At 63.7% G+C, this 56,285-nt stretch carries 53 protein-coding genes, 4 tRNA genes and 1 pseudogene (1 of these 58 running past the window's edge); 15 read left to right on the plus strand and 43 right to left on the minus strand.

What is annotated here, in order from left to right:
* The 8 genes from KYK29_RS00005 to KYK29_RS00040 all read right to left on the minus strand — a co-directional run.
* Positions 1-1,049: replication initiator protein A (locus KYK29_RS00005; RefSeq protein ID WP_254688811.1), on the minus strand; the 1,049-nt coding region annotated here is incomplete at its 3' end.
* Between the two features lie 18 nt (positions 1,050-1,067).
* Complete coding sequence (locus tag KYK29_RS00010) at positions 1,068-1,349, minus strand: helix-turn-helix transcriptional regulator (protein WP_254688812.1); 282 nt, start codon at positions 1,347-1,349, stop codon at positions 1,068-1,070.
* A gap of 143 nt (positions 1,350-1,492) precedes the next feature.
* Positions 1,493-1,987, minus strand: coding sequence for a DUF2285 domain-containing protein (locus tag KYK29_RS00015; RefSeq protein ID WP_254688813.1), 495 nt, complete (start codon positions 1,985-1,987; stop codon positions 1,493-1,495).
* On the minus strand, positions 1,914-2,255 hold the full coding sequence (locus KYK29_RS00020) for a transcriptional regulator domain-containing protein (protein WP_254688814.1): 342 nt from the start codon (positions 2,253-2,255) through the stop codon (positions 1,914-1,916). The genes KYK29_RS00015 and KYK29_RS00020 overlap by 74 nt, the downstream gene beginning before the upstream one ends.
* A 126-nt stretch (positions 2,256-2,381) precedes the next feature.
* Entirely contained in the window at positions 2,382-2,642 is a 261-nt protein-coding gene (locus KYK29_RS00025) for a DUF2285 domain-containing protein (RefSeq protein WP_254688815.1), read from the minus strand.
* 93 nt (positions 2,643-2,735) lie between these two features.
* A complete protein-coding gene (locus KYK29_RS00030) occupies positions 2,736-3,002 on the minus strand; it encodes a helix-turn-helix domain-containing protein (RefSeq protein ID WP_254688816.1) in 267 nt (88 codons plus the stop codon).
* A gap of 245 nt (positions 3,003-3,247) precedes the next feature.
* Complete coding sequence (locus KYK29_RS00035) at positions 3,248-3,412, minus strand: hypothetical protein (RefSeq protein WP_254688817.1); 165 nt, start codon at positions 3,410-3,412, stop codon at positions 3,248-3,250.
* A 450-nt stretch (positions 3,413-3,862) separates the two neighbouring features.
* Complete coding sequence (locus tag KYK29_RS00040) at positions 3,863-4,264, minus strand: single-stranded DNA-binding protein (RefSeq protein ID WP_254688818.1); 402 nt, start codon at positions 4,262-4,264, stop codon at positions 3,863-3,865.
* Positions 4,265-5,165: 901 nt separating this feature from the next.
* On the opposite strand from KYK29_RS00040, the gene KYK29_RS00045 reads away from it, so the two are divergent.
* The 4 genes from KYK29_RS00045 (at position 5,166) to KYK29_RS00060 (ending at position 8,039) form a co-directional block, all read left to right on the plus strand.
* Positions 5,166-6,074, plus strand: coding sequence for an aminoglycoside phosphotransferase family protein (locus KYK29_RS00045; protein WP_254690028.1), 909 nt, complete (start codon positions 5,166-5,168; stop codon positions 6,072-6,074).
* 115 nt (positions 6,075-6,189) lie between these two features.
* The gene (locus tag KYK29_RS00050) at positions 6,190-6,540 is read left to right on the plus strand and encodes a DUF2200 domain-containing protein (RefSeq protein WP_254688819.1); all 351 of its coding nucleotides are present in this window, start codon (positions 6,190-6,192) and stop codon (positions 6,538-6,540) included.
* Positions 6,541-6,853: 313 nt separating this feature from the next.
* Positions 6,854-7,480, plus strand: a complete 627-nt coding sequence (locus KYK29_RS00055; protein WP_254688820.1) for a LysE family transporter — start codon at positions 6,854-6,856, stop codon at positions 7,478-7,480.
* Positions 7,481-7,706: 226 nt separating this feature from the next.
* Positions 7,707-8,039, plus strand: a complete 333-nt coding sequence (locus KYK29_RS00060; RefSeq protein ID WP_254688821.1) for a hypothetical protein — start codon at positions 7,707-7,709, stop codon at positions 8,037-8,039.
* A 45-nt stretch (positions 8,040-8,084) separates the two neighbouring features.
* On the opposite strand, the gene KYK29_RS00065 is transcribed toward KYK29_RS00060, so the two are convergent.
* From KYK29_RS00065 to KYK29_RS00110, 10 genes are all read right to left on the minus strand, one after another.
* A complete protein-coding gene (locus tag KYK29_RS00065) occupies positions 8,085-8,501 on the minus strand; it encodes a hypothetical protein (RefSeq protein WP_254688822.1) in 417 nt (138 codons plus the stop codon).
* 161 nt (positions 8,502-8,662) lie between these two features.
* Entirely contained in the window at positions 8,663-9,592 is a 930-nt protein-coding gene (locus KYK29_RS00070; protein ID WP_254688823.1) for a DUF2493 domain-containing protein, read from the minus strand.
* A 328-nt stretch (positions 9,593-9,920) separates the two neighbouring features.
* Positions 9,921-10,982: a DUF7146 domain-containing protein gene (locus tag KYK29_RS00075; protein ID WP_254688824.1), complete on the minus strand. Its 1,062-nt coding sequence runs from the start codon at positions 10,980-10,982 to the stop codon at positions 9,921-9,923.
* On the minus strand, positions 10,983-15,338 hold the full coding sequence (locus tag KYK29_RS00080) for a strawberry notch-like NTP hydrolase domain-containing protein (protein WP_254688825.1): 4,356 nt from the start codon (positions 15,336-15,338) through the stop codon (positions 10,983-10,985).
* Between the two features lie 158 nt (positions 15,339-15,496).
* On the minus strand, positions 15,497-15,901 hold the full coding sequence (locus tag KYK29_RS00085; RefSeq protein ID WP_254688826.1) for an antirestriction protein: 405 nt from the start codon (positions 15,899-15,901) through the stop codon (positions 15,497-15,499).
* Entirely contained in the window at positions 15,898-16,161 is a 264-nt protein-coding gene (locus KYK29_RS00090) for a DUF6117 family protein (protein WP_254688827.1), read from the minus strand. Before KYK29_RS00090 ends, KYK29_RS00085 begins: the two co-directional genes overlap by 4 nt.
* Before the next feature lie 67 nt (positions 16,162-16,228).
* Positions 16,229-16,783, minus strand: a complete 555-nt coding sequence (locus KYK29_RS00095) for a hypothetical protein (RefSeq protein ID WP_254688828.1) — start codon at positions 16,781-16,783, stop codon at positions 16,229-16,231.
* A gap of 154 nt (positions 16,784-16,937) precedes the next feature.
* Positions 16,938-19,109, minus strand: a complete 2,172-nt coding sequence (locus tag KYK29_RS00100) for a ParB/RepB/Spo0J family partition protein (RefSeq protein ID WP_254688829.1) — start codon at positions 19,107-19,109, stop codon at positions 16,938-16,940.
* A gap of 130 nt (positions 19,110-19,239) precedes the next feature.
* The gene (locus KYK29_RS00105) at positions 19,240-20,013 is read right to left on the minus strand and encodes a hypothetical protein (protein WP_254690029.1); all 774 of its coding nucleotides are present in this window, start codon (positions 20,011-20,013) and stop codon (positions 19,240-19,242) included.
* The gene (locus KYK29_RS00110; RefSeq protein ID WP_254688830.1) at positions 20,013-20,966 is read right to left on the minus strand and encodes an ArdC family protein; all 954 of its coding nucleotides are present in this window, start codon (positions 20,964-20,966) and stop codon (positions 20,013-20,015) included. The genes KYK29_RS00105 and KYK29_RS00110 overlap by 1 nt, the downstream gene beginning before the upstream one ends.
* Before the next feature lie 311 nt (positions 20,967-21,277).
* On the opposite strand from KYK29_RS00110, the gene KYK29_RS00115 reads away from it, so the two are divergent.
* Positions 21,278-21,601 (plus strand): hypothetical protein, encoded by a 324-nt coding sequence (locus KYK29_RS00115; protein WP_254688831.1) that lies wholly within the window; start codon positions 21,278-21,280, stop codon positions 21,599-21,601.
* A 164-nt stretch (positions 21,602-21,765) separates the two neighbouring features.
* Here the strand turns inward: KYK29_RS00115 and KYK29_RS00120 are convergent, their stop codons facing one another.
* On the minus strand, positions 21,766-22,275 hold the full coding sequence (locus tag KYK29_RS00120; protein WP_254690030.1) for an SOS response-associated peptidase family protein: 510 nt from the start codon (positions 22,273-22,275) through the stop codon (positions 21,766-21,768).
* A gap of 56 nt (positions 22,276-22,331) precedes the next feature.
* On the opposite strand from KYK29_RS00120, the gene KYK29_RS00125 reads away from it, so the two are divergent.
* The 3 genes from KYK29_RS00125 to KYK29_RS00135 are packed head-to-tail and all read left to right on the plus strand — an operon-like array spanning position 22,332 to position 24,012.
* The gene (locus KYK29_RS00125) at positions 22,332-22,922 is read left to right on the plus strand and encodes an SOS response-associated peptidase (protein ID WP_254688832.1); all 591 of its coding nucleotides are present in this window, start codon (positions 22,332-22,334) and stop codon (positions 22,920-22,922) included.
* A 33-nt stretch (positions 22,923-22,955) separates the two neighbouring features.
* Positions 22,956-23,600 carry a hypothetical protein gene (locus KYK29_RS00130; RefSeq protein ID WP_254688833.1) on the plus strand — a complete coding sequence of 215 codons (645 nt, stop codon included), beginning with the start codon at positions 22,956-22,958 and terminating at the stop codon, positions 23,598-23,600.
* A 28-nt stretch (positions 23,601-23,628) separates the two neighbouring features.
* Positions 23,629-24,012, plus strand: a complete 384-nt coding sequence (locus tag KYK29_RS00135; protein WP_254688834.1) for a hypothetical protein — start codon at positions 23,629-23,631, stop codon at positions 24,010-24,012.
* Positions 24,013-24,031: 19 nt separating this feature from the next.
* Here KYK29_RS00135 and KYK29_RS00140 read toward each other — a convergent pair whose 3' ends face one another.
* The 15 genes and pseudogenes from KYK29_RS00140 to KYK29_RS00210 all read right to left on the minus strand — a co-directional run bounded on the left by KYK29_RS00140 (position 24,032) and on the right by KYK29_RS00210 (position 43,474).
* A complete protein-coding gene (locus tag KYK29_RS00140) occupies positions 24,032-24,883 on the minus strand; it encodes a DUF6615 family protein (RefSeq protein ID WP_254688835.1) in 852 nt (283 codons plus the stop codon).
* A 58-nt stretch (positions 24,884-24,941) separates the two neighbouring features.
* A complete protein-coding gene (locus KYK29_RS00145; RefSeq protein ID WP_254688836.1) occupies positions 24,942-27,233 on the minus strand; it encodes an AAA family ATPase in 2,292 nt (763 codons plus the stop codon).
* Between the two features lie 150 nt (positions 27,234-27,383).
* Positions 27,384-30,653, minus strand: a complete 3,270-nt coding sequence (locus KYK29_RS00150; protein ID WP_254688837.1) for an error-prone DNA polymerase — start codon at positions 30,651-30,653, stop codon at positions 27,384-27,386.
* The gene (locus KYK29_RS00155) at positions 30,650-32,173 is read right to left on the minus strand and encodes a DUF6504 family protein (RefSeq protein WP_254688838.1); all 1,524 of its coding nucleotides are present in this window, start codon (positions 32,171-32,173) and stop codon (positions 30,650-30,652) included. Before KYK29_RS00155 ends, KYK29_RS00150 begins: the two co-directional genes overlap by 4 nt.
* The gene (locus tag KYK29_RS00160) at positions 32,088-32,840 is read right to left on the minus strand and encodes an ImuA family protein (protein ID WP_254688839.1); all 753 of its coding nucleotides are present in this window, start codon (positions 32,838-32,840) and stop codon (positions 32,088-32,090) included. Before KYK29_RS00160 ends, KYK29_RS00155 begins: the two co-directional genes overlap by 86 nt.
* Before the next feature lie 93 nt (positions 32,841-32,933).
* Complete coding sequence (locus KYK29_RS00165) at positions 32,934-33,197, minus strand: hypothetical protein (protein WP_254688840.1); 264 nt, start codon at positions 33,195-33,197, stop codon at positions 32,934-32,936.
* A 173-nt stretch (positions 33,198-33,370) separates the two neighbouring features.
* Complete coding sequence (locus KYK29_RS00170; protein ID WP_254688841.1) at positions 33,371-34,534, minus strand: hypothetical protein; 1,164 nt, start codon at positions 34,532-34,534, stop codon at positions 33,371-33,373.
* A 23-nt stretch (positions 34,535-34,557) separates the two neighbouring features.
* Positions 34,558-35,703, minus strand: coding sequence for a hypothetical protein (locus KYK29_RS00175; protein WP_254688842.1), 1,146 nt, complete (start codon positions 35,701-35,703; stop codon positions 34,558-34,560).
* A 60-nt stretch (positions 35,704-35,763) separates the two neighbouring features.
* On the minus strand, positions 35,764-36,537 hold the full coding sequence (locus KYK29_RS00180) for a hypothetical protein (protein WP_254688843.1): 774 nt from the start codon (positions 36,535-36,537) through the stop codon (positions 35,764-35,766).
* A complete protein-coding gene (locus KYK29_RS00185) occupies positions 36,530-37,876 on the minus strand; it encodes a PDDEXK nuclease domain-containing protein (protein ID WP_254688844.1) in 1,347 nt (448 codons plus the stop codon). The genes KYK29_RS00180 and KYK29_RS00185 overlap by 8 nt, the downstream gene beginning before the upstream one ends.
* Complete coding sequence (locus KYK29_RS00190) at positions 37,876-39,117, minus strand: tyrosine-type recombinase/integrase (protein WP_254688845.1); 1,242 nt, start codon at positions 39,115-39,117, stop codon at positions 37,876-37,878. The genes KYK29_RS00185 and KYK29_RS00190 overlap by 1 nt, the downstream gene beginning before the upstream one ends.
* A 195-nt stretch (positions 39,118-39,312) precedes the next feature.
* Positions 39,313-40,003 (minus strand): annotated as a pseudogene (locus KYK29_RS00195) (JAB domain-containing protein); the annotation flags it as partial.
* A gap of 15 nt (positions 40,004-40,018) precedes the next feature.
* Complete coding sequence (gene map / locus KYK29_RS00200; protein WP_254688846.1) at positions 40,019-40,846, minus strand: type I methionyl aminopeptidase; 828 nt, start codon at positions 40,844-40,846, stop codon at positions 40,019-40,021.
* A 30-nt stretch (positions 40,847-40,876) separates the two neighbouring features.
* A complete protein-coding gene (sfsA, locus tag KYK29_RS00205; RefSeq protein WP_254688847.1) occupies positions 40,877-41,596 on the minus strand; it encodes a DNA/RNA nuclease SfsA in 720 nt (239 codons plus the stop codon).
* Positions 41,597-41,614: 18 nt separating this feature from the next.
* Positions 41,615-43,474, minus strand: a complete 1,860-nt coding sequence (locus KYK29_RS00210; protein ID WP_254688848.1) for a PHA/PHB synthase family protein — start codon at positions 43,472-43,474, stop codon at positions 41,615-41,617.
* A 165-nt stretch (positions 43,475-43,639) separates the two neighbouring features.
* Between KYK29_RS00210 and KYK29_RS00215 the strand changes: the two genes are divergently transcribed.
* The 4 genes from KYK29_RS00215 to recJ all read left to right on the plus strand — a co-directional run bounded on the left by KYK29_RS00215 (position 43,640) and on the right by recJ (position 48,667).
* Positions 43,640-43,987, plus strand: a complete 348-nt coding sequence (locus KYK29_RS00215) for a hypothetical protein (protein WP_254688849.1) — start codon at positions 43,640-43,642, stop codon at positions 43,985-43,987.
* A 174-nt stretch (positions 43,988-44,161) separates the two neighbouring features.
* Complete coding sequence (locus tag KYK29_RS00220; RefSeq protein WP_254688850.1) at positions 44,162-45,379, plus strand: LL-diaminopimelate aminotransferase; 1,218 nt, start codon at positions 44,162-44,164, stop codon at positions 45,377-45,379.
* A gap of 53 nt (positions 45,380-45,432) precedes the next feature.
* Positions 45,433-46,761 (plus strand): homoserine dehydrogenase, encoded by a 1,329-nt coding sequence (locus KYK29_RS00225; RefSeq protein ID WP_254688851.1) that lies wholly within the window; start codon positions 45,433-45,435, stop codon positions 46,759-46,761.
* A gap of 97 nt (positions 46,762-46,858) precedes the next feature.
* Positions 46,859-48,667 (plus strand): single-stranded-DNA-specific exonuclease RecJ, encoded by a 1,809-nt coding sequence (recJ, locus tag KYK29_RS00230; RefSeq protein ID WP_254688852.1) that lies wholly within the window; start codon positions 46,859-46,861, stop codon positions 48,665-48,667.
* A 68-nt stretch (positions 48,668-48,735) separates the two neighbouring features.
* On the opposite strand, the gene KYK29_RS00235 is transcribed toward recJ, so the two are convergent.
* From KYK29_RS00235 to KYK29_RS00255, 5 genes are all read right to left on the minus strand, one after another.
* Positions 48,736-48,810, minus strand: a tRNA-Glu gene (locus KYK29_RS00235).
* Positions 48,811-48,941: 131 nt separating this feature from the next.
* Positions 48,942-49,016 (minus strand) — tRNA-Glu (locus tag KYK29_RS00240).
* Positions 49,017-49,158: 142 nt separating this feature from the next.
* A tRNA-Glu gene (locus KYK29_RS00245) sits at positions 49,159-49,233 on the minus strand.
* Between the two features lie 138 nt (positions 49,234-49,371).
* The gene (locus KYK29_RS00250; RefSeq protein WP_254688853.1) at positions 49,372-50,652 is read right to left on the minus strand and encodes a D-Ala-D-Ala carboxypeptidase family metallohydrolase; all 1,281 of its coding nucleotides are present in this window, start codon (positions 50,650-50,652) and stop codon (positions 49,372-49,374) included.
* 321 nt (positions 50,653-50,973) lie between these two features.
* Positions 50,974-51,414: a VOC family protein gene (locus KYK29_RS00255; protein ID WP_254688854.1), complete on the minus strand. Its 441-nt coding sequence runs from the start codon at positions 51,412-51,414 to the stop codon at positions 50,974-50,976.
* Positions 51,415-51,611: 197 nt separating this feature from the next.
* Here KYK29_RS00255 and KYK29_RS00260 point away from each other — a divergent pair, with 197 nt between their 5' ends.
* The 3 genes from KYK29_RS00260 to KYK29_RS00270 all read left to right on the plus strand — a co-directional run bounded on the left by KYK29_RS00260 (position 51,612) and on the right by KYK29_RS00270 (position 52,843).
* Positions 51,612-52,190, plus strand: coding sequence for a cold-shock protein (locus KYK29_RS00260; RefSeq protein ID WP_254688855.1), 579 nt, complete (start codon positions 51,612-51,614; stop codon positions 52,188-52,190).
* A complete protein-coding gene (locus tag KYK29_RS00265) occupies positions 52,190-52,687 on the plus strand; it encodes a DUF192 domain-containing protein (protein WP_437437201.1) in 498 nt (165 codons plus the stop codon). The genes KYK29_RS00260 and KYK29_RS00265 overlap by 1 nt, the downstream gene beginning before the upstream one ends.
* Positions 52,688-52,766: 79 nt before the next feature.
* Positions 52,767-52,843, plus strand: a tRNA-Pro gene (locus tag KYK29_RS00270).
* 149 nt (positions 52,844-52,992) lie between these two features.
* Here KYK29_RS00270 and KYK29_RS00275 read toward each other — a convergent pair.
* The 4 genes in view from KYK29_RS00275 to trpD are tightly spaced (at most 9 nt apart) and all read right to left on the minus strand, a layout consistent with a single transcriptional unit that may run on beyond the window.
* Positions 52,993-54,216: a molybdopterin molybdotransferase MoeA gene (locus KYK29_RS00275; RefSeq protein ID WP_254688856.1), complete on the minus strand. Its 1,224-nt coding sequence runs from the start codon at positions 54,214-54,216 to the stop codon at positions 52,993-52,995.
* Positions 54,216-54,707, minus strand: a complete 492-nt coding sequence (moaC, locus tag KYK29_RS00280) for a cyclic pyranopterin monophosphate synthase MoaC (RefSeq protein ID WP_254688857.1) — start codon at positions 54,705-54,707, stop codon at positions 54,216-54,218. The genes KYK29_RS00275 and moaC overlap by 1 nt, the downstream gene beginning before the upstream one ends.
* The gene (trpC, locus tag KYK29_RS00285; protein WP_254688858.1) at positions 54,704-55,513 is read right to left on the minus strand and encodes an indole-3-glycerol phosphate synthase TrpC; all 810 of its coding nucleotides are present in this window, start codon (positions 55,511-55,513) and stop codon (positions 54,704-54,706) included. The genes moaC and trpC overlap by 4 nt, the downstream gene beginning before the upstream one ends.
* A gap of 9 nt (positions 55,514-55,522) precedes the next feature.
* Positions 55,523-56,285 carry the 3' portion of an anthranilate phosphoribosyltransferase gene (trpD, locus tag KYK29_RS00290; protein WP_254688859.1) on the minus strand. 260 nt of this gene lie beyond the right edge of the window, so only the last 763 of its 1,023 coding nucleotides appear in the window; its start codon lies beyond the right edge, outside the window — the gene reads right to left on this strand; its stop codon occupies positions 55,523-55,525.

Raw genomic sequence — 56,285 nt, forward strand, 5'->3', positions numbered from 1 at the left:
GGATCATTGGCAAGATGATCGCGGGTGGCACTGGGCGCGTGCTTCACACCCACAGAAACAGTTAAAGAAGATTCTTGGTTAGACTCTAAGTTAAGGGCGCGAATCCGCCTGCGATTTCCAGACGTTAAGGCCGGTTTGGGTTCCTGATAGCACGAGCCTCGGGTTCCCGATGGCACGATAGTCCGGGTTCCCGATAGCACGAGCCCGTCCACAGGTTTTCCACAGGGCGGGAGCGGCTCGAACGCGAGCAGCGTGCGCCCGCCGATCTCCATCTCCAGCGACAGGACGTAGCCGGGCAGCGGCTGGCGCCGCACGATGTCGCGCAGCTCGAACGCGAAGCGTTTGAACGGCGACAGACTGCCGGATTTGACGTGGAGGTGGCGCAGGTCGAACCGCCAGCCGTCGCGCTGGCGGCCGCCGTGCTTGCGCACGATGCGGTAGAGCCAGCGGTCGAGGCCGCCGGTCAGATCGAAATAGGCCGGGTCGATTGTGAGGATGAGCGCGTCGTCGAGGACGGCCTTGTAGAACCAGTCGGGGACGATCAGCTCGATGCCGTCCGGCCGCCCATGGCGGTCGGTGCGCTCCTGCCATTCGTTGATCCACGAGAAGCGGTGGCGGCGGCCTTCGGCGGGCTGGCGGATCGATGTCGAGATGGTCGTGGATTGCAGCCGGTCCAGCGCCGCCTTGAGGCGCTGATAGTCGCGCAAGCTGGTGCCGCGTCCGACATAGGTGAGGATTTCATAGGGCGTCGCCGCCATCAGCCTGGACGTGCGAAGCCCGTTGTCGCGGGCTTCGACGATCTGGCTGGCGGCCCAGATCAGGATGTCGGCGTCCCAGATCGTGGCCATGCCATGATCGGGAACGGCCTCGACGCGGATCGTGATGTCGCCGGCTGCGAAGTCGATCGGCGCGACGCGATGGGATTTGGAGAGGGAGAAGAACGGATAGGCCATGAGATCCTGCGCATCTCGTGGCGCGAAGTCGCCGGGGAGCGCGCGAAACAGATCGAGCTGCCCACGCTCCGAGGGGTCACGACGCCGCACCACCATGAAAGGGTCCGGCCACGATCAGCGTGCGAACCGGCCGGCAACCCGGTCGGTCGACGGCGGCTGGCGCTTCGCCGGCAGCACGGAGCCGCGCGGATCGGAGGTCGAGGTGACGGCGCCGCGCTCGGCCCAGGTTTCGAGATCGTCGACGGCATAGACGACGCGCCCGCCGAGTTTGCGGTAGGCCGGGCCGGTGCCGTAGGTCCGGTGCTTTTCGAGGGTGCGGGCAGACAGGCTGAGAAACTCAGCGGCTTCCTTGGTCCGCAGGTAGCGTGGCGGGAGCGCGGCGGTTTCGGGTCGCATGGGGCGGGCCTCCGTGGGGTTGCTGGGGGCCGCTGGCGATCAGCGGCTGACAACGACCACGGTGGCGGAGAACCGTCGGCGGGATGGATGGGGGACTTGAGGTGGCCTAAATCCCCACCCCGGAAACCATGGCGGCGCGGCGACTAAGGGCGGCGGCGCTGGCGAAGGAGTTGCAGGTAGCCCCCGTTGATGAGGGCAAGGCCGCCTTCGACGAAGGCAATGACGGCATCACGGAGCGGCGACGTCTTCCAGGGCTCGGTGTCGACGCGCGCCGCGCCGTAGATTGCAATGGCGATCTCACGATAGGTCGCGCCGTTCATATGGCCGTCGGCGGCGCGCAGCTTCAGCCGAAAGCGCCGCCGCTGCTCGGCGGTCATGCGCGTGTCGCGCGGCGGCGGGCGGCCGAGCCAGATGCGCGCCATTCGCGCCAGGGCATCGATGCGGTCGAGGACGTCGGCATCGAACGGAACCAGCGCCGCGAGCTGGTCGCCTGGAACCGTGCCGGAAAGGAGAAGCACCGGGATGTCGTGCTCGGAGAAGGACGCATAGGCGCCTTCGGGAGCATTACGCCCTACGGCGAACGGGTCGACGGATACAGCGGCGCCAGGCGGCAGAAACTCGGGTCGGCGCGTCAGCATGAGAACGGCGCCATCGCATGAGGGCGACCACAGCACATCTTGGTCCAGCGCGGACAGGCCCGGCCTGGCAGCGAAATCGCAGCCCCCAGAGTTGTTCTGCGTCTTTCGGAAGCGGTGTGGCTTCGGCGGCCGTATTCACAAGACCGCTGTAAAGTTCCTGATAAGGAACGTATCGGCGAAGGCATTCCCAAGCGAGACCTTCGACCGGCAAGCTATCGAAATAGTCGTAACGGCTGTCGTCCCGCCAGTCGCTTGTATCTGGCCTCATAGCGTCCACTCCTCGCAGTTTACGCGCAAGTCGGACGCCTATTTTTCCTATTTAACCCTAGGTAGTAGAAGGACAGGAGAGGACATGACGCGATGTTCAAAGAGCATCGCGCGGACATCGGGCCGATCAGCCGGGGGGCTGGCGCAGAAGGTGCCGATAGCCGGTATGCGTCATCCAGCGGGCGCGAGCGAGATGGCTTTCGTGGATGCGTCGGCAGCGTTCGGGGTCGCCTGATGGATCGAGACCAAACAGGATCTGCACCGCCTCGGTCCAATCGGCGCCATCCGCATCCGCGTCCAGCAAGCGCGCGTACAGTTTGACGTGCGCCTTGTCATAGGCGGTCAGTTCCTGCCCTGCCGGCGCGGTATCTTCGTAAGTCTCGGTCATGGTGCAGGCTCGATTACTATCCGGCTGCTGCATCTTAACCAAGTTTGATCCAAAATGGAGCGATAGCAAGCGCCGGCGGGTTGTGCCCGCCGATCAGCGCGCGGCATTGGATGGGTTGGGCTTATTTCCGCGATCATCGACCAGCAACACTCCTTGCCCTTTATCGGTGGACAGAAGGACGATGCCGGCCGCTTCCAAGGCCCTGCGCACCTGATCGCGCGTCGTCTCGTACACGTCGAGCCCGCTTTCGGATTCGAGGCGTTTGAGCGCGGTCAAGGCTACCTGGGCGCGGTCAGCGAGCGTCTCCTGTGTCCAGCCGAGCAACGCGCGTGCGGCCCGTGATTGTCGGGCGGTGATCATACATGATCACCTCCCATTCAGACCTACGCGCACTCCAGAACTACGACTAATTTAGTCGCTCTTGCTTCTTTTGGCCAGCCTAAAGGCGCCGCGACCAGCCGGTGAAGGGCGCGCTTGTCGCGCATTGATTCGCCGGGCCATGCGCTATCGGGGAGCCTGAAAGGCTGGCCCCGGCCTGCCGCGCGCCGGCGACCGTAATGGGCGGGCGGCGTCTGAAGATGGAGGGGCGGATGTTCCGCCCCGTTTCACGCGAATGGATCGATTTCGGAGACGATGGTGTCGTCGTCGCCGTCATATTCGGTGGCGGGCATCACGCTCATGGTGCCGTCGCCGGCGCGGAAGATGATGATGGCGACCATCAGGGTGGGGGCGAGACTGGCGGCGTAGGCGTTGGCAGTTGCGAGGGTCATTGTCCGGCTCCCGATCTTGGCGGGGACCATTCCCCGCTCGACGGGCGCCCGAAGTGTTCTGGGCTCGGCCGGGGTCATCGCGCAGGCGAAGACGAAGCGACTGCACGCTTTGGGTAGCGGACCCCATGAGGGTTGACCCTGGAAGGCCGGGATCGGAACCAAGGTTAAGCCATAAGAGCGGGGTGGATTCCGCCTGCCGGAGCCGGTTGCCCCTGCATTACCATTGTCGGAGCTGCCTTGGCTCGCCGCCTGACGGTCGCGATCGGCGCCCGCCATCCGTGGCCTGCGTGATGCCCGCCACCGAATATGCGCCTGGCGCTCCCCAGCCCTTCCGATCCTCTCGCGTGAAACGGCGCGCAGCGCCCGAGGCCGTGGTGCAACGCTGGCGGCGATCCGGCGCGAACATGAGAAATCCCGGCGGCTTTCGCCGCCGGGTCTCCGGCCGTCCGATCAGAACGGGATGTCGTCATCCATGTCCCGGTCGTCGCTGCCGTTTTCGGCCTGCTTCGCCCGGCTCAGGAAATCGACGGTCTCGGCGATGATCTCGCAGCCGTAGCGGTCATTGCCCTGCTGATCCTGCCACTTGGTGTAGTGGATGCGGCCGCGAACCAGAACCTTCATGCCCTTTTCGCAATGCTCCTCGATCGTCTTGCCGAGGCCGTTGAAGGCGGTGATCCGGTGCCATTCGGTGTCCTGCACCCGGTAGCCCCGGTCGTCGCGGACCACCTTGCCTTCCGAGTAGCGGGGGCGCGAGGTCGCGAGGGTGAAGTGGGTGATCCTGGTGCCGCCCTGGGTGGTGCGGGTTTCCGGGGTCTGGCCGATGTTGCCAGCGAGGATGACGATGTTCTGCATTGTAGGTCTCCGTTGCTTCTCGGAGGAACCATTCCCTCCGACGAGACCCGGCCAAGGCCGTCTGGAGACTCCTGCAACTGCCGGCTCGCCGGCAGCTCGCCCCTAAGGTCCGGGTGGAGCGGGCAGCCGCGCTCGCGCGGCAACACGGCCGGAAACCGCGGGGGTTGCCGGAAGGAAACAGAACGGACTTAGGGGATCAGTCAGTCGGAGGGATTGGTGCTTCCGTAAGCCCGGTGGAGACCGGAGCCAGAACAGCGTCCTTGCTGGCCGCAGATGACGACAGGGCCAGACGCACCGCCTCGGTGGCGCACCGGCCACGTCCCCGGTCGCCTGCCGATCCGCGCCCTGGCCTCTGAGGCAAGTGAGGACTTCCGCGAGAATGAGGCGCCTGCCGGGTTATCCGCACGATTCGCCGGATCATCGTTCGACGGGACGAGGCTCGATCCCGCGCATTGCAGGATGGCATGAAGATGCTCGCGGCCCAGCTCGTCGCGCAACCATGGACCGATCAGCCCCGCATCGACCGCCGCGCTCGCAGATCCCGCCCGATGCCGACGCTCCGGGCCGGACGGGGCGACCGACACGGCAGCGGCACATCCGGCGACGGTGACGACACTTGCTCTGATCGGATGGCAGGAGGCTTGGCGCGAAAGCTGCTGGGATGGACATGGGAGCGATGGATCGTCGCCGCCCCCCCGTGTCAGCGATTGAAGCCGAATGGCGGAAACGCGCCGAAGGCGTGGTTCCGGCGAAGCCGAAAGCGCGGCACGAAGGGCAACGCCATAGTGATCGCTGCAATCCGGCTTCTATGAACCATTGCAAAAGTCGCTATTCTACAGCGACGCAAAAAATCAGGCGTGAAAGTCTCGCTCCAATCGCGAGTTTTGCGACGGGATCGTGGATGTTGAGTAGTATCGAAAATCTTGGCGTATCCATAAACGCCGAACTGGCGCGGCGACTGATAGCTGCGCAGTTTCCAGAATGGTCTAACTTGCCGGTCACGGCCATAGAACCCGGCGGGTGGGACAATCGCACTTTCCGACTTGGAGATCATATGTCGGTGCGCCTGCCAAGCGCACGCGCCTATGCCGCTCAGGTGGAGAAGGAACACGAATGGTTGCCGAGACTCGCGCCGCACCTGCCGCTACCAATCCCTGTCCCGCTGGCGAAGGGATCACCGGCCGAGGGCTACCCTTGGCCTTGGTCGATTTATGAATGGCTGGATGGCGAGCCGGTAACGGCAGATAATATTTCCGGCTGGACCGGGTTTGCCCGTTCGGTCGCCCGCTTTCTCGCCGCCTTGCATCGTATAGATGCGACGGGCGGGCCTCTGCCGGGACAGCACAATTTCCATCGTGGTGGCCGTCTCGCTCTCTATGATGCGGAAACCCGGTCCACGCTGACGGCGCTCGCCGGGCGCATGGATACGGCGGTTGCAGGTGACATATGGACGGCCGCGCTATCGTCGGAGTGGCACGGCTCGCCGCTATGGGTCCATGGCGATATGTCATCCGGCAACCTTCTCGTGAAGGATGGCGCTCTATGTGCTGTGATTGATTTCGGCTGCTCGGCAGCAGGCGACCCCGCTTGCGATCTTGTGATTGCATGGACGCTGCTTTCCGGCGAGAGCCGGGAAGCATTTCGCGCCGCGCTTCCCCTCGATAGGGACACTTGGAATCGGGCTCGCGGGTGGGCCTTGTGGAAAGCCCTGATTACCGTCGCAGATCAAGGCAAGGGTCAGCCCGAACAGGAATCGTCGTGGCAGGTCATAGGTGAGCTAGTGGCCGACTACCGCCAGCAGCGGAACTAATATCGCAGGACTCCTGACTTTCGGAAGCCGCACAAGTCTACGATTCAAAGGCTGCAAACTCGGAAGTTTTGGACTCCATCTTCGACGTGACATCTCAGAGAATTCAGGAGGAGAGATGACGAAGCATCGAATCTACTCAATGAGCTTCGGGAAGGTCTATCCGCTCCTGGTCGCCAAGGCTGAAAAGAAGGGGCGCACCAAGGCAGACGTTGATCAAATCATCTGTTGGCTGACCGGCTATGATCTGACGACATTGGAGGACCAGTTGGCGAAGAAGACGAACTATGAAGATTTCTTCGCGCAAGCGCCTCAGATGAATCCGTCCCGATCGTTGATCACCGGCGTTGTCTGCGGTGTCCGCGTGGAGGAAATTGAGGAACCTACCATGAGGGAAATCCGCTACTTGGACAAACTGATCGACGAACTCGCGAAGGGAAAAGCGATGATGAAAATCCTGCGAGGATAACCGGGGTCGGGCCGCCCTCATTAATCTGCGCGCAGCACAAGCACATCCGCCGCCCCCGTGTCAGCGATTGAAGCCGAATGGCGGAAACGCGCCAAAGGCGTGGTTCCGGCGAAGCCGAAAGCGCGGCCCGCAGGGAGACACCATAAAAGCCGCTGTAATCCGGTTTCTATGCACCGTCGCAAAAACGGCCATTCTACAGAAATGCAAAACTCAGATGCGAAAGGCTCGCTTTAATCGGATTTTTCTGAGAGCGCCTTGCTTCCAATTCGCTCTTATGACTTGCTCGATCCAAACCATTTGGCAAGTATATAACTTGCCTCAAGAACTGACGACCATCTTTACAGCTTTGGCAATTTATGCGGCTGTTGTTCTTCGCCCCGGTCCAAACTTTACTCTTATAACGCGCCTCGCGGCATCCGGCGCGCGACCTGCCGCATTGGCGGCGACACTCGGTTTTTCCGTGGGTGCGACGGTCTATGCCGTTCTATCCATGACGGGCCTCGCCCTCATCATTACCCGCGTGGGATGGCTGGTCACATTCGTTCAGATCGCCGGCGGCTGCTACCTGATCTATCTTGGTCTATCGGCATGGTTCAGCCACACCGCAAAGACGCTCGATGGTGCCGGGAGTCCGCACATCACCAGTGCGGCGCGCGGGTTTCGTATGGGACTGATCGTTGAGCTATCAAACCCTAAAGGCATCGTGTTTTTCGTCAGTTTCTTCGCTGTCGCTGTTCCTATGGAAACCGCGTTATGGGCCAAGGCAGTAATCCTTGCTGGCGTGCTAATCCTCGAAATCGTGTGGTATGGGGCAGCGTCGTTCTTGCTGTCCACTCGACCAGTGCGCGCCGTCTATGAGCGTTTTGCCATCTGGATCGAGCGCGCTATCGGGACGCTGCTTGCAGGCTTCGGCTTGCGCTTGATCTCGGAAAAGATTTGATCCTGTCGCACAATTAGCGTGGTTCCGGCGACGCCGAAAGCGTGGCCCGCAGGGCGACACCAAATCAGCCCCTGCAATCCGGCTTCTGCCTACGGTCGCTCTTCTACAGCGATGCAAAAATCGGACGCAGAACTCTCGCTTTATTCGGAGATATTGGCGACAACTGTTGCGTTAACAGAAATCAGAAACGGGCACACATCGCCGTCGTGAAAAGGGAGCTGGATCGATGAAGCTGAAGAGATTTCTGGCGGTGACGGGCGCTGTGTGTTTGCTCAGTGGGATAGCCCACGCAGCGGAGCCATCTTTCGAGGGAAAGTACACATTCAACTGGCTCAAGAGCCCCGGCAAGCAAAGCTGCATCAAGATCGATGCAAAGCTCGCGTCCCGTATTGCGTCAAAGGCATTCAGTTGTCACCAGAACGAGGGAAAGATGGAAGCCGGAGAAACCGTTCCGGCCTGCAAGGCGGCACGCGGCAACGTCGAATATCTGATCTTCAATACGCGAGCCTCTTGCGAGAACGAGCGCCAAGCGCAGGACGCGAACTCGGAAGAGGAGTGACACTTCCCTTCCGGCCCATGCCGCCAGCATCACCGGAACGCAAAGTCAGCGCGAAAGCGCAGCCGTTCCGACCGCATTGAGGTTCACCACGGCCGCAATGCCGATGACGATGCCACCGATCCCGCCGAGGATGTTGATGGCGATGGCCGAGTCGATCATGTGCTTGGTCACGCCATGGACCAGCGCATAGCCGGCGATGACGGCCGGAATGGCGAAGATGGCGAGCGCCATCAGGCGCAAGGCGGGGTTCTTGGCGAAGCCGAGGACACCAATCACCGGCACGATCGAGCCGATGGCCGCAGCGACGGCCGCGAGGGCGGACATCATGAAGCCCGAGCCGGTCGCATAGACATATTGGAACGCGGTGATGCCGGTCATCACCGGCAGCGCATAGATGGCGAGATGCCAGGCGATCACGCAGAAGGTGATGGTCAGCGAGATGGCGAGTAGGATCAGCGTCATGGAAACCTCCACTTGAATGGTTGAGGATCACGACAGGCTGACTTGGGATACGCTCTTGCCTGCGACTATGCTGCTTTGCCGGTTCTACAGGTGAGCATCATAAAAGCCTTCATGCCGTCGCTCAAGTATTGGCGGCCATGACAGCCGCCTTTCGGCGGCGCTTACGCGCCGCCGTGCTTCATGACCGGGATGCCGAGCTTGCGGGCCTTGTCCGCGAGATTGTCCTGAATCCCGGTTCCGGGGAAGTGGATGACCCCGATTGGCATGGTGTCGAGCATCGCATCGTTGCGCTTGAACGGCGCTGCCTTGGCGTGCTTGGCCCAATCGGGCTTGAAGGGGATTTCCACGACCTTGCGGCTGTTGGCCCATTTCACGGCGATGAGTTCGGCGCCCTTCGGGCTTCCACCGTGCAGCAGCACCATGTCGGGGTGCTTGGCGTGAACCTGATCGAGCTTGGCCCAGATCAGGCGGTGGTCGTTGTAGTCGAGACCGCCGGTGAAGGCCACTTTCGGGCCGGCCGGTAGGAGCACCTCTTTCTCGGCGCGCTTCTTCGCGGCGATGAAGTCGCGGCTGTCGATCATCGCGGCGGTCAGGTTGCGATGGTTGACCATGGAGCCGGAGCGCGGCCGCCAGATCGAGTGGGTGTGGCGCTCGAAGTGTTCGGCGGCCTGGTCGCGCATCAGCTCGAAGGCGTCGCGCCGTTCGAGAAGGGTCTGCCCCTCTGCCGTCAGGCGCTCCAGCTCGACGGACTTCACCTCGGACCCGTCCTGTTCCCTCTGAAGGCGGCGCTGCGCGACTTCGTTGTCGTCCAGCTCGCGTTCGATCCGGTCGCCGGCGCGCTGGAAGAGGTTGACCGTGCCCCAGAGCAGTTCTTCGAGGTCGGGCTCGAGGCGGGTGTCCGAGAGCGCCACCACGAGGGCGTCGAAGATGTCGGCGATGCTGCCGGCCACGACATTGCCCTCGGGGAGCGGCCGCGGGTCGGGTTCGTCCTCGAAGGGACGGTAGCCGTAGAGCGCCAGTTCCTGCAGGATGTGATCGGTCGGGGAAGATGCGTGGTGCGGTTCGTAGTCGGTGTCGTGGTGTTCGGTCATGGCGGTCTGCCTTCGGCTCGAAGCCGCGCCCATCGCGGCCTTCATGGCGACGAAGGCGTCGGACGGGCCGGACCTGCACCTGACGCGCAGCGGAAGGCCGGAACGCAGAGGAGGATGACGGAGGCCGGCGATTTTGCCTCGCGATGCAAAGCGCCCCTTGGGGCGCGGCGGAAAATCGTCGGGCGCAGGCATTGCCTGTCCGGCACGGCTGACGCCCGATCGCCCTCTCAGAAGGCCGTGGGGGTGGCCTCTCAGCGCCGGAGGTAGATCGTCATGGCTGAACCGGCTCCGCGATACCGCCTTGCCGCTACCACCTGACCGCGACCGATCAGGCCGCCAGCAGCATGAAGCGGGCTATGTCCTGCGAGACGATCTGGTCCCGCAGCCGTGCCGCCAATGCGTCGTGGCCGAGCAGCCTGAGATCTTCGTTGAAGTCGCCGAGCCGTGGCGTGAGCACAACCGCCTCGATCCCGACCGAGCTCGCACGCTCCGTCAGGGTCGCCATCGCACCGTCGCCGGCCGGATCGTTGTCGCGGGCGATATAGAGCCGCCGCAGCGTCGCCGGGAACAGGATGGCGCTGAGATGGGCCGCCGAGAGCGCCGCCAGAGACGGCATCCTGGGCAGAACCGAGCGAACGGACAGCAGCGTTTCGATGCCTTCGCCGGCCGTCATCACCTCGCTGCCCATGCCGAAGCGGACGGCGTTTCCGAGGAGATCACCCATCGCACGCCGGGGCGTCTCGATCGGCGCACGGCCCAGACGCGCCTCGCTGAAGCCGTCGGGATCGAGCCAGGTGCGGTGCGCGCCCGTGATGGTGCCGGCGAGGTCGGTGACGGCGGCGACCATTGCCGGCCAGGTCTCGGTCGGTGCGTTCTCGTCGGCCCGATAGTAGCAGCGGGGATGGAAGCGCAGCGCGTCGGTTTCGTGCAGAGCCGTAATGGCGCGATTGCGTAAATACGTTTCCACGAGCGTCCGCCCGATGGGCTTCGCCATGGCCAGGAGCCGCCGTGACGCTTCGGGCGATCCTGCCGGCGCCGATGCCGGTCGCCAGTCACGATCAGCGGGTTCGGGTTCAGGATGCGGCAGGGCGAGGAAGGACCGCGCCTCGTCGGCAATGTCCTTGAAGTCGATCAGCCCGCAGCTTTCGCGGATGACGTCGAGAAGATCGCCATGCTCGCCCGTGGCGGAATCGGTCCATTTGCCGGCCGCGCCCTTGCCGGTCTCCGGGCCGGTCAGCCGCACGAACATCGAGCGGCCCGGCGCGTTGCGGACGTCGCCGACCTGCCAGTATCGCCCGGCGCGGTGGCCGGACGACAGATAGTGACGGCAAACCGCCTCGGCCTGCCGGCCGAGACGGATCGCGAGTTCGGAGGCGTCGAGGCGAGTCATTTACGCCGCCTCCCGCTCGCCGATGCGCTCGACCGGCCAGCGGTCGAGCAGCTTTGCGAGCACGACCGGCCCATTGGCGTCGACCGGCACGAACATGCGCAGCTTCCACGAGATGATTTCGTGAAACAGGCCATAGGCCGTGAGCCGCTCGCGCATGGTGTCGGTGAAGCCGGAGAGCTCGATGCGGTTCGCGCCCATGACGCGAGCGCGCCGAAGCTGAAGGCCCTCGGCGAGATCGAGAATGGTGCGGCCGTCCATCAGCGCCATGAAGGCGTCATCGGGCGTGAGCGCGGTCGTGCCGGTCGTGGTCGCGTTGGCGGCCCAGGCCGGAGAGACCTTGCGGCCGATGATGCGCTCGCCGTCGTCGGTCTGGAGGCGATACACCCGCGTCGATTGATTCGGCAGGCGCTTCCAGATCGGCAGCAGCAAGCCAGTGACGACATGGATCGTGCTGTCGGCAAACTCCGGCACCTCGGCGATCTCGGCGTTCCAGGCGGCGGCGAACGCATCCTGATCCGCCTCGATCCAGTGGGTTTCGGCCATGGCCTTGATGGGAATGTTATGTCCCTCCGTCGGGCGCAGCAGCCGAACGCGGCGCTCGATCTCGCCATCGTCGAGCATGATGCTGATGGTCGGCACCTGCACGGCGGCGCGGCCGGAACGCTCGTTGACGAGGAGCTTCGCGCGCCGGTCATCGAGATGGCCGAGGGCGGCGTCCAGCGTGAGCGGACGATTGCGCGCGCGCTGCGTGATGGTGAGCAACCGGGTTTCTGCGCCGGTGCCCGGATGAACATAGATGGTCTTGCGGTCGGTGACGATGAACCGCTCGGCGGTCAGCGTCTCCAGCCCGGCGTCATAGGTGCCGCTGGCGATAGCGCCCTCGATGCGCGCCGTCAGAAGCTGCTCGAAGGCGGTGAAGAGGACGCCTTGAAGCTCGATAGTGAGCGCCAACAGCCGATTGAGGAAGGTGGTGATCGGCGGCAGCTCGTCCTTGATGCCGGTCGAATCCATCAGCTTCAGGCCGGTGGCGGACTCGAAGCGGTCGAGCGAGCAGCCCTCGACCTTGCCGCGCACCAGCAGCATGTAGAGTTGGCGCAGCGCATCGCGCGCATAGGAACTTTCCAGATTGTCCTCGGGACGGAACAGGCCCTGTCCGCCGGTCTGGCGCTGGCCCCGCGTGATCGCGCCCAGCGTGTCGAGGCGGCGAGCGATCGTCGACAGGAAGCGCTTCTCGGCCTTCACATCGGTGGCGATGGGCCGAAACAGCGGCGGCTGCGCCTGGTTGGTCCGGTGGGTGCGGCCGAGTCCCTGAATGGCGGCGTCGGCCTTCCAGCCCGGTTCGAGGAGGTAATGGACGCGCAGGCGCGTATTCCGCGCCGAGAGTTCGGCGTGGTAGCTGCGCCCGGTGCCGCCCGCGTCGGAGAAGATCAGGACGCGCTTGTCGTCGTCCATGAATGCCTGCGTCTCGGCCAGATTGGCGGAGGCCGCGCGGTTCTCGACCACCAGACGGTCGATGCCGCCCGGACTGCGCTTCCTGACGATCCGGCGCGAGCGGCCCGTCACCTCGGCCACCATGTCGGCGCCGAAGTGCTGGACGATCTGGTCGAGCGCGCCGGGGACGGCCGGCAGGCTCGCCAGCTTCTCGATCAGCTCGTTGCGGCGGGCGACGGCCTCCCGGCTTTCGACGGGCTGGCCGTCGCGCATGACCGGACGGGACGAGACCTTGCCGTCGCTGTCGGTGAAGGGCTCATAGAGTTGCACGGGGAAGCTGGTTTCGAGGTAGGACAGGACATATTCGCGCGGCGTGATGTCCGCCCGAATATCGTTCCATTCCTCGGTCGGGATGTCGGCCAGCCGCCGTTCGGTCAGCGCCTCGCCGGTCGAGACGATCTGGATCACGGACGAATGGCCGGCGTCCAGATCGGCGGTGATCGACCGGATCAGCGTCGGCGTTTTCATGCTGGTGAGCAGATGGCCGAAGAAGCGTTGCTTCGCGGACTCGAACGCCGATCGCGCAGCGGACTTCGCCTGCTTGTTCAGCGTGCCGGTCGATCCGGTGATGTTGGCGGCCTCCATCGCCGCGTCGAGATTGTTATGGATGATGGCGAAGGCCCCGGCATAGGCATCGTAGATGCGGGTCTGCTCGGGTGTCAGCGCGTGCTCGACCAGCTCGTACTCCACGCCGTCGAACGACAGCGAGCGGGCGGTGTAGAGGCCGAGCGCCCGCAGGTCGCGCGCCAGCACCTCCATCGCCGCGACGCCGCCGGCTTCGATGGCCTCCACAAATTCGGCCCTGGTCGAGAACGGGAAATCCTCGCCGCCCCAGAGGCCGAGCCGCTGGGCATAGGCGAGATTGTGGACGGAGGTGGCGCCGGTCGCCGAGACATAGGTGACGCGGGCGTTGGGGAGCGCGTGCTGGAGGCGGAGCCCCGCGCGGCCCTGCTGCGAGGCGGCGACATCGCCACGTTCACCTTTACCGCCAGCAGCGTTCTGCATGGAATGCGCCTCGTCGAAAATGATTGCTCCATCGAAATCGGAGCCCAACCATTCAACGATCTGCTTGACGCGCGATAGCTTCTCACCGCGGTCGTCGGAGCGCAGCGTGGCGTAGGTTGTAAATAGGACGCCTTCGGGAAGCGTGATCGGCCGCCCTTGCGGGAAACGCGAGAGCGGCGTGACCAGCAGCCGCTCCATGCCGAGCGCGCTCCAGTCGCGTTGCGCGTCCTCCAGCAGCTTGTCGGACTTCGAGATCCAGACCGCCTTGCGCCGGCCTTGCAGCCAGTTGTCGAGGATGATCGCGGCGGACTGGCGGCCCTTGCCGACGCCTGTGCCGTCGCCGATGAAGAAGCCGCGCCGGAAGCGCACGGCCTTCTCGGCATCGTCACGCGCGGCCGAGACGAGATCGAACGTCTCGTCCACGGTCCACGCGCCGGCGAGATAGTCAGAATGGGCCTCGCCGGCATAGACCAGCGTTTCGAGCTGAGCGTCGGATAGAAGCTCGCGGATGTTGGCGGGGAGATGCGGACGATAGCTCGGCTTCGGCGGCGCGACACTCGCCATCGCGGCGGACTGCACCAGCTTCGTGGGGTGAGCCTGAGACCCGGCAATACGGATCGCCTGCAATCCGTATTCCTCATAGATCGCGTCAGAGATGCGGCCATCGTCGTCGGCCCCGGCTTCGGTCTCCGCCAGCGCGTCGATGATCTCATAGTCGAGCGGAACGCCTTCCGGCTCGGCCGCGACGGCGGCGGGCGCGATCCTGGCGGCGCGGTTGAGATAGCCGCGCACGCTGCGCGCGGCGGCGGGCTCAGCGGCCGGAACGATGACGGACGGGTCGACCGGCAGGCGCGGCGGAAGATGCGCGCCGATCCAGTCCATGAGCGTCGCGGCGTCCGGCGCGGTGCCCGGCGAGACCGGGAAGACCGTGGGATCGTCGGCGGGCAGCTTGTCGATGACGGTCAGCCGCGTGGCGAACGTCGTGCCATGCTTGGCATAGACCGCGCCATCGATCCCGGCGGAGAACACGACGCGGCCGCGCTCCTGCAAGCGGGTGAAGGCGGAAACCCACGCCGGGGCTTCCGGGCCGAAGTTCGCGCCGGTGATCGTGACGAGACGCCCGCCGGGCGCCAGGCGCGCGAGCGCGGCGGCGACATGGCGGAACGCGGCATCAGCCACGCGGCCCTCGACATGGACCATGGCCGAGAACGGCGGGTTCATCAGCACGACGGACGGGACAGCGGCGGGATCGAGATGATCGTCGATCTGCGCCGCGTCGAAGCGGGTGACGGGAATGGCCGGGAAGAGAGAAGAGAGAAGCGAGGCGCGCGTGTCGGCCAGCTCGTTCAGCACGAGCGAGCCGCCAGCGATCTCCGCGAGGATGGCGAGCAGCCCGGTTCCGGCCGAGGGTTCGAGCACACGGTCGGCGGTCGTGATCGCGGCGGCGGTCGCGGCGACCAGGCCGAGCGGGATCGGCGTCGAGAATTGCTGGAGCGCCTGGCTCTCTTGCGAGCGGCGGGTATGGGTCGGCATCAGCCCGACGATCTTGCCGAGCAGCGGCAGCGCGGCGGCCGCAGAACCGGCTTTGCGGAAAAGCGCCTTTCCGTATTTGCGCAGAAACAGGACGGTCGCGACCTCGCACGCCTCATAAGCGGTTTTCCAGTCCCAGAGGCCGGTGGCGTCGGAACCGCCGAAGGCCGTTTCCATCGCGCCGCGCAGGGCGACAGCATCGACGCGGGCACCGCGTTCGAGATGCGGCAGGATCAGGAGGGCGGCAGCGTGGACGGCGGCAGCGTCATCGCCGGGCGCTGCGAGCGGCGTCGCCGGCAGCGTGTCGGCCAGGGGAAGCAGAGCGTTCATCGGGAAGTCCTCGGGAGAGCGGAAACGGGCAAGCCCGCCGGCGCTCTCTCTTGGACCGGACGGGCTCGAACCCGTCCCGGCCACTCTCTCCCTCTGATGCCGTGGCGGTAGCCGGCATGAAAAAGGCGCCCGGCCGTACGGCGGGGCGCCTGTTGAGGTCAGTCGATGGCGCTGTAGATCGCAGACGCCTCGGGATGGCGGTCGAGATAGCGATGAAGCCGCTCGTAGCCGTTGGCGAGGAAATCGGACTCGAACCGGAACGACAGGTGCGAGAAGGCGAACAGCGTGGCGATGATCCCTGCCGCTTCGGCCGACACCTCACCGCGATATTCGGTGATCGCGCTTTCGATGCTGTTACGCGGCTTGGAGGTCGGCGCGAGAAACAAGGGCTGCGTCCCGATCTCGTAGAAGTTCCAGAGGCCGCCGCCGTAGTCTCGCGGGCTGAGGCGCTCCATGAGGGAATAGACCGAGTTCTCGGCCACGATCACGAGCGGCAGGCTGAACAGGGTCGGCAGGAACAGTTCGCGCCGATCTTCGGGAACAATGGTGGCGGGCATGGTCATTCTCCCCGCACTTGTTCTGCCGACAGGAAGCCCGACGGGTTGGCGGGGTCCGGCGGGAGATAGGCGTCGTAGGGATTGCCGTCTGCGAGATGGCCGAACGGCGTCATGACGTAATCGGCATGATCGCGGCCAACGGCGCAAAGGACGTAGCGGGTCTGGCCTGAGACGGCATCGAGGCACTCCATGAGGGCCAGATTGCCGTCGCTTGCCGCGCGCAGCAGGGTGTTGAAGTTCGTGCGGGCATGATCGGGGATAGCCATGAGAGTCTCCTGAAACTACGAAACCCGGCGCGAGGCCGGGTCGAATGAAAGAAAGGGCCGCGGGAAATCAGGCGGCCAGCGGCATTCGCAGAAGCTCGGCGGCAGTCTCGCGCCAGAACGCATCGACCAGCCGCGCCTCAAGCTGGCTGGCGCGGTAGCGATAGTCGCGGGCCGGGCCGTGCTCGCCGCGACCGACTGCGGCGAAGGCTGCACCGCGCAGTTTGCTGGCCTCGGTCACGATCTGGCGGGCCTCGGCGTCGGATGCGACCGGCTGCTGCCAGAGGATGATGCCGGCGCGGACGGTTCCGGCGAGAACCACGCCCTGATCGCAGTCCTGAATGACGATCATGCGCGGGCGGAAGCGGAGCATGTCGTCGGTCCCGACGCGAATATCGCCGCGGGCGATCCGGCCACTGGCGACGGACATGGCCTCTTCGGGCGACGGGTATTCGCCGAGGGCGACAATCTGGTCGAAACTGTGGGCTTCCACGCCCTCGTAGCTGGCGGTGCCGATGCAGGAGATCCGCAGCGGGAATTTCTGTGCGCGCTCCAGGGTCGGCAGGACATGGTGCGCGAGAATGGCGCCGATCGGGGCGACGCGAGATTGGCGAGCAAGGGTCATGGGATCAATTCCGCGACGGGCGGCGGAAGCCTCTCCTCCACCTCGTAACCCGTCACGGCCAGGCCGACCGGCCTCTGCCTCTCTCCACTCTTGGAAGCCGGCCGTGGCCACCATGAAAAATGCGCCCCACCGGATGATGGGGCGCATGTTTCGATCATTCGGCCGCGACGAGAACGACTTGCTCGTCTTCGGTCTCGGTGGCTTCGTCCTCGTCGCCATCGCCAGCCAGGAAGTCCGGCAGGGCCTCGCCGTCACCGGCATCGCCAGCGTCACCGGCGTCACCGTCGAGTTCGACCAGGCGCAGCGGCTCGGGCAGCCAGCCGGTTTCGGCCAGCAGGCGCTCGGCCTCCTTCGCCATGTCGCCCTTCTTCAGATGGCTGATGAGCTGGGCGGCGCGCTCGCCCGCACCTTCGCGAACGGCTTCGAGGATGCGGGGCTTGGTGACGCGGCCGAGATAATTGTCGACCGTGGGCCTCCAGCCGCCGTCGATCACCATGTCGAAGCCGGTGGCGCGGGCGATGCGATCCGCGCCGGAGAGGCGACGATCAAGGCCGAACTGCGAGACGCCGGAACCGCTGTGCGGATTGGGCCGCTCGTAGAGGGCGTTGACGCCGTAGCTGACGCAATGGGCGAGCAGCGCCATCCGGCTCGTATCGTCGAGCGCGGCGATCCAGTCCCAGACCGCGCTTTCATCGGTCGGGACGTCGGCCTTCCAGGCGTCGAAGCGTTCGTCGATGGCCTTGGCCGAGGGCGTGTCGCCTAGATCGCTGCCCTGCACACCGAGATGCCGCTGCTTCACGAAGATCTCCATGCAGCCGTTCGGCGCCGAGTAGTGATAACGCTGCATGACCAGGCGGTGCAGGAGCGCCGTCATCGCGACATGGGGGTTGTTGGCGAGCGCGTCATGGAGCGCGAGCGTGCGATGGGCGGTGAGTTCGATCACCAGCCGTTCGGGGAGCGGCTTGATCGCGTCATCCTCGTCGTCCTCCGCATCGACCGGCTCGCCGCCGATGGTGATGACGGCCCGCTGGACGCTGGCCTGGGCCGCGACCGCGCCGCCTTCGGCGTCACGCTCGCCATCGCCGGCATCATCCTCGCCGTCGACGGTGACGGGCGCCTCGTCCTCGGGACGGACATAGCCGCGAGCGACGACGAGCTGGCCGGCACGGTCGATGCTGATGAAGACACCGGCACGGCCGATCTCGTCGGCGTCATAGATCGCCGGGCGGTTCTCGAAGGCGGACAGTGCGGTCTCGATCTCGCCGAGGCGCGCGTCGATGTCGTCGGGCAGCTCGTCGTAATCGGCATGTTCGGCCTCGAGCCGCTCATATTCCTCGCGCAGCGCCTCGCGGGTCGCGCGCTCGGCATCCGTGAGGTCGAGCGGCGTTGAGGCGAGAACGCGCAGGCCGCGATCGTGGCCGTAGGGCAGATCGGTGTCGACCTCGATCCACTTCCAGCCTTCGGCCGCGACGTCATCGGCGATGCCCTTCAGCTTGTCGGAGACCAGCCGGTCGAGCAGCTCGGGATTTTCCAGCCAGCCTTCGTCCTCATCGGAGAAGAGATCGCGCAGCATCACGCCGCCGGCCTGTTCATAGGCTTCGACGCCGACGAACTGCACGCGCTTGTCCTCGATCGGAACCGTGGTCTCGGTCAGGAGATCGCGGATATACCAGGGCTGGCGGTTGTGCGAACGCTGGATCGCCTCCCAGACCTGCTCCTGACGGGCATGATCGGGGTTGACGGTGAACGCCTCCAGCATCGCCAGCGTCATCTCGGTGCGCGCATAGGCATCCATGAGCGACGGCGCGACGCGGGCAAGGCGAAGGCGCTGGGCGATGTAGCGCGGCGTGGTGCGATAGGCGTCGGCGACTTCCTCCTTCGACATGCCGCCATCGACCATGCGCTTGAACGCCTTGAACTGGTCGAGCGGATGGAGCGCCAGCCGGATGACGTTCTCGGCATAGGAATCGTCGACGGCCGAGGTCTTCGCATTGGCCTTTTTCACGAGGCAGGGAACGAGACCGTCTTCGGGGAAACGGCCTGCCGCGACCAGGCGGGCGATGGCGCGGTAGCGCCGGCCGCCGGCGGGGGTCTCGAAATCGCCGGTCTCTGCGCCGGCTTCGTCGAGAACGGCACGGACATTGAGGCCCATCACGAGGTCTTCACGGCGGTCGATGTCCTGGGTCAACTCGTCGAGACCCTCTTCAACGCCGATCTCGCGGACATTGCTGTCCGAGAGTTTGATGCGGTTGAACGGAATGTCGCGCGTGCGGGAAAACTCGATCATCGCGACGGCGGGGTTCTTCTTGCGGGCAGCTTTGGCCATGGTCTTCACTCCACGACGGGCGCCGAGAGCCTCTCTCTCGAACCTAACCCGTCATGAAATCCCCATCCCCTCTCTCCCTCTATCGGCGGTGCGGCTGGCGGGACGCCAACCGTGGCAGCGCCACGGCTGCTCATGGCCGGACACCTCCGGCGATCGTGACGGGGACGATCCGTTGGACGGTGACGGGCCGCGTCTCGGCGGCCTGCGCCAGCCGCTCGATCAGCGCGACGTCGGCATCCGAGCATTCGCCGCGCACCTCGATCTCAACGCGATGATCGGCGTGGTGAAGATGGGAATCACGCAGGCGATGGTCGGACCCGGCGTAGAATCCCGCCGAGCGATCAATAGGATGGACCCGTTCGCTCAGAAACAGGATGCCCGATCCGAGATTGCCGCAGAACAGCCGCTCATCGCTTTCGGCCCTGTTCGAGCCGCCCGCGATCCTGCGCTTGCCGATCTGGCGGAAAGCCTCGTGGAAGCTCGACGGATTGCGGGTGATGCCGGCCGAGCGCGCCTGATGGAAGACCCACGGCGGCCTCTCGGGATCGAGCTTGCCGACGGCGATCTGATGGAGGAAATCGGCGAAGCTCGCCGGATCGGCGGGATATGGGCAGGTCCGCCAGATTTCGCGAACGCGGGCGCGCAAGGGATCGGGCAGCGCAAAGAGCCGGGCACGGCCTTTGTGCCACCAGGCCGCGCGCTGATTGCGACGATCGCGTTCATACTCGTCCCACCAGATGGTGCGGCGAGCCATTTCCTCGTCGACGCCATTCTGGGTGGCGGCGATGTCCTCGGCAAAGAGCGGCAGGGCCTCGCGTTCGAGGCGCTGCTTGCGATGGAAGGCCGCGCGTTTGCGCGACGTGTCCCGATAGGGTTCGGGGCGGTGTCCGCGGCGGAAGCGCATCACGCGGCTCTCCGCAAATCGTCGGCGTCGGGCAGATGCTTCGCGTCCGGCTGGAAGGACAGAAGCCAGTCGGCCGCCTTGCTCGCCTGCGAGGCGGCGCGGACGATGGCGCGATTGTCCTCGCGCAGCACCTCCAGCCACGAACCGATATAGTCGGCATGGCGCACGGTCGGGACGATGCCGAGCGCGGCGCAGCAGAAGGCCGAGGTCAGCTCCGCCGTGATTTCCTCGACCGAATAGAGCTTCGAGCCGAAAGAGCCGGAGAGGTTTCGGTTCAGCCGGTGCGCTGCGCCGCTCGCGTGACCGAGTTCGTGCAGCGCCGTCCGGTGCCAGTTGATCGGCTCGAAATAGGCGGCCGGGGGAGGGACTTGCACGTAGTCGAGGGACGGCACGTAGAACGCCCGGTTGCCACCGATGCGGAAGTCGATGCCGGTCGCCTTGATGAGCGCGTCGACCTGGGGCTCGATCATGCCGGGCGGCGGAGGAGGGGCGGCCGCCTCGATGCCGTCGGGCAGATCGTCGCATTGCGCTGTGTTGAACACCGTGAAGCGCTTCAGGAACGGGATCGCCTGCGCTTCTTCGCCGGCCTCGAAGGCGCGGCGTTTCTCGTCCTCCGGCGTGAAGCGATCGGCATAGACGACGGTGGTGCCGCGCTCGCCCTTGCGGACGTGGCCGCCGAGCGACAGCGCCTGGCGAAAGGTGAGCCAGCCCTGGCCGGGAAAGCCGTGCTCGATGACGGCGCCCCAGAGGATCAGCACATTGATGCCGCTGTAGCTGCGCGCGGTCGCGGCGTTGCGCGGCAGGCCCAGCGGAGCCTTGGCCGCCGTGGTGCCCCAGGGCTGGACCCACGGCACGCGGCCGGCTTCTAGCTCGGCGATGATCTTGCCGGTGATTTCGTCGTAGAGGTTCGCGCGGTCAGCGCCGGTGCGAGGGGTGCGGTCATGTCTGGACATCGCGGTTCTCCGCGACGGGCGCCGGAAGCCTCTCCTCCAGCTCTCTACCCGTCACGGCAAAACCCGTCCGCACTCTCACTCTCGAAGGAGACGTTGCGGGGATCTCCGGGCGTCGGGAATTTGTGCAACAGGCCGTTGCACAAATTCGGGGACGATAGACCTTCGATCGGCGCCCGGTGGAGTGCCGTATTTGCGCATATGCGCTGACGGCCCCTCGGCGTGCGAAGCGCTGCCGAATTTGCTATTCCGGGATGCAAGAAAGATCAGACGGGAAGCCGATTCAGCGATCGGTGCGGATTTCGGAGAGGCCGGTGGAAATCACCTTCGAGCGGGACAGCGTGTGTGCTGGCGACGATGTGCTGGCCCCCAACAGCAGGACGATCGCCTTTTCCGACAAGCCGCGCCTGAGCGAAATCCTGAGCGAGAGCGGCCCGCTACTCGCCTATATGCCCTGCGTTCAGGCGTCGACGACGCACTGGCTGGCGTGGATCGACAAGGAATGCGTCGCCAAGGTTGCCTTCACCTGTGAGCCGCAGCGTGTGCTTGCCGTCTCGATGCTGGTGCCCGATCGGTGCATCGACGCGAACCGGATCTATTTCAGCGAGGACGGACAAGAGCGCGCCGGCCAATCCTGAGCAAAATCCGGTGAGTGGCCCACATGGGATGCTCGGTGAGCATTTCGGGTGAAAGGGGGCGTTGCGGGGTCTCCCCGCAGAAGGGGTCGACCGAGACGCAAGGCTCGGTCGCAGGGGAAGGCTTTCCCCGCACCGGTCTTAGCCGCCACACGAAGACGAATGATTTAGAGCGCGAAAGCTGCCTGACGATGCACTTCCAGATGTCGCTCAACGCGAAATGTCCCTTTTGGGAGCGCCCGCAGGAGATCCGGCTCGGGCCGCGTCAAATCTAGCCAGGCCATACGCTCCTCGCGGCGCAAAACCACCATCTGACGATCATGGTACGGAGCGATGTCGTCATTCGCCTCGACCGTCAGGATGGCGTAGGCTTCGGGCCAGTCGCGAGTGGCAGGACGCCAGATGCCGGCGAAGTAGAACCAATCACCGTCCGCCAGCATGAAGCGATAGTGCTTGCCCTGGCTGCGGTGCCGAAATTCCGAGGCAGGGATCAGGCAACGAAACGTTGGAAAGGTCCGACCCTCGGCCCGCACGACGGTAAACGGCCGTTCGCCGGATTCGCGTGGTTGCAAGCCCCAAGGAAGCTCGACCATCTCAACACCGCTGCCATCGCGTCGTATGATGACACGGCGATCGTCGAGCGACGTGGCTGAGTCGAAGGCCGTAGCGCTCATGATGTCGAGAACGTACCAAGAACATGATCGCCGCGCAAGGCGATAGAGCTGGAGGATGGATGTGCAATGACTATCGCCTGACCGTCGATCTCGCTTCGATCATGGAGGATTTCGCGGATCTCAAGATCAAGATCCGCTTCTCGGAGGGCCGTCCCAACGTCGAGGCGCGACAGGATATCAAGATCACCGACACTGCGCCGATCGTCAGAACGGTTGATGGGGTGCGCGGCGAAGGCGATCTCGTAAACCGGCGCTGGAGCTGGCCCGGGCAGAACAAGCGGCCGGTTTACAACTTTCGATCCGAGGGCAGGGAGTTCAAATCCAACCGCTGCCTGATCATCGCCGACGGCTTCTATGAGTTCACCGATCCCGTCGACCCGAAGAAGAAGCGGAAGGACAAATGGCTGTTCACGAAGACGGACGAGAGGATTTTCGCGATCGCCGGCATCTGGCGCGAGACGAACGATGTGGGCGAGGCCTTCACCATGCTGACGATGGAGCCTGGGCCCGACATCGCACCATACCATGACCGACAGATCGTCATTCTCGAACGCGACGCCTGGGCCGACTGGCTCGATCCGTCCGTGCCGGCGCAGTCGCTGATCCGGCCGCTTTCAGCCGGAGCCTTGCAGGTTGCGCAGGTTGGATAAATATCTGCATTGATAACGGGGCTAAGGATTCTGATGCAGCAAGAGGAAATCGAAGAGCGGCTTGAGCGGATGCGTAAGCTCGGTAGCGTCAGCTCTTCGGAGTGGCAGGCTTATACATGGAAGAACGAGCTGGCTGAACAAAAGCGGCGTATCGAATTGCATCTTGGTGACGCGCTCAGGGACAACGAGACTGAATACAATCCCTATCATATGCTTGAACGAGCCATAGGCGTCGCGGCGGTTTGCATGCGGCGACTTATCGAGTGCCGATTGGTGACGGATCGTTTTCGCGATACAGCGCTGGAGGTTCACGAGATACACGCCAAGGCGGATACGGACTGGCGCGAACCGTTCATAAGCCAGACGGCGAGCGAGATTTTTAACAACTACGACCTGACAGCACGGCGCACAGAGAAGCGAATACCGAAGGTGATTTCCGACAAGATGCTGCATGCGCGCGTCATCGGCGTACTGTCCGGCAACGCCTATATGCCCGACGGTCTTCTCATCGCGTCGGACACGCAAAGCAAGACCCAGCTTTTTCATTTCACGCCGCCCGAGATTGCATCGATCTTCGATGCTTTTCTCGACGATCAGGTTCGATCCTCGACGGATGGATACTTAGATAAGAACGGTGATTTCAAGGGAACGCGCAGGGTGTTCGCGACTAGGGATTAGTCGCCGCCTGTGTGTGGCGGAGGGCCGGGTGCCCACGAACGAGAGGATTGCAGTGCCAGACCGTAAGCTTTCACCATGCGCCCGTCAGACCGAGGCAGAGATCGAAAACTACTATCGCAATCAGCCCGAGGGATCGCGGGCCGTGGTTCGCCGGACCCACGGTGGCATCCTGACCTACCAGATCACGACCTTCGGCCTGCGGCGCACGCGCTCCGGCCGGATCAACGTGGAAGGAGTAGGCGACTTCTACATGAAGTCCGGCAAGAACTGCTGGGAGCCGACCGGCCAAACGAGATTGGTTGTCCCGACGGACGAAGTATTGGCTTGGGCCGCCGAGAACCCTCGCGGTAAGACGGGTGTGAGCATCTACGCTGACGAGCCGTTCTGGAAAAGAGCGCCGTTCACAAGGTGAGCCGCCGTCAGGTTTGCCGCTATGAGCGATCCTTGATGACGACCAGCGATCCGATCGGGCCAACTTCGGCGCGGACCTGTTCGATCACGCGTTGTCGATCCTCGATTGGAGCCGAAATCAGCTCCCTGACGTAGGCAGGGGGGTCGTATCGAAGACCCGGAACGTCGAACCTTGCATCGGCGCTGGCCGCGCGTTCCGCCAAAAACCTCACAATACCGTCCGCGCGCCGTGGAAGTGAGGGGTCATCAGATGAGCCGGCGAAGCCTCGGCAACACACCAAGCATCGAAGCGGTACGGACACTGGGCCGAGGGTCGAGATTCCAACGCCGCCTTGCTTTATCAGCGGTTTCACTGCGGCGGCAAACGCGACGGTGCAGCCGAGCTGCTCGAGCTGCGGCGGGGTGGAGTGACAGTTCCAACTCAGCTTGGGGAAAGTCAGAAGACTGTGGTTGTACAGAAAATACAGAGCCGGAATGCCTTTGAGATTGGCCTGGTCTAGTAGGATGTCGATCTGCGGACGGCCACGCACCTTGTGCTTGATAGAGGAGTATAGATTGGCCTTTGCTTTGAGAACTTTCGCCTGGATCAGCAGTCCGACCCATTCCCGCCCGTTGGTCAGCCACCATTCCCAGTCTGCGCCAGTCACTGACTCCTCAGGCTTTGTGAACTGAAAGGTCGCGACTTCAGCAGGGTGGGCGCTCTGAACGTCCAAGAGGAAATTGTCAGTAATAGTTTCTTCGCCGCGATTGATTCCGAGCATCCTCGCGCGACCAAGGTCCGTCCATATCTTCTGTGCCATTGCAACGAACGTGCCGCAGAGTGGATCAGACGGCAGAAGTCCGCTTGCGGTAATTGCTGAACCTACGGTCATTTGTGTGAGGAATTCCTATTCGAGGGGCTCCGCGACCGCGTGCTGGTCGTCCTGGACATCAGCCTCGCTTTGCAAAGGCCAGGACGCGAGTGCTGAAGTGCGTCAGCTCCAGGTCGTTTATCGCTGCGGTCTCGTAAGCGGCATTCGTGTCGTGATGAAAGCGGTTGGCATAGGCGAGCAGCGCGCGCAGCTCGTCGATATCCGCCTGGTTGAGAAGCTGATTTGGCTGTCCGACCCTTTGTTGGCAGACACCCATGAACGGGCCGAGCAGCATCCCGGGCGGAAAGGCGCTTGGGTACGCGACGCGCATGAATGCCTCAAGGATGTGACGCAGAGCGGCGGCGACGCGCCGCTCCGTGGCGGGATCGGCTGCGTCAAGATAGGCGGCCACGAGCGCGTGACGCCTATCGTGTTCGGTAATGCAGTCCTGATTGACGTCCCAGGCGGCCAAGGTCGACCCGACCGCATCGCGGCGGATGAGGATTGCTTGCCGGGCAGCCGTGTCTGCGCCTTCCCAGAGCTGGCACAAAAACGGCTTGGAGTGCGACAGCACGATGACCTGACGCACTCGCGCGGCCAGCCGGCGCATCTCCTGCACGGTCGTCAACGAACGGTGCTCGTCGAGGCTGGTCATCGGATCGTCGATGACCACGATTTTCCGCGCAAGCTGTGGGTCTTGATCGAGCGAAGCGAAGAAGAACGCAAGGGCGAGGGTGTTGCGGTCTCCAGCGCTGAGGGTGTTCCGGAACGCTGGCCCCGCATCAGCGGTCAGCGCCACCGCTACGTTGTTGATGACGACGTTGTAGTTGCAAGATGAGCCGCCGCGATTGTTGACGGGGCTCACGGCGGCCAAGCGGAACCCTGCATTGAAGCGCTGCAGGTAGGTGTTGATGGCCACTTCATAGGCCGGGAATACGTTTTGACGATAGTTATCGAGGGCAGCTCGCGCCTGTCTGCGTTGCGTTTCGGTGGCCGTCTTAGCCGCCTTCTCTGCCAGATAGTCGGCGCACTGCGTGTTGGTAGGCTCGCTGTGACGTCGCTGGACAGCCTGCAATCGCGCGAGATCGGCCGTGAGAGCGGGGACACTGGCGGCTGCCGCTTGCTCCTTCACGATTGCAATCGGCGCGTTGCACGCGACGAGGCCGTCAGAGACAGCGCCGATTGTGGCACGGACATTGTGATAGGCGGCGACCATAGCGAGGACGTCTTGCGGAAGGTTCATCTCGTCGAGTGGCGCCGCGGCTTTCGCCCGGAGGACGGTGAGCACGCCATCACGGGCGGAGGTCCAGGCGCGGAGGATTGCAGCGGTATCGATATTCACTTCCGGAACATCGGTGAAGGCATTCCAGAACGTGCGATTTTCAACGGCGACCCGTACGGCTCGCTCGAAGGCCGCGGGCACGTCGCCGGCATGTGCCGTGTTGATGCCCTGTCCGACATCGTTGATCGCCGTCCTGAGATTTCGATACGCCTCGCTGAAATAGGCTTGATAGTGCTGGATGACTGGAGACCCGTCCAAATCCTGGGCGCAGAAAGGGCAGACCTCGTGGTCGTGCCCTTCGGACGCAGGCCCGACGCGCGTCATGCCGTCACCGACCCATGCCTCGCCACCGCGACCAAGGCTGCGTAAATGATCCCTCACGCGCCCGGCAGCCTCGGCTTCAAGATCGGGAAGGGTGCGCGCGAGGAGCGTGTCGATTTCGGCAACGTCGAAGCTGGGAAGGGAAAGCGGTTGGAATTCCGAGCGTTGTCTGATGGCCTCCGCCGAACGGCCCGCCGCCAGATTCCGTTCGGCGGCGGCGAGGGCCGCATCAATATCGGGGTTCGCCGGTAGCGCGCAAAAATCGTCGACCTCCATGCCGCCGCGCGCGGCAGCGGGTATGGCATTGCTCCTTTGAGTGAGAGCTCGGTTATGCTCCTCGATGCGTGCGACATGCCCTTGAAGGGCGACGTTAAGGGCGACGCCCTGGGCGCCGAGAATCAGCTCATGCAGGTTCTGACGGTGACCGGCTCCGATCTCGACGCCTGAGCAGACATTGGCGGCGACGAAAGCATCGTCGAATATCGCGATCTCGGGCATTGGCGCCGGCCATGCCCCGTTGTGAAACTGTACCGTTGTCCCTGCGATTCCGAGCACGACATGCGGCGGATTCGCGGCTCCGAGCCTTTGGCGCTCCAGTACAAGATCGGCGGCCCCCGTCCCAAGCGATCGCAATATCGAGGCGAGCGTGGTTTTTCCCCGGCCATTTTCGGCATAGATCAGCGTGAGGTTGGCGAACGGGAGTTGTGCGCCAGCGTTTACCGAGTCGAATTGCCCGATATTGCGCAGCAGTTGGATACGTTCGAGCAATTGAGACCCCCTCTACGCCCCGAGATTGTTATCGGTTACTTTCTCATTGGATCGATCCTTGCCGTAAGCGGCGCTTGACGCTGCCCGATTCCGGATTTCCTCCACCTAGATGCTGATGCCAAGCTTATCCGAGGCTTGACTAAATTTCGATCAATGGAAGTTGCGGCTGCGCACTTTTATCGTGTCGATGTGTAGGTCCGGAATATAGATGTCGCGCGTGCGCAGGCCCTTGGGGGGCAGCTCGCGCGGATCGGGACCGGCACCGCCGTTGCGGACCTGATCGCCGCGGCCATGCGGGAGCGGGAATTCCGCATCACGGCTGCCGACGCTGGCGAGATCGGCCGAGAGGTCGGTAATGCGCTGGGCAACCAGGTGAACAACGTCGCCCTCGCGTTGTATCCGACCGCGCACCGCCATCATACTGGCCGACAGGACGGCGCGGCGGTTCGCCTCGAAAATCTTTGCCCAGACAATGAGGTTAGCGATACCCGTCTCATCCTCCAGAGTGATGAACATCACGCCCTTGGCGCTGCCTGGGCGCTGACGGACGAGCACGATGCCAGCCGCCTCAAGCCAACGCCCGTCACGGGTCGCCATGGCCTCTGCACAGGTGACGATTCGCCGCCGCTGGAGATCCTCGCGCAGAAAGCTCAGGGGGTGAGCCCGTAGCGTCAGCCCGACATGGCCATAATCCTCGACCACCTCGCTTCCCGCCTTCATCGGCCGCAGCTCGAAGGTGGGCTCATTCAACTCGGGCACGATCTCCGCCTCTCGGGTGGATGCGGCCGCGAATAGTGGAAGCGGCTCGTCCCGGAGCGCCTTGATCGCCCATAGAGCCTCGCGGCGGGCAAGCCCCAGCGCGGGACGGAAAGCGTCGGCTTCGGCGAGCTGGACCAAGGCGGCGGACGGCACGCCCGCGCGATGCCAGAGATCATCGATGGAGGCGAAGGGCTGGTCGGCCCTTGCCCCGACGATCGTGGCTCCGTGGGTATTGGCGAGGCCTTTGACCATTCGCAGTCCGAGCCGCACGGCAAAGCGACTGTCATCGTCAGTCGGCTCCAGCGTGCAGTCCCAACGGGAGGTATTGGCGCAGACGGGCCGGATTTCGACGCCATGTTCCAACGCGTCGCGGACGATCTGAGCGGGAGCATAGAACCCCATCGGCTGGGCGTTGAGCAGTGCCGCGCAGAAGACGTCGGGATGCCAGCATTTTAGCCACGCACTGGCGTAGGCGATCAGTGCAAAAGAGGCAGCGTGCGATTCCGGAAATCCATAAGAGCCGAAGCCTTCAAGTTGCTTGAACGTGCCCTCCGCGAAATCGCGATCATAACCGTTGTCGACCATCCCCTCGATCAGCTTCTTCTTGAAGCTCGATACGCCGCCGGTGAATTTGAAGGTGGCCATCGACTTGCGGAGCATGTCGGCTTCGCCTGGCGTAAAGCCGGCGCATTCGATGGCGACGCGCATGGCCTGCTCCTGAAATAGCGGCACACCTAAGGTTTTTCCAAGAACCTTCTCTAGGGCGGGCTTAGGAAAGATGACCGGCTCCAGGCCTTCACGGCGGCGCAGATATGGATGCACCATATCGCCTTGAATTGGCCCCGGCCTCACGATCGCGACTTGCACCACAAGATCGTAGAAGGTGCGCGGCTTGAGCCGCGGCAGCATGGACATCTGCGCCCGGCTCTCGATCTGGAAAGTGCCGAGCGTGTCAGCTTTTCTAATCATCGCATAGGTTCGGGGGTCTTCGGCCGGGATAGTGGCGAGATCCAGTGCGATGCCTTTGTGCTCGGCCAGGAGATCGAGGCCGAACTTCATGCAGGTCAACATCCCAAGCGCCAGAACGTCGACCTTCATGAAACGCAGCGCGTCGATGTCGTCTTTGTCCCATTCGATCACCTGCCGGTCTTCCATGGCGGCGGGCTCGATCGGCACGAGATCGTCCAGCCGATCGTTCGTAAGAACGAAACCGCCTGGATGCTGCGACAAGTGCCGGGGAGCGCCCATGAGCTGGCGTGCGAGGTCGAGTGTGAGCCGCAATCGCCGATCGGTGGCATTGAGGTTGAGCTGCTCGACCTGTCTTTCGGTCACGCATTCGTCGGACCAGCCCCAGACCTGACCGGAGAGGGTCTTGATAAGGTCCTCCGGCAAGCCCAGTGCCTTACCCACATCGCGCAGCGCGCCCTTTGTCCTGTAGCGCGTGACCGTCGAGCAAAGAGCGGCATGGTCTCGGCCGTAGGTGTTGAACACCCACTGCATCACGATCTCGCGGCGGGCATGTTCGAAATCGACGTCGATGTCCGGAGGCTCGGCGCGCTCCTCGCTGACGAAGCGTTCGAACAGGAGATCGTTTCGGCCAGGATCGATCGAGGTGATGCCCAGCACGAAACAGACTGCGGAATTGGCCGCCGAACCGCGTCCCTGGCAGAGAATGTCCTGTGACCGCGCAAAGCGGACGATCGCGTTCACGGTCAAGAAATATGGCGCGTAGTCGAGCTTCGCGATCAACCGCAGCTCATGCTGCAAGGTCGCGCGGACGCTATCGGGGAGTCCTTCCGGATAGCGGCGCTCGGCACCCTCCCAGGTGAGTTTTTCGAGGGTCTGCTGTGGCGTCAGCGAGGGGTCGTCGCGCTCCTCGGGATATTGATAGGCTAGTTCGTCCAGGCTGAAGCGGCAGCGCTCGGCGATCGCCAGCGTGCGGGCGAGCGCCTCGGGATAGCGGCCGAAGAGCCTGTGCATTTCCTCGGGCGGCTTCAGATACCGATCCGCATGACGTTCACGTCGATGGCCCAAGGCGTCGATCGTGACGTTGTGACGGATCGCGGTCACGACATCCTGCAGGATGCGGCGCGACGGCTCGTGAAACAGGACGTCATTGGTAACAACGGTCGCAACACGCATCTGCGCAGCGAGATTCGACAGGTTGTGCAGGCGAAGCTGATCGTTCGGTCGGCGCCGCAGGGTCAGCGCCATATAGGCGCGATCGCCGAACGCCTCCCGTAACCGGCGCAATTGCAGTCCGCATTCCGCATCGGCGACTTCGGGAAGAAGCACGGCGATCAGCCCGTCGCCATAGGCCACGAGGTCGTCCCAATGCAGAAGACACTTTCCCTTGCCGGCCCGGCTCTTGCCTAGGGTCAGGAGACGACATAGCCGCGAATAGGCGGGCCGGTCGGTCGGATAGACGAGAACGGACACGCCATCGCTCAGATCGAGACGACATCCGACGATCAGGCGCACGCCCGTTCCTTTGGCGGCTTCACGGGCGCGCACGATACCGGCCAGCGAGTTGCGATCGACGATGGCGAGCGCCTCGATACCAATGGCCGCGGCCCGAGAAAACAGCTCATCGGCCGAGGATGCGCCCCGAAGAAAGCTGAAGTGGCTCGTGACCTGGAGCTCGACATAGCGGGCGCTCATCCGAACACCCCATGGAGAAACCAGCGATGCGAGCCGGTGGTCGCGTCCTCGCCGTCACCAGCCCGATAGATCCAGTAACGTTCGCCGGCGTCATCCTCGACGCGGAAATAGTCTCTGACCGCGGCCAGCTCCGCATCGCGCATCCACCATTCGCCAAAGACGCGCTCGGGGCCGTCGGCGCGCTTTACCCGTCGACGAATACCGCGCCAGGTGAACGAGACCGGCGGATGATCGGGCAGAAGCGCCACGGTCTCGATCGTTTCCGGGCGGCCGAGGAGTCTTGCCGGACGCGGCCAGTGGCTTGGCCAAGCCGCACCGCTCTCGGGAGCCATCGCGGGTATCCGACATACCGAGCGTTCCGGCACGTCGCTTGCGGCGGGGGCCATCCGGTAGATCGCGCGTTCGCCGACACGGTTGGCGAGCGTATCGATCAGGTCGGAAATATCAGGAGCCGCGACCTCGATGAGGCTGCTGGCCATCTGCCTGCGTTCAAGCGGCTCGGCGATGGTGGCGGTCAGAGTCATGACCTCGATCCCGAAGCCAGGATCGATCGTCTCGATCTTGTCGGATAGCAATCGCGTGAGGCGTTTCGCGTCGCGCACTGGTTGGGCCATCCCGACGCGCACGGCGGCAAGGCGATTGTCCACGCGATGACAGATGAGATCCAGCCGGCGCGCGCCGAGGCCCTTTTCTTCTAGGGCTTCACAGAGCTGGGTCGTCAGCTTGCCGATGTAGCGGGCGATTGTTTCGGCCGCGCCGATCGGCTCGGGGAAGGCCCTGCGTATGGAAATCAAATCAGGCGGCCTGACGGGTTCGATAGGTTCCGCCAGAATGCCGAGCGCCTGATCGATGCGCCGACCGAGCTGCGGACCGAAGCGCAGCGTCAGGGGTGCCCGCGGTTGCGACAGGAGATCGGCGATGCGCTCGAATCCGAGCAACCGCAAATCAGACGATGTTGGACGGGGCAGTCGCAGCGCCTCCAGCGGCAGCACGTCCAATACCGATGAGCCGTGGCCGGGAGGAGCGACATAGGTCGCCGTCCCAGCAAACCGCGCCAGCGCGTGCGCCGCACCCCAGCTATCGGCGATGGCCGCCCGGGCCGTCACGCCGGACATGATCAAGCGGCCGACCAGGGCGTCCAGCATTGCTTGCTCGCCGCCATGAAGATGGTCGGCGCCGGTCGTGTCGATGACGATCCCATCTGGCGCGTCCGGTGCGACGATCGGCGCAAAGCGTTGCAGCACCCAGAGCGCCAAACGTTCAAGTCCGGCTTCATCCTCGATCGGTTCTGCGTCCCTCACGATCAGGCCGGGCACCAGAACCTGCGCTTTGGCGGCAGGCATGCCTACGAAGACGCCGGCAGCCCGCGCTGCGGCATCCGACGCCACCACCAGCCGCTTGCTTCCCTCCCGGCCGATCAGGACGAGCGGCGCCTCAGACGGAGGCGCCGCGTCGCCAGCCTTCCGCCGAAGCCGGTCGGTAGGCCAGGTCGGCAGGAAGAGCGAGACAACCCGTGTCATCGCAGGCCTCCAACTCGAAGTCCGCACTTTCGCCAGCACGAGCGCGGATCAACTCAACTAGCCAGCGGTGCCGGCCGACGCCGGGCACCGGAAGCGGTTCAGACGGCAGCATGGACACGCGCCATCGGGTCATTGCAGCGGTGGGCTGACCAAAATCCGATGCCTCGGTAGGTCGTCGCCAGCGCCGAAGCGCGATGCCGATCGTCCCTGTCCCCTCGGCTGCTAGCTGAAGGCGGCGCGATGCTGTCATGGACAAGCGGGCGGTCTCGGCGACGACGGCGCCTAAACCGCCATGACGCAGTCCTTCCTCCATGCAGGCGAGGACCGTCTTGTCGTCGCCTGCTTCGAGATAGACGACCCGATCGGACGTAAGACCGGCTTGCGCGAGAGCGGGGGCGAAGAGATCAGGCCGAGTGATGCACCACAGGACTTTGCCGGTCGTCCTGGCCGCTATGCCAGCAGAGAACAGAGCAGCGGCGGCGCCGTCGACAGCGCCGTTTCCGCCGCCAGCGACTTCATGAAGAGCCCCCCGCGCCAGGCCTCCGCCCGGGAGTCGCGAGTCTACGTCGGCGATCCCGAAGGGGAGCACCGATTTCGCGCGCCGGCTCTTGCCTTCGATCCGTTCGATCTGCGCGCGCAAAGACTCTATGGCGGGCTCGGGCCGCAAGTTCGTTCCTGACCTCCTGGGGCGGGTTCGCTTTCATGTTCACTATTTGTTCTTCTTTTCAGCCGAAAGAGACAAGGGAGAAGCTAGCGGGCGTCATCGCATTTCCTCGTCGGCGATGGCCTGCACCACCTTCATGTCCATTTCCGCATCGGGTGACAGGCGCGCGACCTCCGAGGCGACCTTGGCCCAATGCCAGAACTCGTGCCTGTTTCCTCGTGCGCGACTGCGTGCGGCAAGCCGCTGAGCCGCATAATAGGCGTGACGGCCGTGCGACTCGATCATGGCCCGCGCGTCCTGCTTCCAGCGTTGGCGAATCTGTCTGCGCTTTTCCATCCAGGCGGCCAGACGATGGAACATTCAGCCCCCCTTTCCGCCACGCGCCCGCGACTGTTTCGGTTCAGCCAGGAACCTCGTGCCGACATCGATCGCGCGCCGCGCGCTTTCCCGCCAGCGTCGATCATGAAATCCCGCAAGGTATGCTCGATCCCGATGCGCAACTTGACGACGGACATGAACGGAAAGCCGCACCGCTAGACCTCCGCAGCCGGTCTTGTGATCCGCGGCCGCCGCGTGACCGGGACCGCCGGGGGCTGCGTCGACGTCAGCAACGCTTCTTCTGCCGTTTCCTGTGGGTACATGAACGTCGTGCGATCGGCGATATATTCGCCAAGGGCTTTCGGGTTCTCTTTTGACGGTATCGGCGCGTCATATGTGAGCGACAGGAAGGATGTGAGCGCGATCCTGTAGAGTGGAGCGGCATATTCGAAGACGGTGCGCTGAGGCGTGGCGAGGAGTAGCGTGCTCCGGTCAACCGGATTGCCGTGGAGGAAATCGTTGCGGCAGTCATAGAGCGTCTGGATCAGCCACGAAGCTAGCGTCCGCTTCACCTTCGTCTTCCCGCCGGTGTCGTGCGCGCGCCGGCTGCTGGCAGGGATCGCCCACGGCGTCCGCTCGATCAGTTCGAATACCTTTTCCCGGTTGGCCTGGCCGCTTCCGCCGGGATGAACCAAAATTTCGAAGGCGCTGACCCAGAGCGATACAATCCGGCCGACGTCGTAGAACGTCGTGTCGGTCCCTGCAGGCAGCAGCGAAGCCTGATAGGCCATGTTGAGCGAACGCATCAGCGCCACGTCCTCCCACGCCGGTTCCTGGGCCTCATATCGCCGTCGCCACCGCGCTAACAGCATGGCGAGCAGCGGTGCGTCGATGTCGCTCGCCGCGAGCGGTGTGCGAAAAAGGGTCGGCGACGATTGGCCTCGGAAGCTGGAAACCAGATGCGAGCCGAGGATCGCCGGCGTGCTGCCGATGACGTCCTTGTAGTGCCGGTCGAGCATCCACGGATAGATCGCGACGGCTTCCCCGAACAGAACGCGATGCCCGCGTGGATAACGCAGCTCCTGAGCCCGCCCATGGGTGACGGCTGACAAAGCCACGATGTCTCGGAAGCTTCCTAGGGCGGCGACGTCGCCGAAGCTTGGTGGCGCATCGGCATCGAGGAGGAGGACGGCCGGCTCGAACTTCTCCCCGAAATTGTCCGAGAAGCGATTGAGGAATTGCTTGAACGTCGGGTGGGCGCGTTTCAGAGCTTTGACGCGATGGTCGTGAGCCGGCGCTATCGCCGCGATCTCGCATCCGACGGCTTGGTCAAGCGGCACGTTGGGCAGGACAAACACCGGCGTCCATTCGACGGTCATATTCTATTCCTCACATCGCACGCCTAACCGCGGGGCTGTCGGTCCTTCCATTGGCGATGCTGCTCACGCAGCGCTGCCTCGATGGCCGCGAGCTGGGCGCCGTAGTCCAGCCCGTGCGGACTTCTGGCGGCGACCCCGGAGGACGCGATGACGAGGCGCCACGCGCCATATTCGTGAAAGGGGTTAAGTCCAATGACGTTGCCGAGCGCGAGATCGCTGGGTGTCGGCGCGGCCAACAGCTTGGCGAAGGCCGCGATCGCAGCGTTCATGTCCCAATCGCTGACGAATAGCACCAGCGCGCAGAGGGCAAGTAATGCGGGCGGCGCACCTTTCCATCGATAATGTTCAGGTTGGCGCTTGCCGAAATCGATGTTGCTGTTTGCAGCGACAAAAACGCAAAGCGAGAGCGCGGCCTCGTAGTATGGCTGGAGCTTGGTGGTGTCGAACACCTCGCGACCGTGGTTTTTCCGGGCGAGTTCGCCCGCCTGTTTCCACGTCGCCTCATCGGAGGGCACGAGGCGGCCAGTCACCAGATCGAACAGATCAAGGTGCTCTTCGGTGAATTGCTTTTTCGCGGCGGCTTTCCAGTCGAAGGCCGGCATCTCCGCTTGAGACGGATGGAACTGCCAGCGCTGATAGTGGGGATGACGCTGAAGCGAATAGGCCCACTGGATTGCCTCTAGCGGCAAGGACACGGTGAAGCGGGAGGCGGATTTGAGATCGAAAAACCACTGTCGCATGTCCCGGATACGACGTTGGTCAAAGATACCCTGCTCGATGCCCTTGCAGACGAGGAGTCGGATTGCGCGGGTTTCCGAGCTTTTCTCTGATCCAAAGTCGAGAAGGCTGTCCTGAGTCGAGCGGGTTTCGTCGTCGCCATAGAATTCACAGAACGGGTGATGGGCGTCGCCACCGTTGGGATCGACAAACCTGAAATGCGCCTGCCGGAGAACCGCCCTGGATACCCGCGACCTTGCCGAGCGAACGACGCTAGCTCCGAATTTGCCGCACGATGAGCATTGAATGTCGGCGCGGATCGCATCGCCAAACCCACTGAGAAGCTCAGCCCCGTCGCGGTCCTGCGTTGGCTGTGCGCCGGTCATTAGGGTGGCGAGCTGGTCGACGTCGAGTTCGCGCGCGAACTTCACAGAAAATGCGGTTGCTGGCATTGGCCCCCCAGCCACGTCTATCGTTATGCGTCGGGCGACAGATCGAACGATCCGACAATACTATTTATCAATACTAGCGTTGGTTTCACTTTCGGGAACGATTTCGAGCATTCCTTCCACTGTCATCAAGTCGATTGCAAGATTCAAGGCTTCCTTTTCAGTGTCGGTAAATGCGGCCGATTGGTGCCGGGAGCCAAGATCAGCGCTCAACTCTTCGACGAGACGAAGGATCATGTAAATATGCAGGGCGTAAGATCGTCTTGCGAGCCCCGCATCGGTTTCCGGAAAATAGCGTGTCATGTTTGTCGGGCCGGGCAATCCGTCCGAGTCGCCGTCCCACATGGTTGCGCTCTGCACGATGCCGTGTCGGGACACATGAGCGGCGGCGGAAAGCCCGCCGTATAGACGGGCGAGCGATTGCTCGAGGGCTGCGACATTCGGAGCGCCATTGGGCTTTCGCCGGTTCGCACCAACCGCCTTGAGCTGCGCGAGGATTTCCAGTTCCTGACGCAGCATCGCGTGCGCCTGTAGATAGCGCGCCTCGGAGATCGCTCTCTCACAGGGTTCGAGGCCGATAACAAATGCAGCAAATAGAGCGTCACGTTCGAATGCGGTCTGATCGCCTTCAACTACGGCGCCGTTGATGCGCAAGAGGCCACTCGCGAGTACCCCGGTCGCCAGCATGTGGGCGTCGATCAGCCGTCCGTATGCGGCCATGGCCTTGGCCTTGGCTTGATCGCCGTATACCTTCTGGACTGCGTAGAGGGTGGCGGCGGGCTCGATCAGCGCCTGCTTGTGCCGCTCGATGGCTTCCTCGTTGAGCGTCTCAGTCATCGGCGTTCAAAACCTTGAGGTCGGCGAGGAAGATCGTGCCGATCTCAACGGCCTGCTTTGCCGCATCCGAGTCGACGTCGACGCCATGCGACGCTTCGTTCATAACCCGCAGCGCGCCGAGCATCTCATCGGTGCTCGCAGGCACCGGACCCTGCCGTCGTAGGTCGCGCAGCATGTTCACAATACCTGTGGGGCGATCGAAGACGATACCTCTTGCGAAGGCGAGGTCGCGGACCGCCCGCTCGATTTCAATGCGAAGCTTGACCACGGACATCAAGGGGAACTCGCGCGCGAACTCCGCAACGGTCGGCAGATCCTCAGCAAACTGGGGTGGGAGCGCATGGGAGAGCTGATACTGAGCGACGCCCATCGGTTTACTGGAATCTCGCAGCGCGTATTCGACGATCACCTCGTTGCGCCCCTTGCACACGATGATGCCGATGGTTGGCTTGTCATCCGGATGGCGCAACTGCTCGTCGACGGCCGACAGGTAGAAATTCATCTTGCCCGCAAACTCAGGCTTGAAGTCCTCGATCTTCAGCTCGATCACCACGAAGCAGCGCAGGCGGAGGTGGTAGAAAAGCAGGTCGAGGTAATAGTCCTGACCGCCCACTTCGAGGTGATACTGGCTCTCGACGAAAGCGAAGCCCTTGCCGAGTTCGAGGATCAGCGAGCGCAGATGCTCGATCAGCCCGCGTTCCAGATCCCGCTCCAGCATGTCCGGGCCGAGCGAGAGGAAGTCGAAGGTGTAGGGGTCTTTGAGGAGCTGTTGGGCAAGCTCGGATTGCGCGGCCGGCAGGGTGCGCGAGAAATTGGTGAGCGCGCTGCCTTGGCGGACGAACAGATTGCTCTCGATCTGATGGACGAGGACGGGCCGGGTCCAGCCATGCTCGATCGCCTGCCGGGCATACCAGGCGCGTTCTTCGGGCGCCTTCACGGCATCTAGCAGGCTGACGTTATGGCCCCAGGGCAATTGTGCAACGACCCGTTGCACAATTTCGGGATCGGGCCAGGCATCGGCCAAAGCCCGCATATATTTGAGGTTTCGGGACGAAAGTCCGGTCATCTCGGGAAACGCCAGCCGGAGATCCCCGGCCAACCGGTCGACGACCTTGGTACCCCAACCCTCGCGTTCCTGCCGAGCGAGAATATCCCGCCCGATGGTCCAGTAGAGCACGATCATCTCGCGGTTCACCGACATGCTGGCGCGGTGCCGGGCTTCGATGATCTTCTGCTTCAGGTCGCCGACGAAGGCCGCATAGCTTTGCGGGTCGATGTCGGTGGCCGCCGCGCCGGTCTTCGCGCGGCGAGGGGCAGGGGATTTGGGCGGCAGCGTCATCAAGCAGCCGCCTTCAGGCGCTTCTTCGCCAGCATGGCGCGGACGAACTTGTCCCATTTCGCCATGCCCGCGCGCTTCTCGACCATATAGTGCCAGCGGTCGTAGTGCTTGGAGCTGACGTCCTGCAGCGCGTGGTTCTGGAGGCGGTCGCGGATTTCCTTCGATATGCCCGCCTTGCCGGCGAGCGTCTTGAAGGTGCGGCGCAGATCGCGATTCGTCGCATAGGGGATCACACCCCGATCGCGCTGACGCCAGACGAAGCTATAGAGCGTGCCGTGGCTGACGGGCTTTGACGGGTCTTTGGCAGACGGGAAGAACCAGCCGTATTCGTTCGGCGTGATCGACTCGATCAACTCGGCGGCGAGCAAGGGCACCGGAACGGCGTGAGGCTGGTCGTTCTTGGTCTTGGACCAGTCGATGATGCGCTCCTTGGCATCCCACTGATCGACATGCAGGCGCGCAATCTCTTCGACGCGCTGGCCGGTCAGCATGATGATCTGCACGGCGCGCGGGTAGGACGGATGGACCGGGGTGTCGGGGCATTCGAGCCACCGATAGAGCTGGACGAACTCGTCTTCATCGAGCCAGCGCGTGCCCTGAACCTTCGGCTCGGTCGGGATGCCCGTCGCCGGATTGAACGGGATGCGGAAGCGGCGGGAGGATTGCTGCCGATAGTCGTTGTCGGACTTCATGCCCCAGGCGAAGGCGGCATGGAGATAGGAGCGCACATGGTCGGCCATCGACTTCGCGCCGCGATCGTAGATAGGGCGGATGATTTCGATGATCTCCTCAGCCTCGATCTCGCGGGCGAGGCGATTGCGCCCGAGCGTGTCGGCGATCTTGTTGAGGCCCTTTTCGGTCTCCTTCCACGAGGGCTTTCCGGCGTCCTTGAGCGCGGCGACATAGCCCTCGAACAGATCGGCGACCGTGCCGGGGCGCGTGTCGGTGGCGATCTTGATGCTCCGGCCTTTCTGGATGACGTCGGCAAAGTCGCGCTTGAAGATCTCGCGGGCCTGGGCGAGCGACATCGAGGGATAGGCGCCGAGCTTCTTCTTTGTGCGCTTACCGTCGCGCCATTGCTGCGCCATCCAGTCGGCGGTGACACGCTTCGGCATTGGTTTGAGAACGAGGACGAGACGGCCGGTGCCGCGTCCTTCACCATCGGCGAGGTTTTCCTGCTTCTGGCTCAACTCGACGCGCTTGAGCGCATGTCTGATCGTGGAGTCGGTGAGTGCGGCCATGGCGTTTCCTCCTTTCCGGAACTGGGATCGGTCGAGGAGAAACAGGGATCGCTAGCTGGGAGCGGAAGGCCGTTTATTACCCCGATTACAGCCCCCAATTTGCCAAAACCGCCCCCAGTACGCAAGGGCCAAAAATCGCTAATTCCTTAGTGTTTCAGCGTGCTTGAGCGTGATCTAGTGTGATCGAAATGAGTGAGTGGGGTGATTGTGGACGAGAATGATGGCGGTGGCCGAGAGTTCCAGCGCGCGGCGCACCACTTCGCGCGGATAGACCGGAGTGTGATCCACCGTGCCGTAGCCTTGCACCTCGTCGGCGATCAGCGCGTTGCGCTTGTCGAGGAACAGGATGCGGAATTGTTCGCGCGGCTCATGCGCCATGGCGGCGTGGCAATACTGGATGACAGCCGCCCAGGAGGAGAGCACCTGCTTGTTGCGGATTTCGCTTTTCAGCGTGCGCCGGGCGACGGCTGCGACCAGCTTGAGGTCGAGCGCGACCGATTCGCCGATGCCCTTCACCTCCATGAGAAGAGCGGGCGACGCGCCGAAGACGCCCGAAAGCGTGCCGAAGCGATCCAGCAGCGCCTTGGCGACCGGTTTCGTATCGCGCCGGGGAATGAGGCGGAAGAGCAGCAGTTCGAGGATTTCATAATCGGCCAGAGCGCCGTCGCCGCTGTCGCGAAAGCGGGTGCGCAGCCTTTCGCGATGGCCGTGATAATGCTGATCCTGCACGTTCCGCACGGCGGGCCTTGCGCTGAGCGGAGCCTGCGCCGGCCGCTCGTGGAAGTGGGCGCGCTCGTCGTTCTCGTGAAAGGCCGGGTTTTCGCGAGCGGCCGGGTTCTCGCGAAAGCTGGCTTCCGATGATCGGTCGCGCGGGTCTTTCGGCGATCCTGCCATGCCGGACCTATGCGGCAAGGCCGGGCCGGTCGAGACCGGCGGGCGACAATGTGAAGATCTCGCAGCCGTCCGCCGTGACGCCGACGGTGTGCTCATATTGTGCCGAAAGCGAGCGGTCGCGGGTCACCGCCGTCCAGCCGTCGGAAAGCACCTTCACATGCGGCCGGCCGAGATTGATCATCGGTTCGATGGTGAAGATCATGCCCTCGCGCATTTCCGGCCCCTCGTTGGCGCGGCCGTAATGCAGGATATTCGGCGTATCGTGGAAGAGCCGTCCGACGCCATGGCCGCAGAAGTCGCGCACCACGGAGCAGCGTTCGGCCTCGGCATAGGTCTGGATCGCTTCGCCGATCGCCCCGGTGCGCGCGCCGGGCTTCACCGCCGCGATGCCGCGCATCAGGCATTCGTGGGTGACCTCCAGCAACCGTTCGGCGGCGCGCTTGATCTCGCCCACTGGATACATGCGGCTTGCGTCACCGTGCCAGCCATCGACGATATAGGTCACGTCGATATTGACCACATCCCCCTCGCGCAGCGGTTTGTCGTTCGGGATGCCGTGGCAGACGACATGGTTGATGGACGTGCAGGTGAAGCGGGTATAGCCGCGATAATTCAGGGTCGCGGGCAGGGCGCCGTGATCCATGCCGAATTCACAGACGAAACGATCGATCACATCCGTGGGTACGCCTGGCTTCACCAGCGGATAGAGTTCGTCGAGGCAGCGGGCCGTCAGTTGGCAGGCCTTGCGCATTCCGGCGAAAGCTTCCTCGTCGTAGAGACGGATAACACCGGTGTTCTTGAGGGGTGCGGCGGCGGCGTCGATATAGGTAACCATGTCGGAACTCTCAAATATCTGTCCGCCTGTTCATAGAGCAGCGGGCAGGGGTTCGTCCATGGCGATGAGGGACAGCGGCCGAATTTGCGCCGGCGTGACGGTGCATTTGAGCGCATAGGCCTCGACGCCGCGCGCGCGGGCGCGCCGGAAGCCGGCCGCATAGACCGGGTCGAGATCCGCACAGATCCGGAAGCTCTCGCAATCTTCCCGCTGCACCAGATAGAGCATGACGGCGCGAAAGCCCGCTTCGGCCATGTCGCCGAGCTCTTCAAGGTGCTTGGCGCCGCGCGCCGTCACCGTGTCGGGGAATTCCACGACGCCCGGCGTGCGGCGAAAATGGACATTCTTCACCTCCACATAGGCGGGCGGGCGGCCGCCGCCCGACAGGAGGAAGTCGATGCGCGAATTGCGGCCGTATTTCCGTTCTCGTTCGAGGACCGGATAATCGGCGAGGTCTGCGACCATTCCCGCGCGCATTGCCGCCTCCGCCAGCCGGTTGGGAAGGCCGGTGTTGATCCCGACCACCGTTCCGTCCGCCTCGACCAGTTCGAGACGGTGGCGATACTTGCGGCCCGGCCCGTCATGCTCGGATATCCATATGCGTGATCCCGGCGCGGTAAGGCCGCGCATCGAGCCGGTATTCGGGCAGGAGCCGGTGATCGCCGTTCCGTCGTCGAGAATGGCGTCGAAGAGAAAACGCTTGTAACGCTGGACCAGCGTTGCGGGAACGAGTGGCGGATCGAAGGTCATGTCGGTTGCCGCACGCGCTCAGGCCCGGACCCGGACATAGGAGCCGGGCGCTTCCTCAAGGGAGTTCATCGACCCTCCCGTCTTGCGGGCCGGCACCCTGCGGTCGTCCTGCGCGCTGATCCATTCGTGCCAGTGCGGCCACCAAGAGCCGGGTGTCTCCGTGGCCTTCCGGACCCAGTTCTCGAATTCGCCCCGCGCGGGGCCGCCGGTCCAATACTGGTATTTCTTCCTGTCGGGCGGATTGACCACGCCGGCGATATGGCCGGAGCCGGACAGGACGTAGGTGACCTTGCCGCCGAAGAACCGGCTGCCGACGAACACCGATTTCGGCGGCGCGATATGATCCTCCCGGGTGGCCAGATTGTAGACCGGGATCTTCACGTCCTTGAGCGAAAGCGTCTTTCCGGCAAGCACCATCCTGCCTTGCGAAAGCGTGTTGTTAAGGTAGCAATTCCTTAGATAAAACGAGTGGTTGGCAGCGGGCATTCGCGTGGAGTCCGAATTCCAGTAAAGCAGGTCGAAGGGCATGGGCTCCTGCCCCTTGAGATAATTGTTGACGAAATAGGGCCAGATGAGTTCCGACGCCCGCAGCATGTTGAAAGCGGTCGCCATCTTCGAGCCGTCGAGATAGCCGGTGGCTTTCATGCCGCGTTCGATGAGGTCGATCTGCTCCTCGTCGGCGAAAACCTTGAGATCGCCTGCATGGGTGAAGTCGACCTGCGTGGTGAAAAGCGTGGCGCTGCGGATGCGCCGGTCGCGCTCCTGCGCGTGCAGCGCCAGCGTCGCCGCCAGCAGCGTGCCGCCGACGCAATAGCCGATGGCGTTCACGTCCTTCTCGCCGGTCGCCTGCTCGATCGTATCCAGAGCGAAGCCCACGCCCTCCCGCGCATAGGATTCCCAGTCCTTGCCGGCATGGCGTTCATCCGGATTGACCCAGGAGATGACGAAGACGGTATGTCCCTGGTCGATCGCCCATTTGATGAAGGATTTCTGGGGGTTGAGATCGAGAACGTAGAATTTGTTGATCCACGGCGGGCAGATGAGGAGGGGGCGCTTCAAGACGTCCGGCGTCGTCGCGTCATATTGGATCACCTGGCAGACATCGCTCTGCGCAAGCACTTTTCCCGGCGTCAGCGCAAGGTTTTCGCCGATCGCGAACTTGCTCGTATCCGTCTGGCGCAGTTTCAGATCGCCCCGCCCGGCGGCGATATCCTCGGCGAGCATTCTCATCCCGCGAACGAGGTTCTCGCCCTTCGACGCGACGGTTTCCCGATAGAGTTGCGGATTGGTCGTGAGGAAGTTGCTCGGCGAGATCGCGCTGGCGATTTGTCTGACGTAGAAAGACGCCTTGTGACGCGTATTCTCGTCCAGGCCGTCCGCCTCCGAGACGAGAAGTTCGGCCCAGTCGGATGTCGCGAAATAGGCGCGGCGCAGGAAGTCGAAGAACGGGTTTTTCACCCAGTCCTCATCGGTGAAGCGCTTGTCCTTGCGATGCGGATCTTCCTCCGCCTCATCGGGCGTGTCGACGGCAAGCCGGTTCAGCGTGTGCGACCATAGAGTGAAATAGCTGCCGAGCAGCGCCGTTTGCGCCTCCAGCGTGCGATGCGGATCGGACAGCCAGTATTCGGAGACTTTCGACAACGTCTTGACCATGTCGACCATCGGTTCGGCGACGGTGTCGACCTTCTCGCCGCTTTCGCGCGGCGCAAGCCAGGCGGAAGCCGCTTTTCCCAATTGCTCGACGGCACGGGCGATATTGACCGTCAGCGCTTCGGGATCGCGCAGGATGTAGGGCTCGATGGAGGCGGGATCGAAGGCGGAAAATCCGGATGCATCGGAGCCGGTCGCGCCTTCGCCTGACTTGTTCTGACCAGCCACGGACCACTCCTGATTTTGTTGTTACTTTTGTATTTTTACATTCTGCCCGAAAAAGATTACAAGCGCCAGACAGCCTTTCCGCAGCGGGAAGGGAAGGGGCGGAACGGCGCAGGATTGACGCCGCGCGGGCCGCCTCGTCGTCGGCAATGGGAGCGGAGTGCCCTGATGGCGTTCGAAATGAGAAGGATGCACGCGGCGGCGGCCGTTGCGGTGTTGTCGCTATGCCTGGTGTCCTGCACGTCCACCTCGCGCGAGGAAACCGTCTCCACGGCCAATGCCGGAGCGGATCGTTCGGGCGTCTATCCGGACATCACGGCGCCGGTGAGCGCGGCCGCTCCGCAGATGAGCAACGCGGCGGCGCAGGAAATGGAGGCCCGGCTTTCGGCGCTCGCGGGCCAGCGACGTTCCGGGGCGGTCTCCGAGGCGGAATACCGCCGGCGCCTCGCGGAGCTTCAGGCGCTGGGCCAGAGCCACGGGAAAGAGACGCTGGCGGCGATCGAGGGCGAGAATTAACGCTTGCCTTTCTTGCTGTTTGGCAGCAAAGCCAGCGATGGTCCGAAACAGCCTCCGGTACGGAAAAGCGCCTTTTTCTGACCGTATTTTCTGTTACTCGGGAACGTCATCCGCGCGGATCTTCGTCCAATCCGGCAGTCCCGCCGGAAGGGTCCGCGCCCAACGGGGTTAGAAATGGAAGAGTTTCACAAAGTCCGCCGCCTGCCGCCATATGTTTTCGAACAGGTCAACCGTTTGAAGGCAAGCGCGCGAGCCGGCGGGGCCGATATCATCGACCTCGGCATGGGCAACCCCGACCTGCCGACGCCGAAGGCCATCGTCGACAAGCTGTGTGAAGTGGTGCAGGATCCGCGCACCCACCGGTATTCCTCGTCGAAGGGCATTCCGGGCCTGCGCCGCGCCCAGGCGGCCTATTATGAACGCCGTTTCGGGGTCAAGCTCGATCCGGAGACGCAGGTCGTCGCCACGCTCGGCTCCAAGGAAGGCTTCGCCAATATGGCCCAGGCGATCACCGCGCCGGGCGATGTCATCCTGTGCCCGAATCCCACCTATCCCATTCATGCCTTCGGCTTCCTGATGGCCGGCGGCGTCATCCGTTCGATGTCGGTCGAGCCGGACGAGAGCTTCTTCGCGCCGCTCGAGCGCGCGGTGCGCCACTCCATTCCGAAGCCGCTGGCGCTGATCCTGAACTATCCGTCGAACCCGACGGCCCATGTCGCGACGCTCGATTTCTACAAGGACGTCATCGCGTTTGCGAAGAAGAACGACATCATCGTCCTGTCGGACCTTGCCTATTCGGAGATCTATTTCGATGGCGCGCCGCCGCCTTCGGTGCTCGAGGTTCCCGGCGCGGTCGATATCACGGTCGAATTCACCTCCATGTCGAAGACCTTCTCCATGCCCGGCTGGCGCATGGGCTTTGCGGTCGGCAACGAGCGGCTGATCGCCGCCCTGACGCGCGTCAAGTCCTATCTCGACTATGGCGCCTTCACGCCGATCCAGGTCGCCGCGACCCACGCCCTGAACGGCGACGGTTCCGACATTGCCGAAGTGCGCAACGTCTACAAGCGCCGCCGCGACGTCATGGTGGAAAGCTTCGGCAAAGCCGGGTTCGTCGTGCCGCCGCCTGCGGCGACCATGTTCGCATGGGCGAAGATTCCGGAAAAATTCCGCCATCTCGGCTCGCTGGAATTTTCCAAGCTGCTGGTCGAGAAGGCGGATGTGGCTGTCGCTCCCGGTATCGGCTTCGGCGAGCAGGGCGATGATTACGTGCGTCTGGCGCTCGTGGAAAACGAGCACCGCATTCGTCAGGCGGCGCGCAACATCAAGAAATTCTTCTCCACCGCCGACGAGACGTTGCATAACGTCGTTTCGATCAACTCCCACCGCTGACCCGTTCCCTCCGCAATCGGCGGGGGACTTTCAATAAACGTTAGGACATGACCATGGCTGATGCCCTGAAGATCGGCATTGCAGGCTTGGGAACCGTCGGTTCCGCGCTTGCGAGGATTCTCGTCGAACGCAGGGACATGCTTGAAACGACATGCGGACGGCCGATCGAGATTTCGGCCGTCTCCGCCCGCGATCGCGATCGCGACCGGGGCATCGATCTTTCCGGCGCACAATGGTTCGACGATCCGGTCGCCCTTGCGCGCGAGGGCGGGATCGATGTTTTCGTGGAACTGATGGGCGGTGCGGACGACCCGGCCTATGCGGCCGTGAAGAAGGCGCTGTCGCGGGGCCTTCATGTCGTTACCGCCAATAAGGCGCTGCTGGCCGCCCACGGCGTGGAGCTTGCCGTTCTGGCGGAAAAGCACGGCTGCCTGCTCAATTACGAAGCGGCCGTCGCCGGTGGCATTCCGGTCATCAAGGCGCTGCGGGAATCGCTGACGGGCAACACGATTTCGCGCGTCTACGGCATCATGAACGGCACCTGTAACTACATCCTGACCAAGATGGAGAAGGAGGGGCTCACGTTCGAGGCCTGCCTGACCGAGGCGCAGCGTCTCGGCTATGCCGAAGCCGATCCGACCTTCGACATCGAGGGTAACGACACCGCCCACAAGCTGGCGATCCTCACCACGCTCGCCTTCGGCACGAAAATCGCCGCGGACGATATCTATCTGGAAGGCATTTCCAATATCTCCATCGACGACATCCGGGCGGCGGCCGATCTCGGGTATCGTATCAAGCTCCTGGGTGTGGCCCAGAGGACGGATACGGGCATCGAACAGCGGGTCCATCCGACGATGGTGCCGCTCGATTCGGTGATCGCCGAAGTCGACGGCGTTACCAATGCGGTGGCGATCGAATCGGATATCCTCGGCGAATTGCTGATGGTCGGCCCCGGCGCCGGCGGTAACGCCACGGCCTCCGCCGTGCTGGGCGACATCGCCGATATCGCCAAGAGCCGGCCGGGCGCGCAGACCGTGCCGGTTCTCGGCCGTCCCGCCGCCACGCTCGCCTCTTACAAGCGTGCCCAGATCCGCAAGCATCATGGCGGCTATTTCATCCGCCTGTCGGTCGAAGATCGCACGGGCGTCTTCGCCAGCATCGCAAGGCACATGGCGGACAACGGCATTTCGCTCGAATCGATCGTGCAGCGCGCGCAGGCGGTTGCCGAAGGTGACGAAAACGATTCCAAGACGATCATTCTCGTCACCCATGCGACGATGGAGGATTCGGTGCGCAAGGCCGTGGCCGCCATCAGAAATGAAGGATATCTGGTGGGCGAGCCGCAGGTCATTCGCATCGAACGTCCGAAGACCAGCTGATTGACCGGCCGCGAAAGCGATCTTCTTCCCGTGCCCGCCTTCGGCCATTTCTTCGAAGAGCGGGCATGGTGTTTCCAAGGCTCTTTCGGGAGTTGACATGAGCATGCTGGAAAACGCGGATCCGGTAAACCGGGCTTTCCTTGGCGTCGAACGCTCGGCCAGCGGCCAGCGCTGGGTCGCCAGGCTCGACCAGGCCGGAGAGAATCGGGCGCTGGCCATGAGCCAGCTTCACGGCCTGCCGGAGCTTATCGCGCGGGTTCTCGCCTCCCGCCGCGTCGCATCCGAAACCGCGCTCGAATTCCTCGACCCGACCTTGCGCCGGTTGATGCCCGAGCCCTACAGTCTCATGGATTGCGAGGCGGCGGCCGAGCGGCTGGCGCGGGCCATCGAGCGTCGGGAGCGCGTGGCGATCTTCGGCGATTACGACGTGGACGGCGCGGCATCCTCGGCCTTGCTCTACCGTTTCCTCTCGCATTTCGGCATCGAGGCGGAGATCTACATTCCGGATCGTATTTTCGAGGGCTACGGCCCCAATCCGGCGGCGATCGGCCAGCTCGTCGACCGTGGCGCGCAATTGATCGTCACGGTGGACTGCGGGTCGACAAGTCACGAATCGCTTGCCACGGCACGCGAGCGCGGCATCGATGTGGTGGTGATCGATCACCATCAGGTGGGCGAGAGCCTGCCGCCGGCGCTTGCCCTGGTCAACCCGAACCGCGAGGACGACCTTTCCGGACAGGGGAATCTTTCGGCCGCCGGCGTGGTCTTTCTCGTTCTGGTCGCCTTGCAGCGGCTGCTGCGCGGCCGTGGTGACGGTCGTGCCGGTTCGTTCGATCTCCTGACGATGCTCGATCTCGTCGCCCTCTCGACGGTCTGCGACGTGGTGCCGCTCAAGGGACTGAACCGCGCCTATGTGGTCAAGGGGCTCATCGCCGCGCGGCATCTCGGCAATGTCGGACTGACGGCGCTTCTCAAGCAGGCAGGCATCGGCGGGCCGGTGACGCCCTACCATCTGGGCTTTCTCGTCGGCCCGCGCATCAATGCCGGCGGCCGCATCGGCGACGCGGCGCTGGGAAGCCGGCTGCTCACCCTAGACGACCCCGCCGAGGCCGAACGCATCGCCCGCCAGCTCGACGAACTGAACCGCGAGCGCCAGGCCATGGAAGTGGCGATGCTGGCCGAGGCGGATGCCGAGGCTCAGGCCGAATACGGATCCGGGGAAAACGCCTCGGTCATCGTCACGGCGCGGGAAGGGTGGCATCCGGGCGTCGTCGGCCTGCTCGCCTCCCGCCTCAAGGATCGCTACCGCAGGCCCGCCTTCGCCATCGCCTTCGATCCGTCCGGGCGGGGGACGGGATCCGGCCGCTCGATCAGCGGCTTCGATCTCGGCCGCATGGTGCGCGCGGCTGTGGAGGAGGGGCTTCTCGTCAAGGGCGGGGGGCATGCCATGGCGGCCGGGCTGACGGTAGAGCGGGCCAATCTTGGCCGTTTGCGCACCTTCTTCGAGGAGCGCTCCGCGCGCAGCGTGCGGGATCTCGTCGCCCGCGAGACGCTGAAGATCGACGGCGCGCTTGCCGCAAGCGGCGCGACGCTGGCGCTTGCCGACCTCCTGGAGCAGGCCGGGCCCTATGGCTCGGGTCATCCCCAGCCGGTCTTTGCCCTGCCCGCCCATCGCATCCGGGACGTGCGTTCGGTCGGCGCCAACCATTTGCGCGTCGCGCTCGAAGGTCCCGATGGCGGACGGCTGGACGCGATGGCCTTTCGTGCGGCTGAAACCGACCTCGGTCTTTTCCTGGTCAAGGCGCGGGGAGAGGCGGCGCATGTCGCCGGAACATTGTCGGCCGATAGCTGGCAGGGAAGCCGCCGCATCCAGTTCCGCATTCTCGATGCGGCAAAGGCGTTCTGAGACCGTTCCGCTTCGCAAGCAGCGTCGGACGGTTATCGCCGGGCGTTGTCTTTAAAAAAAGGGGAGGGTGGCACGCCCTAGGGGAATCGAACCCCTCTTTCCAGAATGAAAATCTGGCGTCCTAACCGATAGACGAAGGGCGCGTGCGATGGTCGTCTTCTAGACGGGAGCGTTGCTTTCCGCAAGCCCTAAATGCAGGATTTTTTTATGTTTATTGCCCTTGACGAGGTGGCGCTTCGAATACGGCGCGAGGCTTGCGTCTGATCGGGGAGGGTGGCACGCCCTAGGGGAGTCGAACCCCTCTTTCCAGAATGAAAATCTGGCGTCCTAACCGATAGACGAAGGGCGCGTGCGGTGGCCGTCTTCTAATCACGTCCCGGCGGATTCGCAAGCGTCAAAATCGCTTCGCCGACACTTTTTCCAAAGCATTTGGAAGGGAGGAATCCAGAACACTCTGGCTGAGATGATCAAAGGGGAAATGGAGAAGAAGGTGGCACGCCCTAGGGGAGTCGAACCCCTCTTTCCAGAATGAAAATCTGGCGTCCTAACCGATAGACGAAGGGCGCGTGCGATGGCCGTCTTATAGAGGGCGCTCCCGGCTTCCGCAAGTCGGAAAAAACGCCTCTCGTCAAAAAAGAGATACCCGGCCGGAAGTGGGTCTCGACATAAATAATCGAATGAATACCGCCTATTGGGGCGACGTTTCATTTTTTACGGCGGCAGTTCCAGTTCCAGTCGCGCTCGGGGCCGATATCGATATGAACCGATTCCGTGTGGCAATAGGTTCCGACCCCGCCACGCCCTGGAAGGCTCCGCAGATAGTTCGCAAGCTCCCATTTGTCGACGCCGGCGATCTGGATGTCCGCCGCCTCGCACCGGGTGTGCAGGGATTGTTTCGCCCGGTTACGCTTTACACCGCGCAGGCCGGACGTGACGATGATCGGCTTGCCATAATGGTTTTCGACAGTCTTCAGGACGTTCAGCAGTTCCGGCTTGAAGCAGCCGGTCTTGACGTTTTCCGTCTGTAGCCAGAGACCGTTGGGCGCCAGACGGGCGAGCCCGGCGAGCGAGGCAACTTCCTTGAATTCCGGCTGACCGTGATTCTCGGCTGCTTCCTCCGCCTCGCTGTGACTGCTATCCGAAGGCAGGCTGCTGACGGAGACACCGGGAAGATTGGTGTTGCTGAAGCCAAGGGATGCCCTGCGGGTGGCCGCCGCGCTGTCGCGATTAAGGACCTGCCGCGGTTGCCTCGGCGTGGCGGCATCGGGCGACGGCTCCGCAAGCGGTTGTTTGCGCGTGAAAAGCGAAGCGAGCGTCTTGGGCTTTCCGCTTTCCGCCGGCTTCGTTCCGGCGGTTTCCCCGGCCATCGCCTTCACCGCCGTTTCGGCATTGGCCTGAAGGGCGTATTCGGCGGCGTTGCGGCTGCCCTTTTCATCGATGAGCGCCGTCCGGACGGATGTCGGGACCGGCACCTGCTCCGGCAGGATCGCTGATTGCTCGTCGCTTTCCGTGGTGTAGGGCGGGGAGGCGCCGGCGTCGGTTCTCGGCATGTCATCCACCGGCAGGCGGCCCGTTTCGGCGGTAGCCCCGCTGGAGTAGAGACTGTTGACGGCGGCATTGGTTCTGACGCTTTCCGCCCGATAGGCCGGAACGCTGCCGCCGCTCGAATAGATGCTGGAAGCGCCGGCGTTGAGTTGCGTCGGCTGCATGACTACGTCGGCCATGTCGGCGCCTGTCGCTTCCGCTGCCGGATCGGTCGGGCCGGATGCAGCGGCGGACGCAATTCCGGCCTCGGGTTGCGCTGCGGGGACTTCCGCCGTCGCCGGATTTTCTTCCGTCGCAAGCGGCGGGCTATCGTCGGCGTCGGCGCGCATATCCGATGTGACGGCCGATACGCACCCTGACAGGGCGATCAGCGAGGCGGCAAGCAGCAGGCCGTAACGAAATGATTTGAGGCCTGTCGGCTTTCCATGGGTGTCAGGCAAAGGTTTTCCCCCGCTTTCGACATTCTGGCCCTTCGGTCTTGCCGCCGGTCAGGCATTTCATTCAAAAGATCACAACCGCATCCGGAAAAGCACGAAGTGCACGGCGCGGCTACTGCGATTGGGAGGTTCCGACCGCAGGAATGCGGCCGAAAACCAAAACGGTTACTAAACAAATGCCGGCATTATGGAAATGACCAGAATTCGCCTCTTCCCGCGGCGAATCGACCGGTAGCAAGTTCCCGGTCGATTGCGGCGATAAAATGTTGACAGCGAATAGAGATAGGCGACGGGCGTTGCCCGGACCTTGCGTCCCGGTCGCTCCTACCACTCGCCGGTATTGGCCATGCTGGCCCAGGGTTCGGCAGGGGCGAGGCTTTCGCCCTTCTGGAGGATTTCGATGGAGATGCCGTCCGGCGAGCGGACGAAGGCCATATGTCCGTCGCGCGGCGGACGATTGATGGTGACGCCGTTGTCCATGAGCTTCTGGCAGGCCGCATAGATATCGTCGACCTCATAGGCGAGATGGCCGAAGTTTCGCCCGCCCGTGTATTCCTCGGGATCCCAGTTGTAGGTGAGTTCGAGGCAGGGCGCCTTGTTGTCGCGCGCCGCGTCCACGTCTCCGGGGGCAGCCAGGAAAATCAGTGTGAAACGGCCCTTCTCGCTTTCGCGACGCTGCACTTCGACCAGGCCGAACACGGTGCAATAGAAATGCAGCGATGCGTCGATGTCTTTCACGCGGACCATCGTATGAAGATAACGCATTGGAATGTCCTCCAGATATTGAACCGGTCATAAGACTTAGATTTTTGTCAGCTTGAGGCAAGCCTTGACGCCTATGCTGGCGGTGGGCAAAACTTTTAAAAGGGCTTGCGCGCTCGCGGCGGGACAATGTTATCTTGATCGACAAGAATCAGTTAACCGTAAGTCGTGTGACGCGTAAATTAAGGGGCTGGCAGGCGATGGCGGACAGGATGTCTTCGAAGGAAGTCACGATGCGTGATGACCAGAGCGGCGACGCCGTCGATCTGATCGAGATCACCGGCGCCATCAAGTGGTTCGATATCGCCAAGGGATTCGGCTTCATCGTGCCGGACAACGGCATGGAAGATGTGCTGTTGCATGTGACGTGCCTGCGCCGCGACGGGTATCAGACCGTGCTCGAGGGAACCCGTATCGTGGCGTTGATCCAGCGGCGCGAGCGCGGCTATCAGGCCTTCCGCATCCTTTCCATGGATCAGTCCACGGCTGTGCATCCTTCGCAACTGCCGCCCGTCAAGACGCATGTGCAGGTGACGCCGACGAGCGGGCTGGAGCGCGTTCTGGTCAAATGGTTCAACCGCACGAAGGGTTTCGGCTTCCTGACCCGCGGCGAGGGCACCGAGGACATCTTTATCCATATGGAGACGTTGCGCCGTTTCGGCCTGACGGAGCTGCGACCGGGGCAGGTGGTGCTCGTCCGCTTCGGCGACGGCGAGAAGGGCCTGATGGCGGCGGAGATTCATCCGGATACGCCGCTTCCGGGCAACAGGGCCCATTGATGCGGCTCGCCCTGCCGTGCGCGGCGGTTATCCGGCTTGTCGTCGGGTTGGCGATCCTGTCCTTCATGCTTTCGGTTCCCGTACGGGCGGATGAAGCCCTTGAGACCCAGTCGCTGCGGATCGAGGTGGCGAAGGGAAAGCATCATGATTTCACCGTCGAGATGGCGATCACCCCGCGCCAGCGCGAACGCGGCCTGATGCACCGCAGGGAAATGGCGCCGGACCGGGGCATGCTCTTTGCTTTCGGCGAGACGCGGCAGGTCCTGATGTGGATGCGTAACACCTATCTGCCGCTCGATATGCTGTTCATCGGCCGCGACGGCAGGATCCGCAGCATTCACGAAAACGCTAAACCTCTTTCCGAGGCGATCATCGATTCGAAAGTGCCGGTCGACTTCGTGCTGGAACTCAATGCCGGCACTGTGCGGCAATTCGGTATCAGGACCGGAAATCGCGTGAGAAACGCGCTGATCGAACAAGCCGGCCAGACCCCCTGACGATCTTTCGCTGCACAACGGCCATTTGCTGTTGCGACGTCGGCAGGTTCCGTGTATCTCCCATCGCGTCCGCAACGGACGGAGTGTAGCGCAGCCTGGTAGCGCATCTGGTTTGGGACCAGAGGGTCGGGAGTTCGAATCTCTCCACTCCGACCACCGCCTTCCCCTGCGGGGCAAGGCTTGGAAGTGTGACCCATCCCAATCGACGCATCGCCGCTGCACATCCTTGTTATTGCGCCAATTCGGGCTCAAGGCGGCCTCTCATTCATTCTTTCCTGCCGAAAATGCCGGATACCCCCGGATCGTCAGCCGGCGGAGTCGCGCAGAAGGAGGATGTCGCAGGCCTCGCCGGCGGCCGCCGGCGGAGCGAAGGGGGGGCGGACGATGAGGGCGTCCGAGCGGGCGAAGTCCTTCATCATCGAGGAATCCTGCTTGTCGAACGGGGTTGCGGCCCATTCGCCCGATGGCGTGCGGGAAAGGCTGGCGCGCATGTAGTCCTGACGGTGCTCGTTTTGCCGAAGAGGGGTGGCGGTGACCGCACGGCGCAGCCGGTCGAGCGGCGGCAGACCGGCCAGCCGGCGCACCAGCGGTTCCAGGAAAAGCGTGGAGCAGACGAGGCTCGAAACAGGGTTTCCGGGTAATCCGACGACACGGACGCCCGCCATGCGGCCGACCATCAGCGGCTTTCCCGGCCGCATGGCGATGCGCCAGAAATCAAGCTCCATCCCGGCTTCACGCAATACCGGCTGGACGAGATCGTGGTCGCCCACCGATGCGCCGCCAAGGGTCACCAGAACGTCGATACCGAGATCGCGAACCTGCCCGACGGCGGCCAGAAGCGCGCCACGATCATCGGCGACGATACCGAGATCGATCACTTCCGCGCCGGCGGCGCGTGCGATCGCGGCGACGCCGAAGCTGTTGGAGGCGATGATCCGGCCCGGGCCGGGTGTCGTGCCCACCGCAACGAGTTCGTCGCCGGTGGCCAGCAGAGCGACGCGCGGACGGGCGCGGACGACGACCGCAGGGTGATTCATGGCGGCGGCCACGGTCAGACGGCCCGCATCGAGCCGTTGGCCGGTCTGCAACACGGTCTCGCCCTCGGTGAAATCCTGACCACGCCGGCGAATGTGACGCCCTTTCGCAGTGACGAAGGTGGTGCGGATACGGCCGTCTTCCAGCCGTTCCGCGTCTTCTTGCAGGAGCACGGTATCGGCGAAGGCGGGCAGGGGAGCGCCCGTAAAGATGCGCACGGCTTCGCCCGGCCCCGCCGTTCCCTCGAAAAAATGGCCGGCCGCCGCCTGGCCGACGACGCGCAGGACGGAACCGGGTTCGGCGATATCGGCATGGCGGACGGCATAGCCGTCCATGGCGGAATTGTCGAAAGGCGGTTGGGTCAGCCGGGCGGCGAGATCTTCGGCGAGGATCCGTCCTTCCGCATCGGCAAGGGCGATACGCTCCGTGCGGGCGACGGGAGCGGCGTCTGCAAGCAGGCGGTCGAGGGCGTCGGCGACGGGAAGGAGAGCCATCAGCCGGCTTCCTGTCGCCGGTAATCGCCGGAACGGCCGCCGGATTTCGCCGTCAGCCGAATGCCGCCGATCTCCATTTCCCGGTCGGCGGCCTTCGCCATGTCGTAGAGTGTCAGGCAGGCGATGCTGACGGCGGTCAGCGCCTCCATCTCGACCCCGGTGCGCCCGGTAAGCTTCACCGTCGCCTCCACCCGAAGGCCGGGCAGGGCCCGGTCCTCGCGGATGTCGACGGAAACCTTGCTCAGCATCAGCGGGTGGCAGAGCGGGATGAGGCTTGCCGTCTGCTTGGCGGCCATGATGCCGGCAAGACGGGCCGTGCCGATCACGTCGCCTTTCCGGACGTTGCCGGCGAGGATGAGGTCGAGCGTGGCGGCGGTCATGCGGATATGGCCCTCGGCGGTGGCGATGCGCACGGTCTCGGCCTTGTCGCCGACGTCGACCATGCTTGCCTCGCCGGACGCGTCGATATGGGTCAGTCCGCCGCCCGTCATCTTACTGCCCCGGCCTCGCCGGAAAGAAGGGCGCGGGTGGCGACCTCCACATCGTCCTTCCGCATCAGGCTTTCGCCGACAAGAAAGGTCGAGATTCCGACCTTGCCGAGCCTCTGGCAATCCGCATGGGTAAAGATGCCGCTTTCGCCGACGAGGAGCCGGTCCTCGGGGACCATCGCCGCCAGTGTCTCCGACGTGGCGAGATCGACCTCGAAGGTGCGCAGGTTGCGGTTGTTGATGCCGATGAGCCTGGAACGCAGTTTCAGCGCACGCTCCATTTCCGCCCTGTCGTGGACTTCCACCAGCACGTCCATGCCGAGCGAGAAGGCGGCATCCTCGAGCGCGGCGGCCTCGTTGTCGTCGAGCGACGCCATGATGAGGAGAATGCAGTCCGCGCCCCAGGCCCGGGCCTCCAGCACCTGATAGCTGTCGAACATGAAATCCTTGCGCAGCGCCGGCAGCGCGCAGGCCTGTCTGGCGGTCGTGAGGAACTCCGGCGCGCCCTGAAAGCTCGGGCGATCGGTGAGGACGGAAAGACAGGCTGCACCGCCCGCCTCATAGGCGCGGGCGAGCGCCGGCGGATCGAAGTCCGGCCGGATCAGGCCCTTCGAGGGACTGGCCTTCTTGATTTCGGCGATCAGGCCGAAGGCGCCTTGTTGCTTCCTTGCGGCAAGCGAAGCGAGGAAGCCGCGCGGCGGCTCCTGGTCGCGGATGCGCGCGCGAAGCTCGACGGCCGGGGTTTGCGCCCTGGCGGCGGCGATCTCGTCGCGTTTGTAGGTTTCGATCTTCTTCAGGATATCGGTCAAGGCGTGCTCCTATTCCGCCGTCTCTTCGTTGGAAACGGCGACGAGCCGTTCGAGCGCCGTATTGGCCCGGCCGCTTTCCAGCGAGTCGACAGCCAGCGCCATGCCCTCCTTCAGAGTCTCGGCCCTGCCGGCGATTACCAAGGAGGCGGCGGCATTGGCGAGCGCGATGTCCCGATAGGGCATATGCGCGCCGCCCAGCACCGAAAGAAGCGCTGCGGCATTGTGCGCGCCGTCACCGCCGCGGATGTCGTCGAGCGTCACTTGCGGCAGGCCGAAATCGGCCGGTGTCAGTTCGAACGTGCGGATAGCGCCGTCTTCCAGCGCCGCCACCTGCGTCGTGCCGGTGGTGGTAATCTCGTCGAGGCCGGAGCCATGCACCACCCAGATGCTTTCCGAACCCAGTTCCCGCATGACCTCGGCAATCGGCACGACCCAATGCGGCGAGTAGACGCCGAGCAATTGCCGCTTGACGCCGCCGGGATTGGAAAGCGGGCCGAGCAGGTTGAAGATCGTGCGGGTGCCGAGTTCGACCCGCGACGGGCCGACATGCTTCATGGCCGGATGGTGCTGTTGCGCGAACATGAAGCCGAGACCCGCCTCACGCACGCAACGCGCGATGCCGGCCGGGCTCGCATCGAGATTGACGCCGAGGCAGGACAAGGCGTCGGCCGTGCCGGATTTCGAACTGAGCGCGCGGTTGCCGTGCTTGGCGACCGGAACGCCGGCGCCGGCCACGATGATCGCGGCGAGGGTGGAGATATTATAGGTGCCG

This window comes from Shinella daejeonensis (genome assembly GCF_024281235.1).
Classification (GTDB): Bacteria; Pseudomonadota; Alphaproteobacteria; order Rhizobiales; family Rhizobiaceae; genus Shinella; species Shinella daejeonensis.

Coding starts and splice junctions, on each gene's coding strand:
- KYK29_RS00260 (WP_254688855.1), top strand. CDS start 51,612: ATGGCGGACAGGATGTCTTCGAAGGAAGTCACGATGCGTGATGACCAG.
- KYK29_RS00255 (WP_254688854.1), bottom strand. CDS start 51,414: ATGCGTTATCTTCATACGATGGTCCGCGTGAAAGACATCGACGCATCG.
- KYK29_RS00105 (WP_254690029.1), bottom strand. CDS start 20,013: ATGCGCTTCCGCCGCGGACACCGCCCCGAACCCTATCGGGACACGTCG.
- KYK29_RS00265 (WP_437437201.1), top strand. CDS start 52,190: ATGCGGCTCGCCCTGCCGTGCGCGGCGGTTATCCGGCTTGTCGTCGGG.
- sfsA (WP_254688847.1), bottom strand. CDS start 41,596: ATGACCTTCGATCCGCCACTCGTTCCCGCAACGCTGGTCCAGCGTTAC.
- moaC (WP_254688857.1), bottom strand. CDS start 54,707: ATGACGGGCGGCGGACTGACCCATATCGACGCGTCCGGCGAGGCAAGC.
- KYK29_RS00100 (WP_254688829.1), bottom strand. CDS start 19,109: ATGGCCAAAGCTGCCCGCAAGAAGAACCCCGCCGTCGCGATGATCGAG.
- KYK29_RS00025 (WP_254688815.1), bottom strand. CDS start 2,642: ATGACCGAGACTTACGAAGATACCGCGCCGGCAGGGCAGGAACTGACC.
- KYK29_RS00050 (WP_254688819.1), top strand. CDS start 6,190: ATGACGAAGCATCGAATCTACTCAATGAGCTTCGGGAAGGTCTATCCG.
- KYK29_RS00060 (WP_254688821.1), top strand. CDS start 7,707: ATGAAGCTGAAGAGATTTCTGGCGGTGACGGGCGCTGTGTGTTTGCTC.
- KYK29_RS00065 (WP_254688822.1), bottom strand. CDS start 8,501: ATGACGCTGATCCTACTCGCCATCTCGCTGACCATCACCTTCTGCGTG.
- KYK29_RS00155 (WP_254688838.1), bottom strand. CDS start 32,173: ATGACACGGGTTGTCTCGCTCTTCCTGCCGACCTGGCCTACCGACCGG.
- KYK29_RS00020 (WP_254688814.1), bottom strand. CDS start 2,255: ATGAGGCCAGATACAAGCGACTGGCGGGACGACAGCCGTTACGACTAT.
- KYK29_RS00030 (WP_254688816.1), bottom strand. CDS start 3,002: ATGATCACCGCCCGACAATCACGGGCCGCACGCGCGTTGCTCGGCTGG.
- KYK29_RS00070 (WP_254688823.1), bottom strand. CDS start 9,592: ATGACCGAACACCACGACACCGACTACGAACCGCACCACGCATCTTCC.
- KYK29_RS00045 (WP_254690028.1), top strand. CDS start 5,166: ATGTTGAGTAGTATCGAAAATCTTGGCGTATCCATAAACGCCGAACTG.
- KYK29_RS00125 (WP_254688832.1), top strand. CDS start 22,332: ATGTGCAATGACTATCGCCTGACCGTCGATCTCGCTTCGATCATGGAG.
- map (WP_254688846.1), bottom strand. CDS start 40,846: ATGGTTACCTATATCGACGCCGCCGCCGCACCCCTCAAGAACACCGGT.
- KYK29_RS00220 (WP_254688850.1), top strand. CDS start 44,162: ATGGAAGAGTTTCACAAAGTCCGCCGCCTGCCGCCATATGTTTTCGAA.
- KYK29_RS00035 (WP_254688817.1), bottom strand. CDS start 3,412: ATGACCCTCGCAACTGCCAACGCCTACGCCGCCAGTCTCGCCCCCACC.
- recJ (WP_254688852.1), top strand. CDS start 46,859: ATGAGCATGCTGGAAAACGCGGATCCGGTAAACCGGGCTTTCCTTGGC.
- KYK29_RS00130 (WP_254688833.1), top strand. CDS start 22,956: ATGCAGCAAGAGGAAATCGAAGAGCGGCTTGAGCGGATGCGTAAGCTC.
- KYK29_RS00180 (WP_254688843.1), bottom strand. CDS start 36,537: ATGACTGAGACGCTCAACGAGGAAGCCATCGAGCGGCACAAGCAGGCG.
- KYK29_RS00090 (WP_254688827.1), bottom strand. CDS start 16,161: ATGGCTATCCCCGATCATGCCCGCACGAACTTCAACACCCTGCTGCGC.
- KYK29_RS00185 (WP_254688844.1), bottom strand. CDS start 37,876: ATGACGCTGCCGCCCAAATCCCCTGCCCCTCGCCGCGCGAAGACCGGC.
- KYK29_RS00165 (WP_254688840.1), bottom strand. CDS start 33,197: ATGTTCCATCGTCTGGCCGCCTGGATGGAAAAGCGCAGACAGATTCGC.
- KYK29_RS00215 (WP_254688849.1), top strand. CDS start 43,640: ATGGCGTTCGAAATGAGAAGGATGCACGCGGCGGCGGCCGTTGCGGTG.
- KYK29_RS00175 (WP_254688842.1), bottom strand. CDS start 35,703: ATGCCAGCAACCGCATTTTCTGTGAAGTTCGCGCGCGAACTCGACGTC.
- KYK29_RS00110 (WP_254688830.1), bottom strand. CDS start 20,966: ATGTCCAGACATGACCGCACCCCTCGCACCGGCGCTGACCGCGCGAAC.
- KYK29_RS00190 (WP_254688845.1), bottom strand. CDS start 39,117: ATGGCCGCACTCACCGACTCCACGATCAGACATGCGCTCAAGCGCGTC.
- KYK29_RS00225 (WP_254688851.1), top strand. CDS start 45,433: ATGGCTGATGCCCTGAAGATCGGCATTGCAGGCTTGGGAACCGTCGGT.
- KYK29_RS00015 (WP_254688813.1), bottom strand. CDS start 1,987: ATGCTGACGCGCCGACCCGAGTTTCTGCCGCCTGGCGCCGCTGTATCC.
- KYK29_RS00085 (WP_254688826.1), bottom strand. CDS start 15,901: ATGACCATGCCCGCCACCATTGTTCCCGAAGATCGGCGCGAACTGTTC.
- KYK29_RS00140 (WP_254688835.1), bottom strand. CDS start 24,883: ATGACCGTAGGTTCAGCAATTACCGCAAGCGGACTTCTGCCGTCTGAT.
- KYK29_RS00075 (WP_254688824.1), bottom strand. CDS start 10,982: ATGACTCGCCTCGACGCCTCCGAACTCGCGATCCGTCTCGGCCGGCAG.
- KYK29_RS00095 (WP_254688828.1), bottom strand. CDS start 16,783: ATGACCCTTGCTCGCCAATCTCGCGTCGCCCCGATCGGCGCCATTCTC.
- KYK29_RS00170 (WP_254688841.1), bottom strand. CDS start 34,534: ATGACCGTCGAATGGACGCCGGTGTTTGTCCTGCCCAACGTGCCGCTT.
- KYK29_RS00150 (WP_254688837.1), bottom strand. CDS start 30,653: ATGAGCGCCCGCTATGTCGAGCTCCAGGTCACGAGCCACTTCAGCTTT.
- KYK29_RS00040 (WP_254688818.1), bottom strand. CDS start 4,264: ATGCAGAACATCGTCATCCTCGCTGGCAACATCGGCCAGACCCCGGAA.
- KYK29_RS00275 (WP_254688856.1), bottom strand. CDS start 54,216: ATGGCTCTCCTTCCCGTCGCCGACGCCCTCGACCGCCTGCTTGCAGAC.
- KYK29_RS00080 (WP_254688825.1), bottom strand. CDS start 15,338: ATGAACGCTCTGCTTCCCCTGGCCGACACGCTGCCGGCGACGCCGCTC.
- KYK29_RS00010 (WP_254688812.1), bottom strand. CDS start 1,349: ATGCGACCCGAAACCGCCGCGCTCCCGCCACGCTACCTGCGGACCAAG.